Below are 46524 nucleotides of genomic sequence, written 5' to 3'. Positions count from 1 at the left end.
CAAGTCGTATTACTATAAGGTATTAATCCAAATTTCTCTGGGCTATCCCTTTGTGAAAGGTAGATTGCATACGCGTTACGCACCCGTGCGCCGGTCTCTAGGTCCGAAAACCTATACCCCTCGACTTGCATGTGTTAAGCCTGCCGCTAGCGTTCATCCTGAGCCAGGATCAAACTCTTCATCGTATATTGTGTGCTTAATAAATTAAGCTATTGTTATTTGACTGAAGTTCTAGTGGTTTTTTCAAATCTTTCAATTCTATTACTCTTTATTATTTGTCTCATCTTTTGGACGAGACGGCTGTCAATTCAATATGTCTAGGAACGTGTTCTTCTTGTTTTATCGCTTCGTTTAACACACATCGTGTGTCTCTCAAAGCGGGTGCAAAAGTGCAACTTCTTTTCTTATCTCGCAAGTGTTTTGAAAAGTTTTTTTAGGAAATTTTCGTTTCCTTTTTCTTTACCTTAAAAGCCGATTTCTCAACCTTTACACCCACTCAATCTATCTATGAACTTGCTCCCTTTCGGGTCGGCAAAGATAATTACTTCTTTTATTTCTCGCAAATCTTTTTTCTAAAACTTTCGCCTTAATTTTGATTCGCTTTCCATTAAATAAGTAAGAACGTCTGCGCCATTGCGGGTGCAAAACTACACCCTTTATACCGTTATTCAAGCTTTTTTATCCCTTTTTTTTGATGTTTTTTACTCCACAGCTTTAACTCGCTGGAAACGTGAATTTTGAAAGTATTTTTTTTTCGCCCCCCTCTCAACGCTTCGTCACTCTCCGAAGGAAAGGACGACTTTACGGGCAAAAATCCGTAGATGTCATTATATATAGGTTATAAATACATTGTTCCAATCAGGCACTTTACTCCTATATATAAGGTAACACATATACTGGTTACTCTAATTTCATCTTTAACTAAATCATAAAGTCGATGAAACAAGAAAGAACAAGATAAAACATAACGCCCTAGCCCCGATAGAAGCGGAAATCCTTTTCTCGAGTTTTTACGAGAGAAAAGATTGAAACGAATAGCGGGCAATAGCTCCTAATAGAAATAAACTCTTTTACTTATATATAATGACTGCCATTTTGTTTTTACCAACATAGTAACAAACCTTACATATATATTGTATGTGTTTTCGTAATCCTTTATATTTGCATTCTTAAAATATCAAACAATGATTAAGATTACTTTGCCCGATGGGTCAGTTAGAGAGTATGATTCAGGGGTAACTCCCATGGATGTTGCTAAAAGCATTAGCGAAGGATTTGCTAGAAATGTAATTTCGGCTTCTTTTGATGGTACAACAATTGAAACTACAACTCAATTAACGACGGACGGGAGTCTTACATTATATACATGGAATGATGCTGATGGTAAAAAAGCTTTCTGGCATTCAACTTCGCACGTAATGGCACAGGTTCTAGAGGAAATGTATCCAGGGATTAAATTAACTCTTGGACCAGCAATCTCTAATGGGTTTTATTATGATGTAGATTTTGAAGATCAGAAAATTACAGATGCTGACTTTAAAAAAATTGAGGATCGTGTTCTTGAAATTTCAAGAGGTAAACATGAGTTCAAACTACGTCCGGTATCCAAAGCAGAAGCTTTAGAATTATACAAAGACAACGTTTATAAAACGGAGTTGATTACAAATCTTGAAGATGGAACAATCACGTTTTGTGATCATGATACGTTTACTGACTTATGTCGTGGTGGTCATATTCCAAATACCGGAATAATCAAAGCGATGAAAATAATGAGTGTTGCCGGAGCCTACTGGCGCGGTGACGAGAAGAACAAACAGTTAACTCGTGTTTACGGAACGTCATTTCCTAAACAAAAGGATTTGACTGAATACTTGGAATTACTAGAGGAAGCAAAACGTCGCGACCATAGAAAACTAGGTAAAGAACTTGAACTTTTTGCTTTTTCACAAAAAGTAGGTGCTGGTTTGCCATTGTGGTTGCCGAAAGGTGCGGCTTTGAGAGATCGTCTTGAACAGTTTTTGAAAAAAGCACAGAAAAAAGGTGGTTACGAGCAAGTGGTTACGCCACATATTGGTCAGAAAGAACTATATGTGACTTCAGGACATTATGCAAAGTACGGTGCTGACAGTTTTCAACCGATAAGCACTCCTGCAGAAGGAGAGGAATTTTTATTGAAACCAATGAACTGCCCTCATCACTGTGAAATTTACAATGTACGCCCTTGGTCGTACAAAGATTTACCGAAACGTTATGCTGAATTTGGTACTGTTTACAGATACGAACAGAGTGGTGAATTACACGGTTTAACTCGCGTTCGTGGATTTACTCAGGATGATGCACATATCTTTTGTACGCCAGATCAGCTGGATGAAGAATTCAAGAAAGTAATTGACTTGGTGCTTTATGTATTCTCTTCATTAGGTTTCGAAAACTTTACCGCTCAGATTTCACTAAGAGATAAAGAGAACAGAGATAAGTATATAGGTACTGATGAAAACTGGGAAAAAGCGGAGAATGCTATCATCAATGCTGCCAAAGACAAAAACCTAGATACCGTTATCGAATATGGTGAAGCGGCTTTCTATGGTCCAAAATTGGATTTCATGGTTAAAGACGCCTTAGGAAGACAGTGGCAATTAGGTACGATTCAGGTGGATTACAACCTACCAGAACGTTTCGACTTGACATACAAAGGATCTGATAATGAACTACATAGACCTGTAATGATTCATAGAGCGCCGTTTGGTTCGATGGAACGATTTATAGCTATTTTACTAGAACACACAGCAGGAAATTTCCCACTCTGGTTGATGCCTGAACAGGCTACAATCTTGTGTTTGAGCGAGAAATATGAAATATATGCGAAAAAAGTTTTAAATCTGCTAGAAAATCACGAAATTCGCGCCCTTGTAGACAATAGAAACGAGACAATCGGGAAGAAAATTAGAGATGCTGAAATGCAGAAAACCCCGTTTATGTTGATTGTAGGTGAGGAAGAAGAGAAAAACGGAACGATTTCTATTCGTCGTCATGGACAAGAAGGAAAAGGAAATATAACAGTTACAATAGAAGAATTTGTAGCTATTGTAAACGAAGAGATCAATAAAACATTAAAAGTATTTACAGTTTAACTTAAATTATAAAGTCATAGCAATAAGAAGCAACAGAGGTTATCAACCTCGCGTAGAAAAAAAGGATGCACACAGAATAAATAATCTTATTCGTGGTGTACAAGAAGTAAGACTTGTAGGTGAAAATATCGAACCTGGAGTTTTTAAACTTTCGGAAGCTTTAAGATTAGCGGATCAATTTGAATTGGATTTAGTTGAGATTTCTCCTAATGCTGAACCTCCGGTTTGTAAAATCATGGATTACAAGAAATTTGTTTACGAGCAAAAGAAACGTGATAAAATTCTAAAAGCGAAATCTACTCAAGTAGTCGTTAAGGAAATTCGTTTTGGACCTCAAACAGATGAACATGATTATGAATTCAAGAGAAAGAATGCAGAGAAGTTCTTGAAAGAAGGAGCAAAATTAAAAGCTTTTGTATTCTTTAAAGGACGTTCAATCATTTATAAAGATCAAGGACAAATCTTATTATTGAGATTGGCTACAGATCTAGAAGAATTTGGTAAGGTGGAAGCGATGCCAGTTCTGGAAGGAAAGAGAATGATTATGTTCATTGCTCCGAAGAAGAAAAAGTAAAAAGTTAGCAGTCGCAGTTTTCAGTTTTCATACTGCAAACTGAAAACCGAGAATGAAAACTAAAAAATAAATAAGTAAGTAAGAATAAATTAAAATACTAGGAAAAAATGCCTAAAATGAAAACCAAATCTAGCGCCAAGAAACGTTTTAAAGTTACTGGTTCTGGAAAGATTAAAAGAAAGCATGCTTTTAAAAGTCACATCTTGACTAAAAAATCTAAAAAACGTAAATTAGCTTTGACACATTCAGCGCTAGTTCACAAAACAGATATGAAAAGCATCAAACAACAATTAAGAATTATATAATAAGTCATAAAGTCTAAAGTTGTAACGTCTTAAAGTCATTAGACTTTCGACATTCGACTTTAAAACATTTGATTAAAAAATTCTTTAGGTTAAAACAATTTCCAATAACCTTGGAGTATGGCCATTAAGTGCTTTTGATTAAATTCAAGCCGCCTACTACAAAAACACATCAAAATTATGCCAAGATCGGTAAATTCAGTTGCTAAAAGAGCAAGAAGAAAAAAAATAATGAAGCAAGCCAAAGGTTTCTTTGGTAGACGTAAAAACGTTTGGACAGTTGCTAAGAATGCGGTAGAGAAAGCAATGTGCTACGCTTACCGTGACAGAAAAGTGAACAAAAGAAATTTCCGTGCTTTATGGATTCAACGTATCAACGCTGGAGCTAGATTAGAAGGAATGTCTTATTCACAATTCATGGGTAAAGTAAAAGCTAACGGAATCGAATTGAACAGAAAAGTTCTTGCAGATTTAGCTATGAACCACCCTGAAGCTTTCAAAGCAGTACTTAATAAAGTAAAATAAACGTTTTATCAACTCAATTTAGATTACTTACTTATATAGAAACCTCAATCGAAAGATTGGGGTTTTTTGTTTTTAATAGCCTTTAAAAATTAAAAAAATATAGTAATCCGATACGTACTTTATTAGAATTAATTTCTGTACTTTCGAAAAATGATACTTAGAAAACTTCATTTACCGATTTACATTTTATTACTATCACTCTTTTTAGTATTCCAATCTTGTAAGAAAAAACCACAAAAAAATTCCCCAAAAAAACAAGATCTTACAGAAGTTAACAGACTCTTGGCAACTGGTTATAAACTTTATGAAAATGAAGAATTAGACAGTTCCTACTACTATTATAACAAAGCAAAATCTGCTGCCGAAATAAAAAAAGATACCTCCAGAATTATTCATTCATTAGCGTGGATAGCACAAATTCAAGCGGATTTAGGAGATTATTCTGGTAGTGAATCTACGGCCGTGGAAGCACTCCCTTTTTTAGATAACAATGATAAATACCCCAATGGCAGATGGAATATTTATAATACATTAGGTAATAACTACATACATACATTTGACAACGTAAACGCTCTTTATTATTTCAATAAATCACTCATTATAAAAACAGATCCAATTGAAAAATACGGTATAAGAAACAATATAGCCTTAGTCTATATGGCACAAGAAAAATACCAAGATGCTATCCAAATTCTTTCTCTTTTGACTTTAAAAAAAGAAATTTTAGAAGATCCAGAAGCTTATTCTCGAATATTAGATAATCTAGGCTACTGCTATTATAAAGTACAGAATCCAAAATCACTCGCCTACTTAAACCAATCCGTAAAAATAAGATTACAAGAAAATAATGACCGAGGACTTATTGGGAGTTACTACCATCTTTTCCACTATTATAAAAAAAGCAACCTCAATTTGGCCGCCCACTATGCGAACTTGGCATATGAAAAAGCTACAAAAGTACATCAAGTTGATGATCGTTTGGAATGTTTAGCGCTATTAATACAAAACAGTCCAGACAACAAATCGAAAGAATTTTCAGCACTCTACCTCAAAATAAACGACAGCATCGATAAAGTAAGGCTAAAAGCAAAAAATCAGTTTGCTAAAATCAGATACGATTCCACTAAAGAAAAGAACGAAAATCTAAAACTAAAAGCGCAAACAATACTGCAGCAAGAAAAACAGCAAAACAAAAACCTACTCTTGTACTTCGTGGTTGCAGTTATTATTACGATGAGTATTGTTGTTGGTAATTTCCTTGTAGCCAAAAACAAAAGAGAAAAAATAAAAAGTGCCTATAATACTGAGATTAGAATTGCTAAGAAACTGCATGATGAACTGGCTAACGATGTTTTCCATACGATGGCTTTTGCAGAAACACAAGATCTATCCACTAATGCAAATAAAGAGATATTACTTAGCCTCCTTGATACTATATATTCACGAACGCGAAACATTTCTAAAGAAAATAGTTCTATAGAGGCAGGGCCTCTATTTACTTCTAACTTAAAAGAAATGATGTCTGCGTTCAACAGCTCTGCAATTAATGTCTTAATCAACGGAATAGATACGATTGACTGGCCAAATGTAGACAATAATACAAAAATCACAATGTACCGTGTACTTCAAGAATTACTTGTCAACATGAAAAAACACAGCCACTGCAGTTTAGCAGTAATAATTTTCAAAAAAAATGAAAACAAATTACAAATAGATTACAGTGATAATGGCGTGGGAGCTACGATAGAAGAATTAAATCTAAAAAATGGATTACAAAATGTAGAAAACCGTATCCAGTCTATAAAAGGAACAATAACTTTTGAAACAAAATCGGACAAAGGCTTCAAAGTACATATTACATTTCCAATTTAAATGTAGTAAATAAAACACGAAGCTTTAATCGACTAATTTTGAATGAATTACTGTCATTTATGTAAATATTTCTTAATAATATATTCAGATATTGGTTTTAATGTTTTCTCCGTTTCTGGATGTAGTCCTGGCTGATTAAAATATTCATAATTACCCTCAAATGATTTTCCATACCAAACTATCGGTTTTCCTTTTTTGAAGAAAATTGTATTTGTGCTAACCTCGATTTTTTTAAAGGACAATAAATCCTCATTTAAAACTACTACTGATGTTACATTTCCAATTCCTAATTTTTCATTTTTGCAATCCACTGCTTCATAATGATCCCCGTCCCACTTCATACATTCTTTTTCGGGGAAAATCATATTCTTTACCGAATACCCCATAAAAAACAAAGATAAGAACACAGTCAAAACAATTACTGCCTTTTTCTTTACCCTATCATTATGCTTGGTTTCCACTACTTCTTCCTCCCTTTTATCTTCACTAAAATAATCCACATCAGATTCCTTTTCTTCTACCAATGAAGTGACGTCTAAATTACTTTTTTCAATAATTTTCCCATTAAGTAAATACTTACTGTAAGGTCTTGGATTAAAATCAACAAGAATGGCTGCCAATTCTATTCTTGTCACATTATCCGAATCCTTCTCTTCTTTTAAAAATGATATTATAGGTTTGAATTTTCCAATATCAAAATTCTCAATTTCCTTCCTTACCTTTTCCTCTTCTTTTACATTAAAAAACATCCTAAATACACTCCCATCCGTTTTTGTCAAACAATGATCAAGCCTCATCAAACACAGATTCCGTAATTGAGCAGGCGTAGGATTTAATAAAATGCCTGAGACTTCTTCAATTTTCGACACCTCATATTTTATTCTAATGGCATTCTTGTATTCTTCAAAAGTAATTTTGTTCATAAGCATTTAGTGGAAATATTCGGAATCCTATGGAAACCTTCGGAATTAGCGGAATCATCGGAATTCCATTCAAATTATTCAACAAAGACCGCATTTCTTTGCCACAGAATTAGTTCCTGTTTTGAATTGCAATCAAGACAAATGTACAAAACTAGTTCTAAAAAAGTGTCGCAAAATAGCATGGCAAGTTTATTCGGGAAGTATAAATAATACTCTTCTGTTTCAGCGCACTTCACTTCCCAAAAAGCAAAAGAAAAAAAGTTTTAACGGCGTGCCTATTCAGGCAAAGATTCGATTTGAATATCGGACAGCCCAACCTATGTCTAATTTTTAATTCCAAAAAAATGAAAAGAATAATTCTTGTATCTTGTTATATCATTGCATGTCTTACTATGGTTTCCTGTACCAATGACGAAATGGAAACTAACCCAAATATTAAACAACAAGTATCAGCAGATGCTGCTGCTGATACTGGCGGAAGTTCAACTGGCCAAACTCCAACAACTCCACCAAAACCGTAATATAAATAGTTATTTCTATTATAACTATATTTAAATTAATTTCTGTATTTTCGGGGAATGATAGTTAAAAAGTTACATTTCCCGATTTACATTTTTTTATTGATAATATCTTTTGCGTTACAATCCTGCAAAAAAGAACAACAAAGCATCCTAAAAACTATAGACAATTCAAATTATACAAAGAATATAACCCTCGCTGAAAAATATATTAATAATCAAGAATTTGATAGTGCTTTTTACTATTACAGCAAAATAAAATCAAATAGTAATCCAAATAAAGATCAAAGCAAAATTATCTATTGTTTACTAAAACTAGCATACATTCATCAAGTACACGGTGATTACGCAAGTAGCGAATCAAATGCAACAGAAGCAATCCAATTTTTTCAAAACAACACAGATTCTTATTACAAAGTTTCTATATATAATATACTGGGGATTAGTTACAACAATCTTTATGATTATGATAATGCTATTTATTATTATAATAAAGCATTAAATTTATCAGAGGATGAATTGCAGAAAGCCATTATTAAAAACAACATTGCAGTCATTTATATTGAAAAACATGACTATCAAAATGCCACAACCATCCTATTACCCTTGACTTTAAAAAAAGAAGTTACAAATAACTTTGAAAATTACGCCCGAGTACTCGATAATTTGGGCTATTGCTATTTCAAAGTTGGCAATACGAAAAGCCTTAACTATTTGAATCAATCCTTGAAAATAAAAAAACAGATAAAAGATGACTTTGGAATAACCACGAGCTATCAAACCTTATCTGAATTTCACGCTAAAACCAATCCAAATTTATCTCATAAATATGGCCAATTAGCCTATGAAAAAGCGACAAAAATAAATAGTGTTGACGATCGATTGAAATCATTAGCATTATTAGTAGAGACCAGCATTGGGAATGAATCAAAAAAATTCTCCATGTTGCACCTTCATATCAATGACAGTATCAATAAGGTGAGGCAAAAGGCAAAAAATCAATTTGCTAAAATAAAATATGATTCTAAAAAAGAAAAAGAAGAAAATTTAAAACTAAAAGCCCAAAAAGCCGAAAACGCACTTCAATTAGAACAACAAAAAAACAAAAATCTACTTTTATATTTCATTGTAGGAATTATTATTATGATCAGTATTTTTATCTCTAATTTTCTTGTAGCCAAAAACAAAAGAGAAAAGATAAAAATCTCTTACAATACAGAGATTCGAATTGCAAAAAAACTTCATGATGAGTTGGCCAACGATGTTTATCACACCATGGCTTTTGCCGAAACGCAAGATTTATCTACCAGCCCAAATAAAGAAATATTGCTTACCAATCTGGATACCATTTATTCCAGAACACGAAACATTTCTAAAGAAAACAGCACCATAGAAACGGGTTCTCTCTTTGTATCTAACTTAAAAGAAATGATGTCAGGTTTCAATAACAACGAAGTAAATGTGTTGGTCAATGGAATAGATACAATCAATTGGACAACTTTAGAAAGTAATAAAAAAATTACTGTTTATCGTGTACTTCAAGAATTGCTTGTCAACATGAAAAAGCACAGTCAATGCAGTTTAGTAGTGTTAACTTTTCAAAAAAATGAAAAAAAATTACAAATAGATTACAGTGATAACGGCATCGGAGCAACATTTGACGAAAAAAAATCAAGAAATGGACTACAGAATGTGGAAAACCGTATTATGGCTATAAAAGGAACACTTACTTTTGATACTAAATCCAACAAAGGATTTAAAGCAACTATCCTATTCCCAATATAATCAATATCACTATGTTTAATAAAGTTTTAATTGCCGAAGATCTAGATACCATAAGCGTTGCAGTAATTCAAGCGCTGGAGACATTATCTATTGTAGAGATTCATCATGCTAAATACTGTGACGATGCTTATTTAAAAATTAAAAAAGCACTTCATGACAATGTCCCTTATGATCTATTGATCAGTGATTTATCATTTAAAACCGACCATAGAGAAAACAAGCTTACTTCAGGTGAAGACCTAATCGAAGCCGTAAAAATTGCCCAACCCGATATCAAGACAATAGTTTTTTCGATTGAAGACAAATCCTTTAGAGTACAATCACTATTTAATAATTTAGGAATTAATGCTTACGTTTCGAAAGGACGTAATAGTATACCAGAACTGCAACACACTATTCAGCGTATTTATGACAATGAAGACAAAATTGTCTCGGCGGAACTATCTCATACGATGCGGGACAAGTCAATTTTTGAAATTGAAGCGTATGACATTTCTCTTTTAAAGTTATTATCTAAAGGTCATATCTTAGATGAAATTGCAGAAAGATTCAAACAGTTAGGCACAACACCCAATGGTAGTAGTAGTATAGAAAAACGAATCAACAAATTAAAAGTTTATTTTAAAGCCAGCAATAACGTACATCTAATAGCGATAGCAAAAGATCTAGGATTAGTCTAAGCTCTTTTGACCAATTCTGTATTAACTTACAGATTATTAACTAAGCTCAAATACTATCTGTTTAGCGAATACGCACACTATTTCTCATTTCCATCAATTACATTTTTTTTAAAAATAATTACTCACTTTACGGTTTCCCGTAAAGAACTTATTTTTTTTGGTTATAAGTTTGCCCTTTAAACTTTAAAATCATATAAAATGGCCAATTTTACTACTGAAGACTTAGCATTTACAGGATATTCACAAACAGTTGACGTAAGTAATAATCTCACTTATAATGAAATTATAGAACGTATATATTTAGATAAAACTGAAGAATTTGAAGTAGTTCATTTTTGCAACCAATTTTTAGAAAGATATAAGGTGCCTCAAACAAAGATAAGTTTTCAAAAGGTAGAAAGTCTATTACAACATTCTATTTTGGAAAATGAAGTTTATAGAGAACAATTATTAGATTGGATTGCTACTAATTGGGTGAAAATATAATGCGTTACTGTTTGTAAATCAGAACCGATAGGGAGTCTAACAGACCCATTTTTTAATACTTCCATTTTTATCTTTTACATCCATTCCTGCCGAAAATTTCATTGATTTTTCGAAAACAGTTACAGATAAATTAATTCATTTCACTAAAAACAAAAAAAAATGATTCTAAAAAATGATGCTGTCTTTGAATTACAACTTCCAAAAATAAATAAAAATTCGACAGAAGAAAAATGGGATAAAAGGGTTAGTGATTATGAAAATTACGTAAAAGAATATATTACACATTATAAAAAATCACTAAAAGGGAATTTCAATTCGTTATCAAAATACCCATATATGAAAATAAAATGGGAAGCTTTAGGAATGAAATTAGATAAGGCTCAAAAAAAGGAATTACTAACGAATAAGCAAATAAAAAAAGTCCTAAAAACTCAGTTGAAAATCGTAACTATTTGCTGCGAATAAATATCCCTTTTTAAATTATTTAATGAAAAAAATCTTGTTATTAGCGCTTATCGTACTCTTTACGATCACTCCTACACGCTTTAAAAAAGAAAACAAACATCAAATAATTTACTATAATACGGAGCACTACAAGTATGACGATGAAATTATCATTAGAAACAATATAAAGTAGTACAAAGGCAGGGGCCTACATACTTATATATACCTAATAGACAAATTATTCTTACCCGCTTTACTGTATGCTATACCATAACTTATCAAATTTGATTATTTATAATTTTATTACTCAAAATGAGGTTTCCCACAAGTAAATGCAATTTATTGAAGGTACGTTTGTACTCAATTAAAACCTCTAACACTTGAATTCGTTAATAATTTTTGATTTACTGTATTCAATACAAATATCAGTAATGTTGATGGGAACAGCTTGCATCATTTATTTATTATATAAAATTTGGAGAAATAAGTAAAATCTCGAGTAAAAGAGAACGTATATGAACCTACAACCTAACAAAAAAAAGTATGATTTTTAAAAATAAACTGGAAGAAATAACCTTAGATAAAGAAGGTATAATTTTAAATTGTAAAGAAAGAGCGCAAAAAGAAATTTTGTATTCTGAATTGAATGAAATCTATATTACCGTAAATAAAAGAAAACCCTTTTCTGAATTCATAGTTATTTTAATATCAGTTTGTATCGCGTCATTTTCTTTCTTGTTTTTACAAACTAATATCATTCTAACCCTCTCTGTACTGCTAATTTTTATAATTGCTGTAAGAATGAGTACTTATAACAGGTATGGAGTAAAAATATGCTTAAGAAATGGCGAAACTATTGAAAAAAAGATTGATGCTAAATCAAAACATGAAATAATAGATATTGTAAATGATGTCAAAAAAGAGATCTTCAATTATAAATTTAAAAAAAGCAATGAAGAATTAATTCAATTCTCTGTGTAAAGAGTAATTTTTTAAAAAGAGGGATTTCTCCATTTTAGATTACAAATTATTCTACCTTTGAATTATAGTGATTTTCCATCTATTTCTTAGAATTTTCCCAATTAAAACAATTTGAAATACTTCCTTAGCCTTTTACTCCTCCTCATTTCCTCCATTGTTTTTTCCCAAACCAAACTCTTATCCTGGAATCTGGAAAACTTTGGTAAATCAAAATCAGACGAAACAATAAACTACATCGCAAATTCCCTAAAAACTACGATCTCATTGCTATTCAAGAAGTTGTGGCGGGATATGGCGGCGCACAAGCAGTAGCAAGATTAGTAAATAAACTCAATCGCAAAGGAGCTAAATGGGATTATGTGATTAGTGATCCAACCAGCAGCACTGCCTACAAAACCGAACGATATGCTTTTATTTGGAAAACAAGCAAGCTTAAGAAAATAGGGAGAGCCTGGCTAGAAAAAAAATACAATTTAGAGATTGACAGAGAACCTTATTTCTGTACATTCCAATATGAAGATAAACAATTTACTGTCGCCAATTTTCATGCCATTACCAAAAACAAACGACCAGAAACGGAGATTAAATATTTTAAATTTTTGCCCGCTGAATATCCAACATTGAATTTGATTTTTGCTGGCGATTTCAATTGTCCGCAATCACATACCGTTTTTAATCCATTGAAAAAAATGGGTTACCAATCCGTTTTAGTGCATCAGAAAACCTCATTAAAAAAAGAGTGTAAAAACGGGCAATGCCTCGCTTCAGAATTTGATAATATGTACTTCAACATTTCAAAAATAACTACCATAAATTCAGGCGTTATTTCGTTTTATAAAAATTTTGACTCACTTCAAGAAGCAAGGATAATATCCGATCATATTCCTATCTGGCTCGAATTCTCTTTGAATTAACTATTCAAAAACTTCAAAAATATCTCCATCAAAAGTGGCAAAAACCATACTGGGATGTGAATCCTGATGAAACATATTCCCTTTGTTATCAATAGCAATGGCACCTGCAAAACCATCATACGGTTTTAATTCATTGAATGTTTTAGTGAAGGCTTCTCGTAATGAAAAACCATCGCTAACGCGGGTTACAATTTTAGCAGCAGTTGCATTACTCACGATATCCTCACCTACTCCTGTTAGACTAACACCACAGAATGAATTTGCATAATTTCCCGCAACGGTAGCCGAATCAGAAATCCTACCGGGAATTTCAAAACCTTTTCCTCCTGTAGATGTCGCGACAGCAATTTTACCATTTTGGTCTAAAGCCACACAACCCACTGTTCCAGTCCCTAGCGCTTTCAGTTTATTTTCATATTCTGTTCTACGTTGTGGAATCTCGGTAGAAAAAGATTCAAAACCGTGTTGTCGGGCAAAATTAGTTGCTCCACTTCCACCTAGAACTCTGTCGTCATATTGCATCAATATTTGAGCAACCTTAATTGGATTTTTTACTTGTTCGATATTGATTACGCCGCTCATTTTCTGAGATTCACCATCCATAACAGCAGCACTCATTCTGATTTTTCCGTCACTTTGAATTTGCGAGCCAATTCCTGCATTGAACAATTGATCATCTTCCAAAAGCGAAACTGCATAAACAACTGCCTCTAATGCAGAATGTTCTTTTAAAAATTCAAAAGAATCTTTTACTATTCGTTCCAGTGCGTTTTGTTTGGCAACTTTCGTTTCGTGATTGGTAGATGATTCTGAGAAAAATCCGCCGTGTATGATTAGTTTCAAATTAAAATTTTAAAAATTAAAAGCTCCGGTTTAAAGACAAAACAACGAAACAAATTTATAGCTTTTTACACCTAAGTTTTTATACTTTTCCATTATCAAAGACCTATGAATATTGGGAAGATTGAATATGCATTTTATGAGTATCAAGACTATAAGTGTCAAATTTACTCATAACATGTGTCACTAAATGCGAGATAGAAATAGGTTGTCCTAATTCTACTTGTGTCAAATTAGTGTCCTTTATTTCACGACCATCAACTAAAATTACTAATCCAGAACCTATCGCCTCCATTTGAGTATTATTGGTAATTAACAAACCCGTATCTTCTCCAAGGCCTATTCCCAATACTCTAGGATTACCCACAACAGCTTGAAAAAGTCTTCCAATTCTGCCGCGTTGCACAAAATGTGTATCGATAATTACACCATCAATTAATCCTAGTCCACTAGAAATTTTTACTTCCCCTTTTAATAAAGCTTCTGAGCTACTGCCTTGATAAATCATATTATTTGATGCTGCAGCAGCACCAGCTGAAGTTCCAGCATAAATAAATTCTTCATTGTGGTATTTATCCAGTAAAATATCATGAAAACGTGTGCCTCCAAGTATAGAAGTCAATCGCAACTGATCACCTCCGGTAAACATTACGATGTCAGCTGCTTTTAGTCGAGCCAAAATGGCTTCGTCTGCTGCTTGTTCTCTCCTTTCGATATTCAGTATATCAATATTCTTAGCATTCAAATACTCAAATGCTTTTACATATTCAGGACCAATTTCTTTTGGAATAACTGAGGCCGTGGTAATAACTTCAATACGTGAATTCTCCTTATGTTTTGACTCATTTAAGATCCTTTTTAAAATCCCTGTTTCAAAAAAATTTAAATTGCTAGTTGCATTTTTATCCAAATCAGTTTCAGTAAAACTTCCTTTATCTACCGCACCTCCTATTATTATCAGTTTTCCTAGTATATTCATTTGGCAAAAATAACCAAAAAGATAAAAGGAGCACTTGAAGTTCAGTCCTTTTTTTAATAATTTAGAATGAAATACTTATTGTTAATATTCAATAAATAAATTTTGATTCCTATTTTAAAAAAACTACTTTTAATTTAGTTCTATGCATTTTCCAAAAACAAAAACCCATTATCGTCTTCTTTTAAAAAAAACAGACCGTATTAAATTTTAAAATAAACCATTACCTATTAATCCTATTCCAAAAAATAATACCCCATTTTATGAAAATAATCAAAGTACAAGCCCTACGCGGTCCCAATATATGGAGCATACAAAGAAAAAAATTAGTCCAAATGCGATTGGATTTGGAAGAAATGGAACAGTTTCCTACTAATAAAATTGAAGGATTTAAAGAACGTATTGAAGCTATGTTTCCTACAATGATTGAACATCGTTGTTCTGAAGGCTGCCGTGGTGGATTTTTTTCCAGAGTAGAACGTGGTACCTGGATGGGCCATGTGATTGAACATATTGCGCTCGAAATTCAATCTTTGGCTGGAATGGAAACTGGATTTGGGAGAACCAGAGAAACCAGAACTCCAGGAACTTATAATGTGGTTTTTAGTTATACGGAAGAAAATGTGGGACTTTTTGCAGCTGAATCTTCCGTTGCAATTGCCGAAGCATTAATTGCGGGAACGCCATATGATGTGGAAGCTGACTTACAAAAAATGCGTGAAATACGGGAACGTGTTCGACTTGGACCAAGTACCGGAAGTATCGTAGAAGAAGCTGTTGCCAGAAATATCCCTTGGATTAGATTAGGAACAAATTCATTAGTTCAATTAGGATATGGTATTAATCAAATGCGTTTTCAAGCAACAATTACTTGTAAAACCAGTAGCATTGCCGTAGATATTGCCTGTAATAAAGAGCAAACCAAAAAAATGTTGGATATGGCTTCGATTCCCGTGGCCAGCGGAAGTATTTGTACGGATGAAGAAGGTTTAGCAGATACGATTAAAAAAATTGGATATCCCATTGTACTAAAGCCTTTGGACGGAAACCATGGAAAAGGAGCTTCCATTAATGTTACTAATTGGGACGATGCAGTTGCTGGTTTAGCATTTGCACAACAATACGGTAAACGTGTTATAGTAGAAAAATTTATCACTGGTTTCGATTTTAGAATATTGGTAATTGATAATAAACTTGTCGCTGCTGCAAAAAGAGTTCCTGCTCATGTGATAGGAAACGGGAATGACAACATTCAGCAATTAATTGACACAACCAATTTGGATCCCAGAAGAGGTTATGGCCATGAAAATGTGTTAACCCAAATAGACGTTGATCGAGATACTGAAGATTTGTTGGAAAAACTAGGTTACACATTGGAAACCATTCCAAGAACTGGTGAAATCGTATTCTTGAAATCTACTGCTAATCTAAGTACGGGTGGAACTTCTGTGGATGTTACAGATATGATGCATCCAGAAAACATTTTCCTTGCCGAAAGAATTTCAAGAGTAATTGGACTGGATATCTGCGGTGTTGATATTATGGCGGAAAATTTAACCCAACCACTAAAAGAAAATGGCGGTGTAATTCTTGAAGTCAATGCTGCACCTGGATTTAGAATGCATCTGGCACCTTCTGAAGGGCTACCTAGAAATGTAGCTTCTCCAGTTATTGACATGTTGTATCCTCCCGGAAAATCATGTCGTATTCCAATTATTGCAGTTACTGGGACTAATGGTAAGACTACTACTACCCGATTATTAGCTCACATTGTAAAAAATAATGGTTTCAAAGTAGGGTTTACCACATCAGATGGGATTTACATTCAAAATCACATGATGGAAAAAGGGGATACAACCGGACCTCTAAGTGCCGAATATATTTTGAGAGATCCAACTGTAGAATTCGCTGTACTGGAAACTGCTCGAGGCGGAATACTTCGTTCTGGCTTAGGCTTTAGCCGTTGCGATATTGGAATTATTACCAATATTCAGGAAGATCATTTGGGATTAAGTGATATTCACACCTTAGATGACTTGGCAAGAGTAAAAGCTACTGTTGTAAAAAGTATCAAGAAAGACGGTTGGGCAGTTTTGAACGGAGACGATGAACAATGCATAAAATTAGGTCAGGATCTAAATTGCAATGTCGCCTACTTTAGTTTAAGTGAAGACAACGATTTCATCAAAAAATTATGTGCTGAGGGAAAAACCGTTGCCGTTTATGAAAATGGATTTATTACCATCAAAAAAGGAGAATGGAAAATCCGAATCGAACGCGCCACTCATGTACCTTTAACACTGGGCGGAAAAGCAAAATTTATGATTGCCAATGTGCTTGCCGCAACTTTAGCGAGTTATTTATGGGGTTTTAAAACTGAAGATATCAGTTTATCTCTACAAACTTTTATTCCAAGTGCAGCACAAACTCCCGGTCGAATGAATATTTTTGAGTTCAAAAAATTCAAAGTATTGATTGATTTTGCTCATAATGCATCTGGTTATAAAGGTGTCGAAGAATACCTGCAAAGTGTCGATGCTACCAAGAAAATAGGAATAATAGCTGGTGTTGGTGACCGTCGTGATGAAGACATAAGAGAATGTGCCAATATTGCCGCCAGAATGTTCGATCATATTATCATAAGACAGGAAAAATACCTGAGAGGAAGAACCGAAGAAGAGATTATAAATTTAATCCTTGAAGGAATTAAAAATTCTGGTAAAACGGTAACCTATGAAATTATCCCTAAAGAAACCGAAGCCATAAGACATGCGATAAATTGTGCCGAAGAAGGGAGCTTTATCACTGCCTTAAGCGATGTAGTTACTAATGCTATTGATATTGTCCAGGAGTATTTAGACAAAGAAAATGAACATGGAATCGTTTAACTTTTTTCATTAAATAACAAAAGCTACTGTAAAAAGTAGCTTTTTTTTTGATAAATGATGACTGCATTTTATCACATTATAAATATTTAGGAGCTGTTTCCTGCTTTCGCCTTTATCTTTGTTCGTTCCTCTCAAAGGATATCGGCTCAAATGAAATTCACTGAACTCAAAAAAAATAGAAATTAAGTGAAGTAATCAGGGCTATAATCCATACCGTTTTAAAGAACTATATTTCTAAAAAATTGACATTTCTGTTTTTGTTGTTAATAATTCCAAAGCATTCATCCCCAACTCTGAATTTCCTTTTTGGTTAAGTCGAGGGCTCCAAGTGGCAACAACAAAATTTTTAGGATACAAAGCCGCAATTCCTCCTCCAATTCCGCTTTTACCAGGCAATCCCACCTTATAAGTAAACTCTCCTGACTCATCATAAAATCCACAACTTTGCATCAAAGCATTAAGCCTTTTTACCTGACTTTTAGTCAAAATTGGCACTCCCGCTTTAGTTTTTCCTTCATTGGCAAAAAAGAAAAAGGAATGTGCTAATTCCTTGCATGTCATTTCAATCGCACATTGGTGAAAATAAAAATCCAGAACTTCATCAACATCATTATGTATATTTCCAAAAGATTTTAAAAAATTAGCTAAAGCAGCATTCCTGAAACGAGTATCTTTTTCAGATTGTGCCACTTTTAAATTAAAATCGATCTTTGGACTCCCACAAATCATTCTTATAAAATTCAGAAAATCTTGTTTTGGGTTTTTCAAATGAGTTACAAGAATATCAGCAATAACAATTGCGCCGGCATTGATAAAAGGATTTCGGGGAATTCCTTTTTCATATTCTAATTGTACTAAGGAATTAAAGGCACTCCCTGATGGCTCAACTCCTACTCGTTCCCATATTTTTTCATCCAGAAAAGAAAACGCCAATGCAACAGTCAGTGCTTTAGAAATACTCTGGATCGAAAATTTCTCCTCACTATCACCTATTCCAAAGTCCTCGCCAGCAATTGTGGTTAAATGTATTCCAAATTTATCCGGATCCACTTTACCTAATTCAGGAATGGAAGAAGTAATCTTCCCTAGTGTAGCAAGTTTTTCAGATTCATTATATATTTCTTGTAAAATGACTTTGTAATTCATGTAAAGAATTTTATCGATTTAAAAGTATGATTACGTTTTCTGTTTTTTCTTTCTTGCAGCAGGAAATAACACATTATTCAAAATCAAGCGATAACCCGGAGAATTAGGATGCAAATCCAGAACTGTGGGAGGATCGCCGACCTGATGCTGAAAATCTTCAGGGTCATGACCGCCATAAAACGTATACATCCCTTTGCCTTTTTCTCCATGAAGATAACGAACTTCGCCATTCAATTCACAGGTTCCCATAACCAAAACATTAGATTTAATAAGCGAGGGGTCAAAAGAGGTAGTTTGCCCCATAAAACCTTTTACGAGTTGGGTATGATTTTGACACAACATGCTGGGAATAGGATCCCATTTTGCCGAAAATTCCATCAAAGTGAAATAATCCTTTTCCATTGGAATCCGCCTTTTCAAAGTCATATCGATATCTGAAAATTCATATTGCTCCGGTCTTCTTTCTAAAATAAAATCTTTGAATGCAAACGTAGAACCGTAATTCATCTTCGATTGAAAATTAGCATCGCTCGCATCTCCATCAAACATAGTCTCGCAAATATCGACACCATCGGCAGCTAAAGCAATGTCAAAACTATCGGTTGCTGAACACATGGCAAACATAAATCCTCCACCAATTACAAAATCTCTAATCTTTTTGGCAACAGCAACTTTTTCTTGAGAGACTTTTGGGTATCCTAATTTTGCAGCTAAAATTTCAGCTTCTTTCTTTTGCTCAATATACCAAGGTGCATTCCTATAAGCCCCAAAAAACTTACCGTATTGCCCGGTAAAATCTTCATGATGTAAATGCAACCAATCATAAAGTAGCAGTTGGTCGCTTAAAACTTCTTCATCATATATAGGCGTAAAAGGAATTTCGGCATAAGTCAGAACCATGGTAACAGCATCATCCCAAGGTTGTTTCCCTTCGGGCGTATAAACTGCAATTTTAGGCGCTTTTTCCAAAATAACAGTTTCCATGTTTTGTGAAGGGCTAGATATATCCTCCAATATCTTGGTTTCTTCACTATCCGAGAGGATTTCAAAACTAACTCCTCTAATTTGGCATTCTCTACGTATTTCAGGTGCATCAGGTAATAAAAATGACCCTCCACGATAATTCAATAACCAACTTGCTTTATAATTTTTATCTAAACACCAATATGTAATTCCATAAGCTTTTAGATGATTTTGTTGCGTGGTTTCATCCATTGGCAACAAAATAAATGAAGCTTTTGCAGAAAAAGAAAGTAGAATGACAAAAGTATAAATAATTCGCTTCAACATCGTTTATTGATTTTTATCTATCAAAGATAGAAAGTAAGTACTTGAAATGACAAAAATTTCACTTTAAAATAAAACCCAAAATCCTTTTTGAGAAAAAACACGTAAATATACGCATAGACAAACTATATCAAGTGTATAAATTTACACTTCGATATAAAAGCAAAGTAGAAATGGAAAATTTAGAAATAGACTTTAAGAAAAAGACAAAACCTTTCAATATAAAGATTTTTATAATAAACATTGGAATACTTCTGCTAGTACTACTTATTTTAACTTTCTATGTAATGTGTTATCAGCTTTTTTTTAATTAGGAATATTTACGCTTTATAACGCAACAAACGATTATTTTGAAAAATCACTTCATAGCTTTATCGGAAGAAATTCTTATATCATCACAGGCAGGAGAAGATACAACATCGCTTAGACGGCAATTATTTTATATCAGACAGTCAAAACTTGAAAAAAGTCTGTATGCAGATGATCTCAAAAAAGTATTTTGGATTAACATATACCATGCATTCTATATCATCATTTCGAATGAAACGAAAGAAAGTAACAGAATTTTGAACATCAAAAGAATCAAAATATCTCACACGATTCTCTCTTTAGATGATATTGAACATGGAATATTAAGAAAATATAAATTCAAAATGGGCTATGGATATTTCACAAATCCATTTTACTCCAGTTTTATAACGAGGACAGCAGTTGAAAAGGTCGATTATAGAATTCATTTTGCTTTAAGAAGTATTAAAGTAATGAGCATTTCTATTCCTACTTACGACAGTAAACATATAGATCAACAACTCAGTTTAGTTGCAAAAAATTTTATTGAATTAAAAACGGAATTTGATCATGATGCAAAAACAATTCAAGTTTCGGATTTTATATTGCACAATTTAAAGGATTTTGGCGGAAAAAAATCTGTCAAAAAAATAATGGAAACTACCTTCACGAAAGACTTTTCGACATATAGACTTCGATTCAAAACTGCAAAGCCAATTGATAAAATCAAATTTGCTTCCTAATTTATTTGTTTGGTAAAAAGCCAAAAACCTTAAATTTCCATTATAATAATATCATTTTGCACAGCATAAACCACTAATCCGGCAATATTTTTGGATTGTGTTTTCAGTAATAAACTATTGCGATGCCCTTCAACCGTTCTGGGGCTTATGAAAAGCTGTTCCCCTATTTCAACTGAACTTTTCTGGGAACAAATAAGTTTAAGCACTTCAATCTCCCGCTTGGTAAGGAAGTTATTGTCAAAATTGCTTTTGAGTTTCTTATTAGTCAAAACATCTTCCTTAATAACTTTAATAACAGAATCCGTGTAGTAAAATCCTTTTAACGCAACCTCATTTATGGTAGTTAACAAGTCTTGAGGCGTTGCATTTTTTATCAAATACGAAACGGCACCCACATCAATCATATTGGCAACAAAGGATTTAGAATCATAACTGGTAAGTGCAATAATTTTGATTTCAGGAAACTCTTTACGAATAATTTTAGTGGCTTCTACTCCATTAATCACCGGCATTTTCAAATCCATAATAATAATGTCCGGATGATTACTATTTAACTGTAGAAAAGAAATGAGCTCATCTCCATTTGAAGCTTCAAAAATAACCTCTAGGTTTTTTTCCCGCTCCAACAAAAATGAAATTCCTTTTCTAAAAAGTAATTCATCGTCTACCAATATTATTTTGATTGTGTCATTCATTCTTTAAAAATTAAAAACTACTGAAATCCCGTTGTTAATTGAGGAATCCATAGCAATTGTCCCTTTTAAGAAAGCTACTCTACTCTCAATATTTTTCATACCGAGCCCTTTCTGATTTTTATGATTAGCTATATCAAAACCAATTCCGTTATCAGAATAATAGCATATTTTGCCATCTTTATCGTTTTCAAAAAGAATAGATATTAGTGTTGCTTTTCCGTGTCGAAGTGAATTATTCATCAGTTCTTGCAAAATTCTAAATACATGTAAATGCCTGTCATTATCTAAAATATCAAATGAAACATTATTTTCATAGTTTACACTAATTAGTTTAGCGCTACTAAACTCTAAACATAATTCCTCAACACCGGCATGAAGTCCAAATTTGTCGAGAACCGGAGGCAAAAGTCCATGTGCAATTTTCCTTGAATTGTCCAGAGCCTTAGCGGTGAGATTAATAATATTGGCAGTAATTTCACTAACTTCTCCTGAAGATAAATTAGGAGTATTGAGCAGATGACTATTTAAAGAAACAACATTAAGTTTAGAACTAATGTCATCATGCAAGTCCTGGGCAATACGTTTACGTTCTTCCTCCTGAGTAATGATTACGGCACTCAAAAGCTCTTTTTGATATTGAATTTCCAGATCTTTCTTCTCTAATTCTTTCTGAATAATCTTCTTTCTTGAAAAATAAAAAAATAAGACCATTACTATCCCCATTAAAAGAAAAGCGAAGCAAGTGTATAGAATAATCTCAATTATATCATTTTCATGTAAAGTGTTTACTTTCATAAAATTGCATTAATTATCTTTTTGGAATTACTTTTTCGCCACTCAACAAATATGAAAATTTGATAGACGATAAATAATATTGCATTAAGAATCCACGGAATCTTATTGATTTTTGGACTTAAAGTTGCCATAAGGTTACCCGCTAAAAACAAAACGATGCTCCCAAACAAGTAAAGTAAAACTCCCATATTAATGTAATAAAATTCTTTTTTGGAATTTAGCATATTATAAAAATGAAAAGCGGCATAAATAATCAGTAAAAATGAGGTTATGAAAATTTCAAACAAATTGAATTTAAATAATAGACTGGGAGCTAAGCCGTATTGAATTCCTAAAACTAACAAGCAAAAAACAAATCCAATGTTTACCATTCTTTTTTGAAGTGCCTCTTTGAATAAATTTTTATAAAAAAAACTCAACATTATAAATTGCCCAATAAAATAAAAATGGGAGAGGTATAAATTTTGATAATGAAGATTCACCAAAATTTTTGATCCCAATTGAATACTAAAAATGATTCCCAGATAAAAAGTAAAAATCTTAAATCCCTTATTTTGAAATCGAAAGTCTCTAATAAATAGAATTAAATTACATATTAAAATCAAATTACCAATATTTGCAAATATTCTTAACATATCGTTTTTATTTAAACATTGGACTTTTTGGATCGCATGCCGGAGGACAAGGTTCTGTAAAATCATAAATACCATCCACTTCTTTATTGACCCCATCTCCTTGTGATATCATATCTACGTAAATACCCGTTGAAGAATCAAATTTAGTTCCAACAATCATTAATTTTTCGACTCCATTATCATCCACACCAATGTACGCTCTTACCGCATCAATTCCTTCAACCAGTACTTCCAGAACATCTTTTTTTGGAATTAAAAAGGCGTGTACCTGTTGGTGTTTATTGTAATTGCCCTCTTCTTTAGACCAACGCTTAGCCCACCGTTGTGCTTCTTTAAGTGAGATTGCGTTTGTTACTTTATTTGATGCTAGGTTTTGGGTTGAACGCTCTTCAGACATACTTCTTTGTTATTAAATTAATACAATTATTCGCTAAACTACTAATTAATATTACCTTAACAAAACTAATGACCAAATTATAATATTGCAAAAAGCCTAAATCTGTAGGGAGTTTAGGCTTATTTAATGGTACAGAAATAAAAGATGAGTCGGTTTTATTTTATTTTTCTAAAACGGTACATCACTATCATCATCTTCGTCATTCAAATTACTGCCAAAAGCTTCATTAGCTGATGGGAGATTTTTAGTGATAAAAGGATTGTCATCTTGATTCATACTCGATGGTAAATCATCGTAACTGCCACTGTAATCTTCCAAGTTATCAAATTTACCCAAATGTCCGATAAACTTCAAACGAACGTTTTCAATACTACCATTACGGTGTTTGGCAATCATTATTTCTGCCTGACCAGCAGTTGGTGAAGCTTCATCATCATCCCATTCGTCAATTTTGTAATATTCAGGACGGTATAGAAACGATACAATATCGGCATCTTGCTCAATCGCCCCTGATTCACGAAGGTCAGAAAGCAACGGTCTTTTGCTGGATCCACGCGTTTCAACCGCACGAGATAACTGAGAAAGTGCAATAACAGGAACATTCAACTCCTTCGCTAATGCTTTTAAGTTTCGGGAAATCGTAGAAATCTCCTGTTCTCTATTTCCTCCCCCTTTTCCGTTTCCACCGGCGGTCATCAATTGCAAATAATCGACAATAATAATTCGGATACCATGCTGTGAAACCAAACGTCTTGCTTTTGCTCTTAAATCAAAAATAGACAATGAAGGTGTATCATCAATGTATAAGGGTGCCTTTTCCAGATTCTTCACTTTGGTGCTCAATTGTTCCCATTCGTGTTTTTCCAGTTTTCCGGTACGCAATTTCTCCGATGACAGACCAGTTTCAGATGAAATCAAACGGGTGATTAACTGCACTGATGCCATTTCCAGAGAAAATAACGCAACAGGCATTCCAAAATCAATTGCCATATTTCGAGCCATTGATAATACAAATGCGGTCTTTCCCATTGCTGGCCTTGCCGCTATAATAATTAAATCACTTGGTTGCCAACCAGAAGTAATCTTATCCAATTTATCAAAACCGGTTGCCACACCACTCAATCCTTCTTGTCCTGCTATTTCTTCAATACGTTTTTTAGCCTGCAACACTAAACTTTGGGCCGTTTCAGAACTACGTTTTATATTCCCTTGCGTTACCTCGTACAATTTGGATTCAGCTCTGTCCAACAAATCGAAAACATCTGTTGTTTCATCATAAGAATCTTCAATGATTTCGGTAGAAATTCGAATCAGACTTCGTTGAATAAATTTTTGGAGAATAATTCTGGAGTGAAATTCAATGTGTGCCGAAGACGAAATCTTTTGCGTAAGCTGAATTAAGTAAAAATCCCCGCCTGCCAATTCTAATTTTGCATTTTTCTTAAGTTGGGCAGAAACGGTTAATAAGTCAATTGGCTGTGTTTCAGTAAACAGTTGAACGATAGCCTCAAAAATATGTTTGTGTGCTTCTTTATAAAAAGCATCGGGTTGTAAAATGTCAATTACATCATCAACCCCTTTTTTATCAATCATCATCGCGCCAAGCACAGCCTCTTCTAGATCGAGAACCTGTGGTTGCAATTTTCCTTTTTCAAGGCTTATTATAGTAGTTTTATCAACCTTCACAGGATTAATATTTCTGAAGTTTTCCATATAGCGAAAGTAACAAAAATTAAAAAAATATTGTCATTGAGTTATTACGAATAATTGTTCATAAGTAACTATTTTTTGTTTATAACCATAAAAAAATCCGAAACGGTAAGGCTTCGGATTAAATATCAATTTGTAAGATTTTACTCTTTATATTCACCCATTTTACTGTATTTGTCCATTCTCTGAGCAACTAATTCTTCTGTTGATAAGTCTTTCAATTCATTGAATCCTTTCATGATATATTGCTCTACTGTTTTGAAAGCAGTTTCTCTATCGTAGTGCGCTCCACCTAATGGCTCAGGGATGATATCATCAACTAATTTCTGCTTTTTCATGTCAGTAGAAGTTAATTTGAGTGCTTCAGCAGCCTGTTCTTTATACTCCCAACTTTTCCAAAGAATAGAAGAACATGATTCAGGAGAAATAACAGAATACCAAGTGTTTTCCATCATGTATACTCGATCTCCTACACCTATTCCTAATGCTCCACCTGATGCTCCTTCTCCAACAATAACCGTCATAATTGGCACTTTTAAACGAACCATTTCAAAAATGTTTCTGGCAATTGCCTCCCCTTGTCCGCGTTCTTCTGCTTCAAGACCTGGATATGCACCCGGAGTATCAATTAAAGTCAAAACTGGGATGCCAAATTTCTCTGCCATTTTCATTAAACGCAACGCCTTACGGTATCCTTCCGGATTTGCCATTCCGAAATTACGGAACTGACGCGTCTTTGTATTAAATCCTTTTTGTTGACCTACAATCATAAACGATTGTCCGTCTATTTTTCCTAAACCACCAATCATGGCTTTATCATCTTTAAACCCTCTGTCTCCAAAAAGTTCCAAGAACGTTTCTCCACAAAGCGCCCGAACGTGATCCATTGTATAAGGACGACTTGGGTGTCTGGATAGTTGAACGCGTTGCCAAGCGGTTAAGTTTTTATAAATTTTTCGTTTAGTTTCTTCTAGTTTTTTGTTGATTTGTTTGCAAGTATTCGTTACATCAACATCCGATTCTTGACCAATAACAAGACATTTATCTAACTGATCTTCGAGTTCTTTTATTGGAAGTTCAAAATCTAAATATTCCATAGGATTTCTACGTTTTTGTTTTTAATTCGAACGGCAAATATAAAATTTTAAATCGTTCAAAAAGAGTATTTTTTCATTTATGTCTCAAACCGTACTTTAATAAATTAGCAAAATCACTTTTAAACTAGAGAGAAACTACCATTATTCATTTGTTACACTAAAAGTGAAGTGTCTTTATATCAAGCGAAGTTCCTTTTTAAATCAAGAAGCATGCTGAATCTAAGGCTTGATTTTGAATGCTTTTACTGTATACAATTATTTCTTTTCGGCTGCTAATTGTTTTCTGGATTTGTAAGATTTTAAATACTCTCCCTTTGGAGTTCCATCATCAAAGGAACTGAATTTCACTAACGTTCGTACTCCTTGACGCGCTGCTTCATTGGTAAAATTTTCATATTCAATTCTGTACACTGCAGAATACATTTCGCCGCGGCCAATACCATGATAGCAATGAATCAACACTGGATAATTATCCTTGTTATCCATTATTTTAAAAAACCGGTCTAGGTTTTCTTGTTTGGGAACCTGATCTGACCCGTTATTAAAATAGTTCACTCCTTTCATTTTTGCCACCGTATTCTGTTCAGCGGTTAATTCGACAGGAATTTCCGGATTATTCTTTAAATCTGTTGTGCCTGGAAATCGCAAGTCTACAATCGATTTTATATGATATTTGGTAACGTAACTTTCCAATTCATCAGGTGGAATAACCCCTGATTTATACACTTTACCCTCCGTAATTGTTTCAAAATTATGATTGATATTCATGTCATAAATCTGTTTACCTCCGAAAAATAAAATAATGGCCAACAACAAAAAACCTAGTCTTTTTTTATTCTTTTTCATACGAATGTGTTATTTGCTTTTTAGTGAAATACCATATTTCGATTCATTAAAATCATAGCAATTTCATACTGCAAAGGTCTGACTTAATATTGAAATAGAATTATTTAGCGTGGCGTTTCTTGTCAAAGTAACGTTAAAATTGATACAAAAGAAGTAATTTAATCAACCTTTTTATAATGCTTAATCACGCCATTCAGGATTACCGTGATTACAATTATTAGGGCTCCAATGTAAAACTCAAAGCTCATTTTTTCTTTTCCGCCAAGTATAAAATAGGCCAATACAATTCCATAAACCGGTTCTAAATTAGTGGTCAACATTACGGTATAAGGCGTGAGTTTCTGCATCACTTTTACTGATGCCGTAAAAGCATACGCCGTGCAAATAGAGGCCAAAATCAGAATTAAAATCCAATTATTAACTGTTAAAACAAAGAAATCCAAAGAGAATTTTTGTTGAAATAAAAAGTATACCGTAATGAAAAAGGCTCCCGCCAGGAATTCATAAAAGGAGATAACTGATGGGTCGTGATTTTCTATTAATTTACCGTTCATGAGAGTAAACAAAACACCTAATATTATGGCTACCAAAGCGTATAACATTCCGCTGAGATAATTGACTTCAACTTTCATGATCAGTGCCAGTCCCGCAATAATGATAAGCCCAAAAAACACTTCATACCAAAGTACTTTCCTTCCATAAAAAATAGGTTCCAGTATAGAAGCAAAAAAAGCACCCAAGGAGAAAACCGAAAGTGTAATTGACACATTAGAAACATGAATCGCTTTGAAAAAAAAGATCCAGTGCAGGGCGATCAATAAGCCTACAAAAATCAATTTCAGGAAAGATTTCATCGGAATTCTAAAAGATTTCTTTTTGAATACAATAAACAGCGATAAAAAAACGCTGGCAAAAAGCATTCGATACCAAACTAAAGCATCAGCAGTAATAGTGATTAGCGCACCTAAAATTGCGGTAAAACCCCAAATAAATACTATAAAATGGAGGTTTAGGTAACTTTTGAATTTATCGTTTTGCATTTCGTAGGAGATAAACGGCTAATATTCCGAAACCGATATTTGGTAACCAAACTGCCAATAGGGGCGGAATACTGGACTTCTCCGCTAGTACTCCAAATATTTTATCAAAGAACACAAAGGCAAAAGCTAATGCAATTCCTATAGCCAAATTTATTCCCATCCCACCTCTTCGTTTCATAGACGAAACAGAAACTGCGATAATAGTTAAAATAAATGCCGAAACCGGCACGCTGAATTTCTTGTACAACACCACTAAATAGACATTGATGTTAGAGGAACCGCGGCTTCTTTCTTTGTCTATAAATTTGACTAATTTATCTAAAGTCAATGTTTCAGCTATATATACCACAGGCGTTAAGTCTTCTAACTCAAAACTAAAACGAGCCACTTTCTCAGGTGCTTTTTCAATTTTATCATTTAGTTCCCCAACCGTTCTTTTAGTGTAATCATACATCGTATAAGTACGCTGCTTTGGATTCCATTGTATTCTGCTGGCAGTGATTTTGTATATTAATTTCTCCTTTTTAAATTTTTCCAACGAAAAATTAAAAGCAATCTTAGACAATGGGTTAAAGCTATTTACGTAGATAAATTCTGTATCGCTAATTTGCCTAAACACATCTGTATTATCGCCTCTCATGGCCTCTTTCCCTCCTGTTTTCAGGTAGGTATATCTAAAGTTGTTAAACCCTTCGCTGGATTTAGGAACAACAAAAAAGCCCATCAACAAAACAAAAATAGAAACAATAGTAGCCCCAATTATGAAAGGCCTCAAAAACCGTGTAAACGAAATCCCAGAACTCAAAATGGCAATAATCTCCGTGTTATTCGCTAATTTCGAGGTAAACCAAATAATCGATAAAAATAAAAAGATCGGAAATAAGGAATTCGCAAAATAAATAGTAAAATGATAATAGTAGATCGCAATTTCAATGAAGGGAACTTTGTTCTCTAGCATGAAATTAATCTTCTCCGAAACATCAATAACAATTCCTATAGGTATAAACATTAACAACATAGCCGAAAACGTGGCTAAATATCTTTTTAGGATGTATTTGTCAATTATTGTTAGCATAAAGGTATATTCGGTTAATCGTTAAAATGGTGAATCGGTTGTTTGTTAATTTGGTGAATCGTTATTTGCTTTACGAATAAACAATTAAACCTAAATTACAATACTTTAATACGGTTAAACAAATAACCGAATAAACAAATCAACGAATTTATAAACGTTGGTTCATATTTTTCACCATCATTTCTTTCCAAGGCTTGAAATCGCCTGCTAAGATATGTTTTCTGGCCTCACGAACCAACCACATGTAAAATCCAAGATTATGGATCGTAGCAATTTGTTTCCCCAGGTATTCATTGGCAGCAAAAAGGTGACGCAAATATGCTTTTGTATATTCAGTATCTACATAGGTGATTCCCATTTCGTCAATAGGCGAAAAATCAGCTTCCCATTTTTTGTTTTTGATATTTATAGAACCATTCGCCGTAAACAACATTCCGTTTCTGGCGTTACGCGTAGGCATCACACAGTCAAACATGTCAATTCCTAGAGCAATATTCTCCAGAATATTTATCGGGGTCCCCACGCCCATTAGGTAACGGGGCTTGTCTTCGGGCAGGATTTCACAAACCACCTCGGTCATGGCATACATTTCCTCAGCCGGTTCCCCTACTGAAAGTCCGCCAATCGCATTTCCTTGTTGATTTGAATTCGCAATATATTCAGCTGATTGTTGGCGCAAATCTTTATAACAACTTCCTTGCACAATTGGAAAAAACGTTTGCTCATAACCGTATTTAAAAGGCTGCGTGTCTAAATGATTGATGCAACGGTCTAACCAGCGGTGCGTCATTTTCATTGATCGCTTCGCATAGTTATAATCACAAGGATATGGCGTACACTCGTCAAAAGCCATGATAATATCGGCACCTATGGTACGTTGAATTTCCATCACATTCTCTGGAGTAAAAAAGTGGTACGAACCGTCAATATGCGATTTAAACTTCACTCCTTCTTCCTTAATTTTTCGGTTGGCCGACAGTGAATACACTTGGTACCCACCAGAATCCGTCAAAATATTACGGTCCCAGTTCATGAATTTATGCAATCCACCTGCTTTCTCCAGAATTTCAGTTTGTGGCCTTAGGTATAAATGGTAGGTATTTCCCAGGATAATATCCGGGTTTATATCGTCTTTCAATTCCCGCTGATGCACGCCTTTTACAGAACCTACAGTTCCTACAGGCATAAAAATTGGGGTTTCAATCACACCGTGATCAGTGGTAATGCTTCCCGCTCTGGCTTTGGACAGCGGATCTTTTTTTAATAAATCAAACTTCATAGTAACGTATTTCACCCGATTGTTCGGCTGGCAAAGATAGGTTAATTTGAAACCCACATCAAAAAAATATTTTTCTTCCGATGAAATGAAAAAGTGGGTTCCTGACAACCAAAATTTAAATACTTTTTCGGAAGAAAACTAGATAATTAGATAATTTAAAAAATTAATTACCATTTATCAAATTAATTGGGGCGTGCCCTAAAAAGGTCGGGCTATCCGCTGTAAACAAGTTCACTGAACTCAGCTTAAAATGAAAATATTGTGAAGTAATCTTTTATTCCGCTACGCTTCATAAAAGGATTTCCACTTTTATCCCTCACGCATAAAAGCTGCTATACTTCCAGAACCATTGCAATAATAACACAATATTTGTAAAAAAAATAGTATCTTTCAATCACAAAATCAACACGATATGACTTGGGCAGCAAAACTAATAAAACACAACAGCGAAAATAGAATTGCCGTTTATTTTGAAAAAAGTCAAGACCTGATTGCCCGTATCAAACAAATAGAAGGAGCTCAATGGAGCCAACAAAAAACGGTTTGGCACCTCCCGGATACACTGGAAAATAGAGAACGTTTCAAGATAAAACCATTGTCATATTCGCTCGCTTCACCCGAAGGAATTGTTCAAATAGAGAAATTCATACAATGGATGCGTTCCAAACGCTATAGCGAAAGTACTATTACTACCTATAGCGAAGCCTTAAAATCTTTCCTAATTTTCTATCGAGAAAAATCAGTTGTAGAAATCAATAATGAGGACGTAATCATCTATAACAACGAGTATATTTTAAAAAATAATCTTTCGGCTTCCTACCAAAATCAGATTGTCAACGCCATTAAATTATTCTTCAAAACCATTCGAGAAACAAAAATTGAAGTTGATAAAATTCATCGACCAAAACGAGCCAAACTATTGCCTAATGTTTTGAGCAAAGAAGAAATAAAATTGATATTAGATGCCCACATTAATATTAAACATAGAATGATGCTTTCGCTGATTTATAGTTGTGGTTTGCGTTGTGGCGAATTATTGGCACTTCAGCCCGTTCATATAGATTCTATGAGAAATATTGTATTACTTAAAAACTCTAAAGGCAAAAAAGACAGAATAGTCCCATTGAGCCCAAAAATTTTAGAAATGCTTCGTCTCTATTTTGTTGCTTACAAACCCATAACTTATTTATTTGAAGGTCAGCTTAAAGGCCAGCCGTATGACAATAGAAGTTTACAACAAGTTTTAAAACAAGCAGTAAAAAAGGCAGGAATCACAAAGCCTGTTACCTTACACTGGCTGCGACATAGTTATGCAACGCACCTATTGGAGAGCGGAACCGACCTGCGTTACATTCAAGAATTATTAGGTCATAATAGTAGCAAAACGACCGAAATATATACCCATGTAAGTACAAAAAGCATTCAACAAATTAAAAGCCCTTTTGATAGTTTGTAATAAAAATATTATTATTATATTTGATCGCTATCCGCTATTGAATAGCGACAATCTACCCAATTTTGGGTGTATAGGCGCTACTTTGTAGCGAGTATATACAAGTTAGCGTTAATGCTAAAGAACTTCTTCGGTAACGAGAACGTTTTTAAAAGAACGTAATTCACGCTTAAATCTAATCACGCAATCATTTGTAGTGTGCGACATATAAAATCCTTTTAAAAAGTAATTTACATAAGCAGAAATAACGTGTTCTGAATTATCTTCGCAAAACCTATAATTATAAAAATCACAATAGAAATTTATACGGTTTTTCAAGTAGCTTAAATCCCTTTCTTTTTTTGGTTGATAATTAACCAATTCTTCAAATTCAGTTCTGAACTTCTCAATTCCTATATCAGTAATGAAGTAGTAGTTTAAATTCAATCTTTCGTCTTTTACTGCAAAACCTTTTTCAATCAGTTTTTCAAATGTATTATCAGTTTCAGATTGATAATAATTTCGGTAAAATTCATTTGGTAATTGTTTGTCTTTTTTGTTGTGCGACATAACGCTTTCAAAAAGTCTAATTCCTAATGAGTGAGCAATTTTTTTAAGTTCTTCTTTGTTGTATTTTTCCATAATAACATTATTTTTTCGAGCACTAAACGCTAACACTTGCTTTACGCTATTGTGGTATCGGGCTTAATTTGTTAATTTTTGAGTGAATAATTATTTGTCTTGAACTTAAACATCGGTCATAAAAATCCACAACGGACGTAAGAGCAAGGGAACGTTGGTGGCAAGTGTACCGAACCAACGTAAACGAACCAACTGACAAATAAAAAAAATGAACAATTTATACAACCAAATAGACTGTGAGGAAATATTAAAAAGATTAGACAATATTCAACCAAATGCTGTTAGACAATGGGGAAAAATGGATGTGTCTCAAATGTTAGCTCATTTAAATGCCTTTCTTGAAACCTCACTTGGTAAAAAACCTCAAAAAAGAATGTTAATTGGAAGAATTTTAGGTAGATTTTTTGTTAGGCGTTATGTGAGTGAGAAACAATTTTCCAAAAATGGTCCAACAGGGAAAAATTATATTATCACCAACCAACAGAATTTTGAAAAAGAAAAAACTAAAGCTATTCAACTTATTGGACAATTTTATGAAATTGGACCTGAAAAATGCACTAAACTGCCTCATCCTTTTTTTGGTTATTTGACACCAAATGAATGGGCGATTGCACAATGGAAACATTTTGACCATCATTTAAGACAATTTGGAGTATAAAAACTAACACACTGAAAAAGAGACAAATTGAATTTTAACCCGACAAATAATACCAGCCACCAACAGCCACTACAACGTATTTGGGCATTGGGCTTGATGGAAAAATGGCTTTGTACTTTGAATATTTGGCAAATCCGAAGAATGGTCTTAATTTAACCCCAAACCCGCTGTAGTGCCAAGACGTTATGGGCTAGTTCACAACAACACTTTACAAATGAGAACATTTTTTTTGATAATACTACTTTTTTCAATCAAAGTCCAATCACAGGAGTTAACAACTGACGTAAGAACAGATGAAAATATTTATTTATATGCGCTGAAGGAATATTGCAATTTTCCCGAAATAACGGCCGAAAATATTTATGTCCAATTTGATTCAACTGTTATGTGGTATGATTGGCCAAAAGTAATAAATAACAAAAAAATTAATTATCTAGACGGAGCGCCTGAAATTATAAAAGAAATCAAAGCACATAAAGGCTCAATAATATTGGTTAAAATTGTTCCTTTACAATACAAAAAGAAAAGTTTTTTTGTAAACGTTATTCCATTTTTAGCCACAGCAAAAGGGAAAAACATCAATTTGGCTAACGGTGGTGGATTAAGTGTGATATTTAATTACAGTGACAAAAATAAAGGCTTTGAATTTTCCGAAACAAAAAGTTACGGAAACTAAGCTAATAACCAGCCCATAACACACGCTACAAGCAATTTGGGGATTTGGTTTAATGGAAAAATTGGTTTGTATTTGAAAGACTTGGCAAATCAGAAAGATTACGCTTCCTTAATCCCAAACTGCTTGTAGCGCGAGAACGTTAGCGGTAATGCTGCGAGACAGAGCCGACAGAACAACTTGACAATGAATAACTAAATGACAGAAGTAAAAAGAAAAGGCTCAAAATCGACAAAAGACATTCCCAAAGACATTTTGGAACAACTGAACAGCGGACAAATTGAAACTGCAAATCTTGTTGAGTGGTTGGCGGTTGACCAACGACTTTTACTTGAAAACTTATTAAATCAATTCGGTAGGACAAAATATTTAACCCCAATATTGTCCGGCATTGAAGCCTTGAAAAAGCAAACCGTAAATACCATTAATGAAGCAATTGGAACAGGACTTTTTGAGCAATCGCTAAAAAATGGCGACACTGAAATACTGACAATTATTTCAACCCATAAATCGGACTTAATTCGTTGTTGGGCGACATATACAATCGGTAGAAATCAAAAATTGGACGTATCTCAAAAACTTGAACAAATCCAACATTTTTCGGCAGACAAACATTTTGGCGTAAGAGAAATTTGTTGGTTAGCTGTTAGACCAAGCATTGCAAAAAACTTGACCCAAAGTATTGAAATATTATCAAGTTGGACAAATCACAAAGACGAAAATGTTAGACGATTTGCAAGCGAAGCTACAAGACCAAGAGGCGTTTGGTGCGAGCATATTGAAGAATTGAAAAAAAAGCCAGAGTTAGGTTTGACAATTTTAGAGCCAATGAAATCTGACAAGGCCAAGTATGTACAAGACAGCGTTGGCAATTGGTTAAACGATGCAAGCAAAACGCAACCTCAATTTGTGATAGACATTTGTAAAAAGTGGGAGAAAAAAAGCCCAACAAAAGAAACAGCTTACATTATCAAAAAAGCATTGCGGACAGTTGGCAAACAGAGTGAATAGCAGACGAAAAGAAGCACTACCGCTAACAGCCGTTTTGAGCTAGTGTGTGATTTAGTGGAATTACCGTTTCGCATCATATTTTCTGCAAAGCCGAAAATTGGAAGGTTACGAACCACACACCATCTCAAAGCGGCGGGACGTTATGAGCTAGTTGAAAAAGAGCATTTCAGTTAAAATCACGTTTCAAAAAAGCATTTAGTTGCTCAGAAAATCGAAATTCAGAAACTTGAAAATTGGATTTTTAATTGGAAACTTGAAAATCAAAACTTGAATATTGGAGTTTGTAAACTGAATCCGAAATTCAGAAATTCAAAAGCAGAAACTTGAAAAGCAAACTTGAATTTTGGAGTTTCTAAACTGAATCTGAAAAGCGGAACTTGAAAAGCGGAACTTGAAAATTGGAGTTTTAAATTGGATTGCGAAAACTGAAACTTAAATATTGAAGTTTCATTGAGAATAAAAATAAAATCGTTTTGATTGTCAAATCGAAACGAAAAAAGGGAATAAAATTTAGCCGAAATTTGGGCAAGAATTAGGTTTTTAATCGGCCAAGATATGGCTGAAAATCAGTTAATAATCAGGAATATCGGCTAGAAACAACCAGCTCATAACCGCACCTACAAGTGATTTGGGTAATTGGCTTAATGGAAAAATCGGTTTGTATTTGGGATATTTTGGCAAATCCGAATAATGGGCTTAATTTAGTCCCAAACCACTTGTAGCTGCCAAACGTTGGCAGGCATAACTGAAAAAAACCAGAATCTTAAAAAATCAACTATGAATTTCTTTAACTTTTTTAGAAAAATAACTAACAAAACAGATTCTCAAGTTGACGCAAAAATAAATTCACAAAATGTTTCCAAAACGAATAATTTTGGTAAAACAATAACATATAATTCCTCTACTACATTAATTGAAGTTTTGAATTATATGAAAGAAAACGCTTCACAACTTGGAATTCAATTTAACCAACCTGCTACTGAAATTGAAATTGAAAATTTTAAAAATATTAAAATAGAATTGCCAAAAGATTTCAAAATACTATATGAATTTTGTAATGGTTTTGAAACAGACGATATTTTGTTCAGACTCATACCACTTTCTGAAATAATTGAACACCAAAAAGATGATTATTTAATAAGTGACAACTCATTTCATTTTACGGAGTATTTAATTTATTGTGATATGTGGAGTGTTGAAATAAACCAAGAAAATATTGAAGATTATAAAATATATCATAAAGTTGAAGATGTATTTGTATTAACAAATTCGATTACAGAATTTTTATGTGTATTCATCAACAAAGGAGTTTATGATGGTCTTTATCCGTGGGAAGAAGAAAAAAGAATAAATAATTAATACAAGAAGCGTAAAAAGTTTGTGCATATTGTTACGCCTGCCAACACACGCTACAACGGATTTGGGCAATTGGCTTAATGGAAAGTTGGTTTTGTATTTGTAATGATTTGGCAAATCCGAATAATGGGCTTAATTTAGTCCCAAACCCGCTGTAGCGCGAGAACGTTAACTGCCATATTACCAGAACCGAATATATTATGAGAAATTTTTTTTCAATATTATTTATCTTTTTAACTTTTAATATTTATTGTCAAAATCTGAATATAATTGCCGACAGTTTAAGAATAAAATATAAAATTCCTGAAATTGCATTTGCAATTGTTTCAGTTGACAGCATAATTGAAATGCAAACTTTAGGATTTCACAAAATAGAATCAAAAAACAAAGAAGATGAAGCAAAATCAAATGATTATTTTCATTTGGGTTCAAACACAAAAGCAATAACAGGATTTATTTGTGCTTATTTTGTTGAACAAAACAAAATTAATTGGAAAACAAAATTTTTCGACTTATTTCCGAAATGGAAAAAGAAAAGTAATGAAGCGTTTTACAAAATAACTTTAGAAGATTTATTATCTCATCGTGCAAGAATTCAACCATTTACAAGTGGAAATGAATATGAAAAACTTCCTAAATTTATTGGAACTAAATCAGAAAAGAGAAAACAATTTTGCGAATTTCTTTTAAAAAACGAACCTGTAAAACAAAATAATAAAACTTTCAATTATTCAAATGCAGGTTATAGTTTAGCAACATTAATGATTGAAAAAGTTAGCGGAAAAAGTTGGGAAGAACTCGTAAACATAGTTATAAAAGAAAAATTGAAATTAAATTATAAGTTTGGTTGGCCAAACCGATTTGAATTAAATCAACCTTGGGGACATTGGATTGAAAATGATACTTTAAAATCACTTTCGCCAAACACAAAATACGATTTAAGTTTAGCCGAACCAGCAGGAGATTTAAGTATGCAACTCAATGATTATGCAAAATTTGTGCAATTAAATCTAAGTGGATTAAATGGAAAAGACAATTTTCTAAAAACTAAAACATATGAATATTTACATTATGGTAAAAATGAATATTCGATTGGTTGGGGAAACATAAAAGATGAAAAAAGAGAAATATCTGAACACGCAGGTTCAGATGGCACATTTTTTTGTTATACTCAAATTGACAAAAAGAGAAAAAAAGCATATATTGTGCAAACAAATTGTGCAACTGAAGATGGACAAAAAGGATTATTTGAATTACTAAAAATAATGAAGAAAAAATACGGCAGTTAACAGCGGTTTGGCGCAATTGGGGTTTTAGGCAAACTTTAAAGTTGGCTTTGTACTTGGAAGTTGGTTTTTAAATCGATACATTTGGCTAACCAAATCCCCAACTGACGCCAAGCCACGAGACGTTAGTGGCAAGTTGAAGCCGAACTTACGCAGAAAAATATTTTGAAATGATTGGTTTTCGTTACCCTAGAAAACCGAAAATGTAAGCGTGAAAATCGGAACGTGAAAAGCAGAAACGTGAAAATTTGGTTTTTAAGATTGAAAAGCGAAAATCAAAAATATAAATATTGCAACTTGAGAATTGGAATGTGAAAAGCAGAAACTTGAAAATTGGGTTTTGTCCGTAGAAGCGTGAAAAGCAGAAACTTGAAAATTGGAATTTGCCAGTAGAAGCGTGAAAAGCAGAGGCGTGAAAGTTGGATTTTGCCAGTTGAGGCGTGAAAAGCAGAGGTGTTAAAATTGGAATTTGCCAGTTGAAGCGTGAAAAGCAGAAACGTGGAAGTTGGGTTTTATCCATAGAAGCGTGAAAAGCAGAAACTAGAAAACCGAATCGAAAAGTTTGAATTTGCCGACGGCAATTCGAAAAGCAGAAATTAAAAAAAATTGGGTTGAAATCGTAATTTCGCCTAAAAACAACCAGCCACTAACAGCCGTTTTGAGCTAGTGTGTGATTTAGTGGAATTACCGTTTCGCATCAACTTTTCTGCAAAGCCGAAAGTTGAAAGGTTACGAACCACACACCATCTCAAAGCGGCGGGACGTTAGTGATAATGCTACCCAAACAAGACGTAATTTGCATAATCACAAGCTATGTCCGTATTTTGAACGCCACTCATATTGTCTTTTTTATAAGGAATTGGTATGTAATTAATTCCTGAACCAAATTTGAAAAAAGGATGTAAAATAAAAAAATAAGGATTTTTAGTTTTATCCAACCATTCAAACAAATCGTGTTTTATTAAAGCAAAGTTTTCAGTTGCTAATTTCAATTCCTCTTTTTTTGAACTAAAAGAAGCTTTATTTAGCAAAACCTTAACTCTGTTTTTGTCTGTAAAATCTAATCTTTCGATAAGTTTTATTTTATTTTTTTCGTCTGCGTATTTTTGAAATTTATACATCAATGAATTATAACAAAAATACACAGATACATTTGATTTTAAGCATTCTTGTTCATAAATGTTTATTTCATTACTGAAAAACGAATTGATTTTATCATATTCGTTTGCCGAAGAAAAAGCACTATCACTAACACACGTTTGTAGTGATTGGGTCTTTTGGCTTAATTTATTGTTCATTTTGTGTCTGTTTTTATTTGGTTAACTCCGAAGATAATTTTGTACTTTTCCCAACCACTACAAGCGTGAGAACGTTAGGGTGTATAGCTGTTGACGATCAACAGTCGATTTTAATCAGAAACTTTAGTTCGGCAAGTACATAACGACGCAGAAACCGAGCTGGCCGAAATCTGAACTCAAATCTGAACTCAAATCTGAACTCAAATCTGAACTCAAATCTGAACTCAAATCTGAACCGAAATCTGAACCGAAATCTGAAACTTAATTGTTGCGGACAAAGAAACGTGAACTGCTTTATGGAAAACCGAAAGCGGAATTTTTTTGTCGATTTTCTTTGAGATTTAACTGAAGCTTGAAGTTCAAAAGCGGAAACTGTTTAGAACGAAAATCGGAAGGCGGAAATGTTACCAAAATTAGAATAGAAAAATGGAAAGTCTAATCGTTCGTGCTCAGCATCGTCAAGCTACACACCCTAACACACGCTACAAGCAATTTGGGTATTAGGTTTAATTTGAAATTGGTTTTGTATTTGGAAGATTTGGCAAATCCGAAAATAGGTCTTAATTTAACCCCAAACTGCTTGTAGCGCGGGAACGTTGTGTGATATTATTCCAAAAAAACCGAAAACCAACATATGAAAAAAAAATTTACCATTATTTTATTGCTCTTAAATTCAATTATTGCAATTTCTCAAGAAACTAAATACATAAATGCAAATGAACTTAACATCAGAAATGGTGCTGGGAAAAATTTTGAAATAGTTACAAAAGCAACTAAAAATGAAAAGGTGACCGTTATTTCAGAAAATGGTAATTGGACAGAAATAGAAACAGAAAATGGTGTAAAAGGTTTTGTTTCAACAAATTTTTTATCAAATTCAATTAAAGACAATAGTGATAAGAAAATTGGAGATTATCCGATTACATTAATTATTATTGGTATTATTTTAATTTTTACAGTTTTAAAAATTAAAAAACCTTCATCAACAAAATCTACAGCAAAAAAAAGTGTAACAAAAAAAATTATAAATAAACCAAAACAAATTGTTGTAAAAGAAAAGGTATCTGGAAATGACCAGAAAGAAATAGTAGAAAAAGAAATTTTTCTATGTAAAAATTGTGGAAGTCAATATGGTAGTATTTCACTATTAACCTTAAATAACTGTAAAAATACAAATGGTAAACATCAACTCTACGAAGGAAAAATAAAATCGCAATACAATTGTAAATTTTGTGGTAGTAAATATAATAGTATATTCCAAATGACAATAAATAATTGCAAAAAAAGTCCAACTGGAAAACATCAACCTGCTTTATAAAATATAATCATATGAAATTTACATTATTAATTCTATTGCTTTTTGCTAAAAGTTGCCAAAGTCAAGACATAGAACAAAAATCAAAAGAAAAAAACAACAAAATTATAGTTGAATTTACCGAGCCTATTAAAGGCTTTAATGCAAAAATATTTTGGACAATTAAAGACAGTATTTCAGACATTGATAATAGAATCGTTGGAACTGCAATTTTAGAATTAGAAAGACAAAACGACAAAACTAAATTTAAAATTAATTATCAAAGCTATTCAATCAGTGATAGTATTTGCAGCTTAAAAGTTTACGAAGGTTTCAAAAAAAGCGATATTCCTAACATTATACAAACTAATTATTCTACCGAAGGTAGGCCAGATTTCTATTTCAAAGACATCAATTTTGATAACGTTGAAGAATTAATAATAACTGAAACTGGCTTGGAAGAATATAACGCACCAGTTTATAGAGTTTTTGAGTTTCAAAATAATGAATTAATTGAACTAAAAGATTTTCCAAGTATTTCTTTACACGAGGGAAAAGGAAATATTGATTATGAGAAAAAAGAAATAACAACAAAAGATTACTATAGCTGCTGTGAATATGAAGAAGATTTTTATAAATATGAAAAGAATAATAAAGAACAATTTGTTTACTTCAAAACTCTGCATCATATGATTGACCCTAATACTGAAAATGAAGAAATAATCATTAAAGAAAAAGGTAAGGCTGATATCAAAATATTCAAAAAAAAACAATAATCCAAAATATGGAGAATAGTTATAACGAGATAAAAATAGAAATTCAAGAATTTCTAGCCGAAATTGAAAAGGATGAGGATTTATCAAAAATTCTTGATAAGTATTACAAAGGAATTCAAGTTTTTTTATCTCGATTAATTTATAAACCAAAATTTATGTTTATTGGTATAAATCCTGGAGCAGGATTTTACAATTATGAAGGAAAAAGAGTAAAAAGATTAAGTCCATTAGAACGTATGGAATACGTTGGTCAAGATTATAAATTAGCAATTGAAACTCGTGAATTACTTCGATTAGCTGGAATACCTAATTCTGAATTAAATAATTCTGTAAAAACAAACTATTATTTTTTATCTACAACAAATGCTAATGATTTATTCAGTTTACTAAGTCATTTAAAAAAGCACAAAGTTTACTATAAATCAAAAAAATGGATAAATAAACTTATAGATATTATTGAACCTGAATTTATTATTTGCGAGGGCAAAACAGTATTTGACAAATTAACGAAAGATAGAGATTGCAAAGTTTCCGAAATTGATAATGTTTATTATGCAGAAATTGGAAAAATAAAAGTTATCGGTTACAAAAGAATTTTTAGTAATATTTTACAGAAAGAAAAAGTGGCAAAAGTGCTGAAAGAGAAACTATCCGTAAAATTATAACATCACACAACAGGCGTTTGGCAAGATTTGGGTTTTAGGCTTAATTTGAAGTTGGTTTTGTGTCAGGAAAGTTATATTTTTAACCGAAAAATTAAGGTTTCCTTAATCCCAAACCTCGCCAAGCGCCGGGACGTTGTGTGAGATTATAAAGAACCAACGTGCTAAAAACACAAAATAGAATGGGATTGACTTGGAATAAAATTTGTTGTATATTTGAAAAAATAAAACTTTTGATTATGAGTAAACCTAATAAAATAACACGTTTTATAAGCTCTGTAAGAACAGCTTATAATGGAAAAGTTAGAGTTAACTTTCAAGGGGATATATATGTAAAAAGTGAAGATATTTTTTACGATAAAGTAGAAGCCAAAAAGTTTATAGAAAAAATGCGTAAAGCTGCTAGAGGATATAACGAAAAAGTAAATGCTTAATTTTGATTCTCCTTTACTTTTAATTCTCCCATTGTTATCAGGATATCTATTCCTTATTTCATTTTATTTTTCAAGATATTACCACAGTAAAATTGAAACACAAAGACTAATCTTTAATTCAATGCTTTGTGCGTTATTTATATATTTTGTATCATACTATTTTGATTTAAAAATACTCCAATATTATCCCCATTTCCGTAATAACTTAAAGAAGCTTAATCCGTTTGTTTTTCAAAGTTTAAATTTTGGGTTACTGACTTTGGGTGTTAGTCTTATACTATCTTATTTTCTAAATTTTGTCATCCCTACGAAGTGGATGTTGAAAATTACGGTTCGTTTGTGGGGCGATGAATACGAAAGGCTTTTCTACAAATCAATGAATGAAAAGAAAATCGAAGATGGATTGCTTACGATAACAACTGAAAGCGGAAAAGTATATGTTGGCTACGTTAACAGGATATCAAAACCTTTAATAAATCAACAAATAGAAATAATTCCTTATATGAGTGGGTATAGAGAAGATGAAACTAAAGTTCTTCATTTAACAACTTTCTATTTTGACATATTGGAATACTTTATAGAAAATGGTCAAAAGGAAAAAATAGATGACGAAATGGGGATTATCCTTCCAAAAGATAAGATTGTATCTGCCTCAAGATTTAGTTTAGAAGTATTTAATATGTTTAGTATTCAGAATATGCCGAAGAAGAAAAACAAGCAGAAGAATAAATAACCTCACACAACACACGATACAAGCAAGTTGGGCAATTGTGTTTAATTTAAAGAATACGCATATCAGCCAAATTTCGGCAAAACAGAAAAATAAATAATTATTAACCCCACCCTGCGTGTAGCGCAGGAACGTTATAGAGCATTTTAAAAAGACGATAATGCAGAAAAAAATCGCAGAAGGACAATTTGAAGTCATTGAAAGTTTTGCAATAAGACGTAGAAACGAATTTTATCTAATTGGACAATTAAAAGAAGGAACTATTAAAGAACAATGGTTTATAAATATTCCTTTTAATAGCACGTTAGCAATGACAGTTAGAATTAACTCAATTGAAGATGTTGAAATTTCTAGTGAACAGAATAAATACAAATTAATTATTGTGAAAGGAGACAGCGAAATGTTGGACTTAATGCTGGGGTTAAAAATTGGAAGTGAGCTTTTGGATATTTCTATAGATGGAGAGGATTAATGAAAGCATACTTATACATAGATAACGATAAAATTGGAGAAGTTTATTTTACAATTATAGATGCGAATATGGGTGTTATTAGTGGAGATTTAATTGCGAACGAAATTTATAAAAAATATCAACGAACAATTCAACAAAATTTTGAATCACAAGGCATCTCTAATATTGATAATTTTAATTTTAGAATTTTACTTGAAGACAATACTGAACTAAAACCACAAGGAGGTATTGGCGTGACAGACTCAAAAGACTTTGACGAAATAAATGTTGAATGTAACGGTTTAGACTTGACATTATTTGAAAATTAACCGCCGAAAAAACGCTCTATAACAGCCACTACAACGGATTTGGGCAATTGGCTTAATGGGAAGTTAGTTTTGTATTTGGAATATTTGGCAAGTCGTAAATAGGGCTTAATTTAGTCCCAAACCCGCTGTAGTGCCAAGACGTTATATGCAACTTGTGCCGAAATGACGCGAAAAGTTCTCATTATAAATTATTATGATTAAATCTGTAGTATGAAAATAATTTATCTAATTTTTATTTTAACTTTTTTTATAGGTTGTAACGATAAAACAAGAAATTTTGAAGGTATTGGACAGATAAAACTTGGGAGTAATTTTGATTCATTACCTTCTTCAAAACTTTTCAAGAATCATTCTGGAAATGAATACACAATCGATAGTTTTAAATTATCTAATGAAATTGGATTTGTTAAAAATCTAAATATAAAAACAGACAATGGAATAATTTACGATGTGAGTTTTAATAATTCTGAAACAACAAATATTTCCGCAATAGATTCTTTAATGAAAAATTTTCACAAATTTAATCTTATCAATATCGCCGAAAATAAATCTTCACCAATTCAAATATTTGAAGAAACAGATGGAGTTGTAGATTTTTCTAAAATTGTCACTAAAAACAATAGTCAACCTATTGATTACAGATATTTTGATATTAAAAAAGTTGTAAATAAAGCTGATGAAAATTAAATATCATATATATTAACTTTTGTAAAATTGGAATACTACAACAGAAGTTTGAAAGTTAGAATCTGAAAAACAGAAGTTGGAAAATTGGAATCTGAAAAACCGAAACTTGAAAGTTGGAATACGGTAACAGAACTTGAAAATTAGAGTTTAAAAGCGGAAGTTTGAAAGTTGAATTTTATAGAAAAAATTTAATTTTTATTTTTAGATTTATAACAGAAAAATGAGAAATGAAACGTTGAAAATTACGAACCGAAAACAGAAGTGCGAAAGTTGGAATTTGCCAACAGAAACTTGAAAAATTTTGTGGTTTAAATCGTAATGTCGACCAAAAACAAGCAGCATATAACAGCTGTTTTGATATAGCTGGAATTTAGTGGAATTACCGTTTCGCATCAAGTTTTCCTTAAGCCGAAAATTGAGCGGTTACGAACTTCCAGCCATCTCAAAGCAGCAAAACGTTAGCGGTAATGCCAAAACCAAAATCTTAAAAATGTACTTGAAAATACTAAAGAGCTCAATTTATACTGCAAGGAATAATGGTCCGATGAGTAATATTTGGAAATTCACTTCTAATTTTTATTTTGCCACAGCAACATCAGTCTATCTTTTGTTAATATTTCTTATTCTTAACAATCATTTATTGCCAAGCACTTTTGATTTTCTAATTTTGAAAATTTTCAGTACAAAATCGTATAATTTTCTTTTGAATTTAGCTGTATATTTTATTTTACCATTAATGGTTTTAAACTATTATTTGGTTTATCGGAATGAAAAATACAAATCAATGCAGAAAGAGTATAAAGCTTACAATAATAAAAAGTCATTTTTCATTTATTTCATGTCGGCTCTTGCTGTAATGTTTTTGATAATCTTTTTAAAAATTTAAGCTGATTAAAGTATAAGCACTACCGCTAACAGCCGTTTGGCTAGATTGGGGTTTTAGGCTTAATTTAAAGTTGGTCTTGTATTTGGAAATTTTGTGCTTAACCGAAATATTAATCTTAATTTAGTCCCCAACCTCGCCAAGCGGCGGGACGTTACCTGTAATGCGCTAATGTTGCGCTAAAAACAATAGTATGAAAAATTCATTTGTTGCATTTTTTGACATTTTAGGTTTCAAAAATATGGTTGAAAAAAATTCTCATGAAGAATTAATGGAAGCTTATGAATTTGGCCTATACCAAAGTTTAGAAACTGCTGAAGAAGCAACAAATATATTTTTAGGAATGATAACTCCGCCTCAAGAGTTAGAAAGTTTGAAAATTCAAATCTATGTAATTTCAGATAGTGTTATTTTTATTCAAGATACGTTAACTCAAAGAGGTCTTTTGTATATAATTTCATATTGTCGAATGCTAATTGGAAGTTGTCTTGCAGATGGGATTCCGATTCGTGGAGCTTTATCATTTGGTCCTGTTTCTGTAGAACACAAACGGGGAACAACAATAGTTGGACGCGGATTAACTAATGCGTACAATTTAGAATCTAAACAACAATGGGCTGGTGGTATTGTTGACAAAGAATGCTTTAATATTGTGCCAAAAGAAAATCAAGACCTTGTAGATCATTTGATAAATAACAAAAAAAATCCAATTATAACGAAATTGGATATTCCGACGAAAGTACGCCACCATTCCGCGCTAAAGGTCGCCATTTATTCCGGAGCAAAGTACGCCAGTCAAACCGGCCTTTATCATCACTAAGTAAAGATGATGTTTTTCAAAGTTAATGATTTTTTTTAGTTCTCAAAGATTTTCCTGTTAATGCTATTCTGTGTGCTGAAGCTGACAATCTGTCCATTATGGCGTCGGCCAGAGTTGGCTCCTCAATGAAGTTGTACCAAGTGTCCACGGGCAACTGTGAAGTAATCATAGTTGACCCTAAACCATATCTATCTTCGAGAATATCCAATAAGGCAATCCTTGCATCATTA

Annotated in this window: 46 protein-coding genes and 1 rRNA gene; 29 read left to right on the top strand and 18 right to left on the bottom strand. The window is 32.8% G+C overall.

Going from position 1 to position 46524, the window contains the following annotated elements; translation table 11 throughout:
• Window positions 1-185 (bottom strand): 16S ribosomal RNA (locus BUC23_RS16435); the annotation flags it as partial.
• A gap of 999 nt (window positions 186-1184) precedes the next feature.
• On the opposite strand from BUC23_RS16435, the gene thrS reads away from it, so the two are divergent.
• The 5 genes from thrS (at window position 1185) to BUC23_RS16410 (ending at window position 6404) form a co-directional block, all read left to right on the top strand.
• Complete coding sequence (thrS, locus tag BUC23_RS16430; RefSeq protein WP_073211543.1) at window positions 1185-3131, top strand: threonine--tRNA ligase; 1947 nt, start codon at window positions 1185-1187, stop codon at window positions 3129-3131.
• Between the two features lie 16 nt (window positions 3132-3147).
• On the top strand, window positions 3148-3705 hold the full coding sequence (infC, locus tag BUC23_RS16425) for a translation initiation factor IF-3 (RefSeq protein WP_379852977.1): 558 nt from the start codon (window positions 3148-3150) through the stop codon (window positions 3703-3705).
• Between the two features lie 107 nt (window positions 3706-3812).
• Window positions 3813-4010 (top strand): 50S ribosomal protein L35, encoded by a 198-nt coding sequence (gene rpmI / locus BUC23_RS16420; RefSeq protein WP_022827375.1) that lies wholly within the window; start codon window positions 3813-3815, stop codon window positions 4008-4010.
• Window positions 4011-4187: 177 nt separating this feature from the next.
• Window positions 4188-4532: a 50S ribosomal protein L20 gene (rplT, locus tag BUC23_RS16415; RefSeq protein WP_035633036.1), complete on the top strand. Its 345-nt coding sequence runs from the start codon at window positions 4188-4190 to the stop codon at window positions 4530-4532.
• Window positions 4533-4682: 150 nt separating this feature from the next.
• Window positions 4683-6404 (top strand): tetratricopeptide repeat-containing sensor histidine kinase, encoded by a 1722-nt coding sequence (locus BUC23_RS16410; RefSeq protein ID WP_073211537.1) that lies wholly within the window; start codon window positions 4683-4685, stop codon window positions 6402-6404.
• A gap of 53 nt (window positions 6405-6457) precedes the next feature.
• Here BUC23_RS16410 and BUC23_RS16405 read toward each other — a convergent pair whose 3' ends face one another.
• On the bottom strand, window positions 6458-7327 hold the full coding sequence (locus BUC23_RS16405; RefSeq protein ID WP_139259961.1) for a hypothetical protein: 870 nt from the start codon (window positions 7325-7327) through the stop codon (window positions 6458-6460).
• A 344-nt stretch (window positions 7328-7671) separates the two neighbouring features.
• Between BUC23_RS16405 and BUC23_RS17575 the strand changes: the two genes are divergently transcribed.
• From BUC23_RS17575 to BUC23_RS16375, 7 genes are all read left to right on the top strand, one after another.
• The gene (locus tag BUC23_RS17575) at window positions 7672-7848 is read left to right on the top strand and encodes a hypothetical protein (protein WP_167365603.1); all 177 of its coding nucleotides are present in this window, start codon (window positions 7672-7674) and stop codon (window positions 7846-7848) included.
• A gap of 99 nt (window positions 7849-7947) precedes the next feature.
• The gene (locus tag BUC23_RS16400; protein WP_139259959.1) at window positions 7948-9630 is read left to right on the top strand and encodes a tetratricopeptide repeat-containing sensor histidine kinase; all 1683 of its coding nucleotides are present in this window, start codon (window positions 7948-7950) and stop codon (window positions 9628-9630) included.
• Window positions 9631-9641: 11 nt separating this feature from the next.
• Window positions 9642-10310 (top strand): DNA-binding transcriptional response regulator, encoded by a 669-nt coding sequence (locus BUC23_RS16395; RefSeq protein ID WP_073211527.1) that lies wholly within the window; start codon window positions 9642-9644, stop codon window positions 10308-10310.
• A gap of 198 nt (window positions 10311-10508) precedes the next feature.
• Window positions 10509-10796 (top strand): hypothetical protein, encoded by a 288-nt coding sequence (locus BUC23_RS16390; RefSeq protein ID WP_073211524.1) that lies wholly within the window; start codon window positions 10509-10511, stop codon window positions 10794-10796.
• Between the two features lie 159 nt (window positions 10797-10955).
• Window positions 10956-11261, top strand: a complete 306-nt coding sequence (locus tag BUC23_RS16385) for a hypothetical protein (RefSeq protein ID WP_073211521.1) — start codon at window positions 10956-10958, stop codon at window positions 11259-11261.
• 522 nt (window positions 11262-11783) lie between these two features.
• Window positions 11784-12221 (top strand): hypothetical protein, encoded by a 438-nt coding sequence (locus BUC23_RS16380; protein ID WP_073211518.1) that lies wholly within the window; start codon window positions 11784-11786, stop codon window positions 12219-12221.
• A 281-nt stretch (window positions 12222-12502) separates the two neighbouring features.
• Window positions 12503-13135 (top strand): endonuclease/exonuclease/phosphatase family protein, encoded by a 633-nt coding sequence (locus BUC23_RS16375; RefSeq protein ID WP_407918684.1) that lies wholly within the window; start codon window positions 12503-12505, stop codon window positions 13133-13135.
• Here the strand turns inward: BUC23_RS16375 and BUC23_RS16370 are convergent, their stop codons facing one another.
• Entirely contained in the window at window positions 13136-13978 is an 843-nt protein-coding gene (locus tag BUC23_RS16370) for an isoaspartyl peptidase/L-asparaginase (RefSeq protein WP_073211514.1), read from the bottom strand.
• A 103-nt stretch (window positions 13979-14081) separates the two neighbouring features.
• The gene (locus BUC23_RS16365) at window positions 14082-14954 is read right to left on the bottom strand and encodes a cyanophycinase (protein ID WP_073211511.1); all 873 of its coding nucleotides are present in this window, start codon (window positions 14952-14954) and stop codon (window positions 14082-14084) included.
• Between the two features lie 260 nt (window positions 14955-15214).
• Here BUC23_RS16365 and cphA point away from each other — a divergent pair, with 260 nt between their 5' ends.
• On the top strand, window positions 15215-17839 hold the full coding sequence (gene cphA / locus BUC23_RS16360; protein WP_073211508.1) for a cyanophycin synthetase: 2625 nt from the start codon (window positions 15215-15217) through the stop codon (window positions 17837-17839).
• A 234-nt stretch (window positions 17840-18073) separates the two neighbouring features.
• On the opposite strand, the gene BUC23_RS16355 is transcribed toward cphA, so the two are convergent.
• Together BUC23_RS16355 and BUC23_RS16350 are read right to left on the bottom strand one after the other, a co-directional pair.
• Entirely contained in the window at window positions 18074-18985 is a 912-nt protein-coding gene (locus tag BUC23_RS16355; RefSeq protein WP_073211505.1) for a glutaminase, read from the bottom strand.
• Window positions 18986-19015: 30 nt separating this feature from the next.
• Window positions 19016-20275, bottom strand: a complete 1260-nt coding sequence (locus tag BUC23_RS16350) for an asparagine synthetase B (RefSeq protein WP_073211502.1) — start codon at window positions 20273-20275, stop codon at window positions 19016-19018.
• Between the two features lie 347 nt (window positions 20276-20622).
• On the opposite strand from BUC23_RS16350, the gene BUC23_RS16345 reads away from it, so the two are divergent.
• Window positions 20623-21303 (top strand): DUF547 domain-containing protein, encoded by a 681-nt coding sequence (locus BUC23_RS16345; protein WP_073211500.1) that lies wholly within the window; start codon window positions 20623-20625, stop codon window positions 21301-21303.
• Between the two features lie 29 nt (window positions 21304-21332).
• On the opposite strand, the gene BUC23_RS16340 is transcribed toward BUC23_RS16345, so the two are convergent.
• The 9 genes from BUC23_RS16340 to tgt all read right to left on the bottom strand — a co-directional run bounded on the left by BUC23_RS16340 (window position 21333) and on the right by tgt (window position 30872).
• A complete protein-coding gene (locus tag BUC23_RS16340) occupies window positions 21333-21998 on the bottom strand; it encodes a response regulator transcription factor (protein WP_073211497.1) in 666 nt (221 codons plus the stop codon).
• A gap of 3 nt (window positions 21999-22001) precedes the next feature.
• Window positions 22002-22793, bottom strand: coding sequence for a sensor histidine kinase (locus BUC23_RS16335; RefSeq protein ID WP_073211494.1), 792 nt, complete (start codon window positions 22791-22793; stop codon window positions 22002-22004).
• 642 nt (window positions 22794-23435) lie between these two features.
• Window positions 23436-23825 carry a hypothetical protein gene (locus tag BUC23_RS16325; protein WP_073211488.1) on the bottom strand — a complete coding sequence of 130 codons (390 nt, stop codon included), beginning with the start codon at window positions 23823-23825 and terminating at the stop codon, window positions 23436-23438.
• Window positions 23826-23993: 168 nt separating this feature from the next.
• Window positions 23994-25538 (bottom strand): replicative DNA helicase, encoded by a 1545-nt coding sequence (gene dnaB / locus BUC23_RS16320; protein WP_073211485.1) that lies wholly within the window; start codon window positions 25536-25538, stop codon window positions 23994-23996.
• A 140-nt stretch (window positions 25539-25678) separates the two neighbouring features.
• Window positions 25679-26632 (bottom strand): acetyl-CoA carboxylase carboxyltransferase subunit alpha, encoded by a 954-nt coding sequence (locus BUC23_RS16315; protein ID WP_073211483.1) that lies wholly within the window; start codon window positions 26630-26632, stop codon window positions 25679-25681.
• Between the two features lie 255 nt (window positions 26633-26887).
• Complete coding sequence (locus BUC23_RS16310; protein ID WP_073211481.1) at window positions 26888-27478, bottom strand: dual specificity protein phosphatase family protein; 591 nt, start codon at window positions 27476-27478, stop codon at window positions 26888-26890.
• A 158-nt stretch (window positions 27479-27636) separates the two neighbouring features.
• Window positions 27637-28518 carry a DMT family transporter gene (locus BUC23_RS16305; RefSeq protein WP_073211478.1) on the bottom strand — a complete coding sequence of 294 codons (882 nt, stop codon included), beginning with the start codon at window positions 28516-28518 and terminating at the stop codon, window positions 27637-27639.
• Window positions 28505-29593 (bottom strand): LptF/LptG family permease, encoded by a 1089-nt coding sequence (locus BUC23_RS16300; RefSeq protein WP_073211475.1) that lies wholly within the window; start codon window positions 29591-29593, stop codon window positions 28505-28507. Before BUC23_RS16300 ends, BUC23_RS16305 begins: the two co-directional genes overlap by 14 nt.
• A 148-nt stretch (window positions 29594-29741) precedes the next feature.
• Complete coding sequence (gene tgt / locus BUC23_RS16295; RefSeq protein ID WP_073211472.1) at window positions 29742-30872, bottom strand: tRNA guanosine(34) transglycosylase Tgt; 1131 nt, start codon at window positions 30870-30872, stop codon at window positions 29742-29744.
• Between the two features lie 412 nt (window positions 30873-31284).
• Here tgt and BUC23_RS16290 point away from each other — a divergent pair, with 412 nt between their 5' ends.
• Window positions 31285-32328 (top strand): tyrosine-type recombinase/integrase, encoded by a 1044-nt coding sequence (locus tag BUC23_RS16290; RefSeq protein ID WP_073211469.1) that lies wholly within the window; start codon window positions 31285-31287, stop codon window positions 32326-32328.
• Window positions 32329-32442: 114 nt separating this feature from the next.
• Here BUC23_RS16290 and BUC23_RS16285 read toward each other — a convergent pair whose 3' ends face one another.
• A complete protein-coding gene (locus BUC23_RS16285; protein ID WP_073211466.1) occupies window positions 32443-32946 on the bottom strand; it encodes a hypothetical protein in 504 nt (167 codons plus the stop codon).
• Window positions 32947-33154: 208 nt separating this feature from the next.
• On the opposite strand from BUC23_RS16285, the gene BUC23_RS16280 reads away from it, so the two are divergent.
• From BUC23_RS16280 to BUC23_RS16260, 5 genes are all read left to right on the top strand, one after another.
• Window positions 33155-33604 (top strand): DUF1569 domain-containing protein, encoded by a 450-nt coding sequence (locus BUC23_RS16280; protein ID WP_073211463.1) that lies wholly within the window; start codon window positions 33155-33157, stop codon window positions 33602-33604.
• 214 nt (window positions 33605-33818) lie between these two features.
• Window positions 33819-34280, top strand: coding sequence for a hypothetical protein (locus BUC23_RS16275; RefSeq protein ID WP_073211460.1), 462 nt, complete (start codon window positions 33819-33821; stop codon window positions 34278-34280).
• Between the two features lie 195 nt (window positions 34281-34475).
• A complete protein-coding gene (locus BUC23_RS16270; protein ID WP_073211457.1) occupies window positions 34476-35288 on the top strand; it encodes a DNA alkylation repair protein in 813 nt (270 codons plus the stop codon).
• Window positions 35289-36065: 777 nt separating this feature from the next.
• A complete protein-coding gene (locus BUC23_RS16265) occupies window positions 36066-36647 on the top strand; it encodes an SMI1/KNR4 family protein (RefSeq protein WP_139259957.1) in 582 nt (193 codons plus the stop codon).
• Window positions 36648-36844: 197 nt separating this feature from the next.
• On the top strand, window positions 36845-37933 hold the full coding sequence (locus tag BUC23_RS16260) for a serine hydrolase domain-containing protein (RefSeq protein ID WP_073211450.1): 1089 nt from the start codon (window positions 36845-36847) through the stop codon (window positions 37931-37933).
• 773 nt (window positions 37934-38706) lie between these two features.
• Here the strand turns inward: BUC23_RS16260 and BUC23_RS16255 are convergent.
• Window positions 38707-39228: a hypothetical protein gene (locus BUC23_RS16255; RefSeq protein ID WP_073211447.1), complete on the bottom strand. Its 522-nt coding sequence runs from the start codon at window positions 39226-39228 to the stop codon at window positions 38707-38709.
• A 634-nt stretch (window positions 39229-39862) separates the two neighbouring features.
• On the opposite strand from BUC23_RS16255, the gene BUC23_RS17250 reads away from it, so the two are divergent.
• The 9 genes from BUC23_RS17250 to BUC23_RS16200 all read left to right on the top strand — a co-directional run bounded on the left by BUC23_RS17250 (window position 39863) and on the right by BUC23_RS16200 (window position 46294).
• Complete coding sequence (locus BUC23_RS17250; protein ID WP_084538387.1) at window positions 39863-40546, top strand: SH3 domain-containing protein; 684 nt, start codon at window positions 39863-39865, stop codon at window positions 40544-40546.
• Window positions 40547-40581: 35 nt separating this feature from the next.
• Window positions 40582-41298, top strand: coding sequence for a hypothetical protein (locus BUC23_RS16240; RefSeq protein WP_139259955.1), 717 nt, complete (start codon window positions 40582-40584; stop codon window positions 41296-41298).
• Between the two features lie 8 nt (window positions 41299-41306).
• Window positions 41307-41963, top strand: coding sequence for a hypothetical protein (locus BUC23_RS16235; protein ID WP_073211427.1), 657 nt, complete (start codon window positions 41307-41309; stop codon window positions 41961-41963).
• Between the two features lie 158 nt (window positions 41964-42121).
• Window positions 42122-42394, top strand: a complete 273-nt coding sequence (locus tag BUC23_RS16230; protein WP_167365602.1) for a hypothetical protein — start codon at window positions 42122-42124, stop codon at window positions 42392-42394.
• Between the two features lie 316 nt (window positions 42395-42710).
• Window positions 42711-43127: a hypothetical protein gene (locus tag BUC23_RS16225; protein ID WP_139259951.1), complete on the top strand. Its 417-nt coding sequence runs from the start codon at window positions 42711-42713 to the stop codon at window positions 43125-43127.
• A 157-nt stretch (window positions 43128-43284) separates the two neighbouring features.
• On the top strand, window positions 43285-43596 hold the full coding sequence (locus BUC23_RS16220; RefSeq protein ID WP_073211419.1) for a hypothetical protein: 312 nt from the start codon (window positions 43285-43287) through the stop codon (window positions 43594-43596).
• Complete coding sequence (locus BUC23_RS16215) at window positions 43596-43904, top strand: hypothetical protein (protein WP_073211416.1); 309 nt, start codon at window positions 43596-43598, stop codon at window positions 43902-43904. Before BUC23_RS16220 ends, BUC23_RS16215 begins: the two co-directional genes overlap by 1 nt.
• A 210-nt stretch (window positions 43905-44114) precedes the next feature.
• A complete protein-coding gene (locus tag BUC23_RS16210; protein WP_073211413.1) occupies window positions 44115-44591 on the top strand; it encodes a hypothetical protein in 477 nt (158 codons plus the stop codon).
• A 1076-nt stretch (window positions 44592-45667) separates the two neighbouring features.
• Entirely contained in the window at window positions 45668-46294 is a 627-nt protein-coding gene (locus tag BUC23_RS16200; RefSeq protein WP_073211408.1) for a hypothetical protein, read from the top strand.
• 22 nt (window positions 46295-46316) lie between these two features.
• On the opposite strand, the gene BUC23_RS16195 is transcribed toward BUC23_RS16200, so the two are convergent.
• On the bottom strand, window positions 46317-46524 hold a 208-nt coding region (locus BUC23_RS16195; protein ID WP_167365601.1), incomplete at its 5' end, for an ATP-binding protein.

Origin of the sequence: Flavobacterium xinjiangense (assembly GCF_900142885.1) — a bacterium.
In the GTDB taxonomy this organism is placed as follows: Bacteria; Bacteroidota; Bacteroidia; order Flavobacteriales; family Flavobacteriaceae; genus Flavobacterium; species Flavobacterium xinjiangense.
This window is presented reverse-complemented; position numbering and strand designations above follow the sequence as displayed.

What these genes read in the sequence shown, in the direction of transcription:
- thrS (WP_073211543.1), top strand. Translation starts at nt 1,185, where the DNA reads ATGATTAAGATTACTTTGCCCGATGGGTCAGTTAGAGAGTATGATTCA.
- rpmI (WP_022827375.1), top strand. Translation starts at nt 3,813, where the DNA reads ATGCCTAAAATGAAAACCAAATCTAGCGCCAAGAAACGTTTTAAAGTT.
- rplT (WP_035633036.1), top strand. Translation starts at nt 4,188, where the DNA reads ATGCCAAGATCGGTAAATTCAGTTGCTAAAAGAGCAAGAAGAAAAAAA.
- BUC23_RS16410 (WP_073211537.1), top strand. Translation starts at nt 4,683, where the DNA reads ATGATACTTAGAAAACTTCATTTACCGATTTACATTTTATTACTATCA.
- BUC23_RS16405 (WP_139259961.1), bottom strand. Translation starts at nt 7,327, where the DNA reads ATGAACAAAATTACTTTTGAAGAATACAAGAATGCCATTAGAATAAAA.
- BUC23_RS17575 (WP_167365603.1), top strand. Translation starts at nt 7,672, where the DNA reads ATGAAAAGAATAATTCTTGTATCTTGTTATATCATTGCATGTCTTACT.
- BUC23_RS16395 (WP_073211527.1), top strand. Translation starts at nt 9,642, where the DNA reads ATGTTTAATAAAGTTTTAATTGCCGAAGATCTAGATACCATAAGCGTT.
- BUC23_RS16390 (WP_073211524.1), top strand. Translation starts at nt 10,509, where the DNA reads ATGGCCAATTTTACTACTGAAGACTTAGCATTTACAGGATATTCACAA.
- BUC23_RS16385 (WP_073211521.1), top strand. Translation starts at nt 10,956, where the DNA reads ATGATTCTAAAAAATGATGCTGTCTTTGAATTACAACTTCCAAAAATA.
- BUC23_RS16380 (WP_073211518.1), top strand. Translation starts at nt 11,784, where the DNA reads ATGATTTTTAAAAATAAACTGGAAGAAATAACCTTAGATAAAGAAGGT.
- BUC23_RS16365 (WP_073211511.1), bottom strand. Translation starts at nt 14,954, where the DNA reads ATGAATATACTAGGAAAACTGATAATAATAGGAGGTGCGGTAGATAAA.
- cphA (WP_073211508.1), top strand. Translation starts at nt 15,215, where the DNA reads ATGAAAATAATCAAAGTACAAGCCCTACGCGGTCCCAATATATGGAGC.
- BUC23_RS16355 (WP_073211505.1), bottom strand. Translation starts at nt 18,985, where the DNA reads ATGAATTACAAAGTCATTTTACAAGAAATATATAATGAATCTGAAAAA.
- BUC23_RS16350 (WP_073211502.1), bottom strand. Translation starts at nt 20,275, where the DNA reads ATGTTGAAGCGAATTATTTATACTTTTGTCATTCTACTTTCTTTTTCT.
- BUC23_RS16340 (WP_073211497.1), bottom strand. Translation starts at nt 21,998, where the DNA reads ATGAATGACACAATCAAAATAATATTGGTAGACGATGAATTACTTTTT.
- BUC23_RS16335 (WP_073211494.1), bottom strand. Translation starts at nt 22,793, where the DNA reads ATGAAAGTAAACACTTTACATGAAAATGATATAATTGAGATTATTCTA.
- BUC23_RS16325 (WP_073211488.1), bottom strand. Translation starts at nt 23,825, where the DNA reads ATGTCTGAAGAGCGTTCAACCCAAAACCTAGCATCAAATAAAGTAACA.
- dnaB (WP_073211485.1), bottom strand. Translation starts at nt 25,538, where the DNA reads ATGGAAAACTTCAGAAATATTAATCCTGTGAAGGTTGATAAAACTACT.
- BUC23_RS16315 (WP_073211483.1), bottom strand. Translation starts at nt 26,632, where the DNA reads ATGGAATATTTAGATTTTGAACTTCCAATAAAAGAACTCGAAGATCAG.
- BUC23_RS16310 (WP_073211481.1), bottom strand. Translation starts at nt 27,478, where the DNA reads ATGAAAAAGAATAAAAAAAGACTAGGTTTTTTGTTGTTGGCCATTATT.
- BUC23_RS16305 (WP_073211478.1), bottom strand. Translation starts at nt 28,518, where the DNA reads ATGCAAAACGATAAATTCAAAAGTTACCTAAACCTCCATTTTATAGTA.
- BUC23_RS16300 (WP_073211475.1), bottom strand. Translation starts at nt 29,593, where the DNA reads ATGCTAACAATAATTGACAAATACATCCTAAAAAGATATTTAGCCACG.
- tgt (WP_073211472.1), bottom strand. Translation starts at nt 30,872, where the DNA reads ATGAAGTTTGATTTATTAAAAAAAGATCCGCTGTCCAAAGCCAGAGCG.
- BUC23_RS16290 (WP_073211469.1), top strand. Translation starts at nt 31,285, where the DNA reads ATGACTTGGGCAGCAAAACTAATAAAACACAACAGCGAAAATAGAATT.
- BUC23_RS16285 (WP_073211466.1), bottom strand. Translation starts at nt 32,946, where the DNA reads ATGGAAAAATACAACAAAGAAGAACTTAAAAAAATTGCTCACTCATTA.
- BUC23_RS16280 (WP_073211463.1), top strand. Translation starts at nt 33,155, where the DNA reads ATGAACAATTTATACAACCAAATAGACTGTGAGGAAATATTAAAAAGA.
- BUC23_RS16275 (WP_073211460.1), top strand. Translation starts at nt 33,819, where the DNA reads ATGAGAACATTTTTTTTGATAATACTACTTTTTTCAATCAAAGTCCAA.
- BUC23_RS16270 (WP_073211457.1), top strand. Translation starts at nt 34,476, where the DNA reads ATGACAGAAGTAAAAAGAAAAGGCTCAAAATCGACAAAAGACATTCCC.
- BUC23_RS16265 (WP_139259957.1), top strand. Translation starts at nt 36,066, where the DNA reads ATGAATTTCTTTAACTTTTTTAGAAAAATAACTAACAAAACAGATTCT.
- BUC23_RS16260 (WP_073211450.1), top strand. Translation starts at nt 36,845, where the DNA reads ATGAGAAATTTTTTTTCAATATTATTTATCTTTTTAACTTTTAATATT.
- BUC23_RS16255 (WP_073211447.1), bottom strand. Translation starts at nt 39,228, where the DNA reads ATGAACAATAAATTAAGCCAAAAGACCCAATCACTACAAACGTGTGTT.
- BUC23_RS17250 (WP_084538387.1), top strand. Translation starts at nt 39,863, where the DNA reads ATGAAAAAAAAATTTACCATTATTTTATTGCTCTTAAATTCAATTATT.
- BUC23_RS16235 (WP_073211427.1), top strand. Translation starts at nt 41,307, where the DNA reads ATGGAGAATAGTTATAACGAGATAAAAATAGAAATTCAAGAATTTCTA.
- BUC23_RS16225 (WP_139259951.1), top strand. Translation starts at nt 42,711, where the DNA reads ATGTTGAAAATTACGGTTCGTTTGTGGGGCGATGAATACGAAAGGCTT.
- BUC23_RS16220 (WP_073211419.1), top strand. Translation starts at nt 43,285, where the DNA reads ATGCAGAAAAAAATCGCAGAAGGACAATTTGAAGTCATTGAAAGTTTT.
- BUC23_RS16215 (WP_073211416.1), top strand. Translation starts at nt 43,596, where the DNA reads ATGAAAGCATACTTATACATAGATAACGATAAAATTGGAGAAGTTTAT.
- BUC23_RS16210 (WP_073211413.1), top strand. Translation starts at nt 44,115, where the DNA reads ATGAAAATAATTTATCTAATTTTTATTTTAACTTTTTTTATAGGTTGT.
- BUC23_RS16200 (WP_073211408.1), top strand. Translation starts at nt 45,668, where the DNA reads ATGAAAAATTCATTTGTTGCATTTTTTGACATTTTAGGTTTCAAAAAT.